Source organism: Candidatus Roizmanbacteria bacterium CG_4_9_14_0_2_um_filter_38_17, assembly GCA_002788855.1.
Classification (GTDB): Bacteria; Patescibacteriota; Microgenomatia.
Map to the genome: position 1 here is coordinate 57,672 of PFSB01000013.1, position 43,246 is coordinate 100,917.

General features: G+C 36.8%; 49 protein-coding genes and 9 tRNA genes (1 of these 58 running past the window's edge). 37 read left to right on the top strand and 21 right to left on the bottom strand.

Translation table 11 applies throughout. The features are described 5' to 3' along the window. The 8 genes from CO050_02910 to CO050_02945 form a co-directional block, all read left to right on the top strand. Positions 1-744: the 3' portion of a phosphomannomutase gene (locus CO050_02910; protein ID PJC31509.1), read on the top strand. 675 nt of this gene lie to the left of the window's left edge; only the last 744 of its 1,419 coding nucleotides appear in the window; the start codon falls outside the window, past its left edge; it ends in the stop codon at positions 742-744. Further along, positions 744-1,775, top strand: coding sequence for a hypothetical protein (locus tag CO050_02915; protein ID PJC31510.1), 1,032 nt, complete (start codon positions 744-746; stop codon positions 1,773-1,775). Before CO050_02910 ends, CO050_02915 begins: the two co-directional genes overlap by 1 nt. A gap of 171 nt (positions 1,776-1,946) precedes the next feature. Then, positions 1,947-2,249 carry a hypothetical protein gene (locus CO050_02920; GenBank protein PJC31511.1) on the top strand — a complete coding sequence of 101 codons (303 nt, stop codon included), beginning with the start codon at positions 1,947-1,949 and terminating at the stop codon, positions 2,247-2,249. 149 nt (positions 2,250-2,398) lie between these two features. Beyond that, positions 2,399-4,726 (top strand): phosphoenolpyruvate synthase, encoded by a 2,328-nt coding sequence (locus CO050_02925; protein PJC31512.1) that lies wholly within the window; start codon positions 2,399-2,401, stop codon positions 4,724-4,726. Between the two features lie 36 nt (positions 4,727-4,762). Then, on the top strand, positions 4,763-6,526 hold the full coding sequence (locus CO050_02930; GenBank protein PJC31513.1) for an acetate--CoA ligase: 1,764 nt from the start codon (positions 4,763-4,765) through the stop codon (positions 6,524-6,526). 45 nt (positions 6,527-6,571) lie between these two features. Further along, on the top strand, positions 6,572-7,567 hold the full coding sequence (gene gap, locus CO050_02935) for a type I glyceraldehyde-3-phosphate dehydrogenase (protein PJC31514.1): 996 nt from the start codon (positions 6,572-6,574) through the stop codon (positions 7,565-7,567). After that, complete coding sequence (gene pgk / locus CO050_02940) at positions 7,564-8,730, top strand: phosphoglycerate kinase (GenBank protein ID PJC31515.1); 1,167 nt, start codon at positions 7,564-7,566, stop codon at positions 8,728-8,730. The genes gap and pgk overlap by 4 nt, the downstream gene beginning before the upstream one ends. A gap of 3 nt (positions 8,731-8,733) precedes the next feature. Then, entirely contained in the window at positions 8,734-9,582 is an 849-nt protein-coding gene (locus CO050_02945; GenBank protein PJC31516.1) for a hypothetical protein, read from the top strand. Here CO050_02945 and lexA read toward each other — a convergent pair. Continuing rightward, entirely contained in the window at positions 9,566-10,198 is a 633-nt protein-coding gene (gene lexA, locus CO050_02950) for a repressor LexA (protein ID PJC31517.1), read from the bottom strand. The two genes, CO050_02945 and lexA, sit on opposite strands and share 17 nt — an antisense overlap. 29 nt (positions 10,199-10,227) lie before the next feature. Continuing rightward, a complete protein-coding gene (locus CO050_02955) occupies positions 10,228-12,273 on the bottom strand; it encodes an excinuclease ABC subunit B (protein ID PJC31518.1) in 2,046 nt (681 codons plus the stop codon). A 238-nt stretch (positions 12,274-12,511) separates the two neighbouring features. Between CO050_02955 and CO050_02960 the strand changes: the two genes are divergently transcribed. The 7 genes from CO050_02960 to CO050_02990 are packed head-to-tail and all read left to right on the top strand — an operon-like array spanning position 12,512 to position 21,386. Beyond that, positions 12,512-15,400, top strand: a complete 2,889-nt coding sequence (locus CO050_02960; protein ID PJC31519.1) for an excinuclease ABC subunit UvrA — start codon at positions 12,512-12,514, stop codon at positions 15,398-15,400. A gap of 30 nt (positions 15,401-15,430) precedes the next feature. Further along, on the top strand, positions 15,431-16,276 hold the full coding sequence (locus CO050_02965; GenBank protein PJC31520.1) for a hypothetical protein: 846 nt from the start codon (positions 15,431-15,433) through the stop codon (positions 16,274-16,276). Positions 16,277-16,327: 51 nt separating this feature from the next. Further along, positions 16,328-18,145: a hypothetical protein gene (locus tag CO050_02970; protein PJC31521.1), complete on the top strand. Its 1,818-nt coding sequence runs from the start codon at positions 16,328-16,330 to the stop codon at positions 18,143-18,145. After that, positions 18,130-19,431, top strand: coding sequence for a hypothetical protein (locus tag CO050_02975; protein ID PJC31522.1), 1,302 nt, complete (start codon positions 18,130-18,132; stop codon positions 19,429-19,431). The genes CO050_02970 and CO050_02975 overlap by 16 nt, the downstream gene beginning before the upstream one ends. After that, positions 19,410-19,829, top strand: coding sequence for a hypothetical protein (locus CO050_02980; protein PJC31523.1), 420 nt, complete (start codon positions 19,410-19,412; stop codon positions 19,827-19,829). The genes CO050_02975 and CO050_02980 overlap by 22 nt, the downstream gene beginning before the upstream one ends. A 5-nt stretch (positions 19,830-19,834) precedes the next feature. Next, positions 19,835-20,041, top strand: coding sequence for a preprotein translocase subunit SecG (gene secG, locus CO050_02985; protein PJC31524.1), 207 nt, complete (start codon positions 19,835-19,837; stop codon positions 20,039-20,041). Position 20,042: 1 nt separating this feature from the next. Then, positions 20,043-21,386 (top strand): hypothetical protein, encoded by a 1,344-nt coding sequence (locus CO050_02990; protein PJC31525.1) that lies wholly within the window; start codon positions 20,043-20,045, stop codon positions 21,384-21,386. 181 nt (positions 21,387-21,567) lie between these two features. Here the strand turns inward: CO050_02990 and CO050_02995 are convergent, their stop codons facing one another. The 6 genes from CO050_02995 to CO050_03020 form a co-directional block, all read right to left on the bottom strand. Next, positions 21,568-21,756: a hypothetical protein gene (locus CO050_02995; protein ID PJC31526.1), complete on the bottom strand. Its 189-nt coding sequence runs from the start codon at positions 21,754-21,756 to the stop codon at positions 21,568-21,570. A gap of 58 nt (positions 21,757-21,814) precedes the next feature. Beyond that, positions 21,815-21,900 (bottom strand) — tRNA-Leu (locus CO050_03000). 13 nt (positions 21,901-21,913) lie between these two features. Beyond that, positions 21,914-21,986: transfer RNA gene (locus CO050_03005), tRNA-Phe, on the bottom strand. Between the two features lies 1 nt (position 21,987). Next, positions 21,988-22,063 (bottom strand) — tRNA-Val (locus tag CO050_03010). Between the two features lie 24 nt (positions 22,064-22,087). Continuing rightward, complete coding sequence (locus CO050_03015; protein PJC31527.1) at positions 22,088-22,468, bottom strand: hypothetical protein; 381 nt, start codon at positions 22,466-22,468, stop codon at positions 22,088-22,090. Further along, positions 22,468-22,992 carry a hypothetical protein gene (locus CO050_03020; GenBank protein PJC31528.1) on the bottom strand — a complete coding sequence of 175 codons (525 nt, stop codon included), beginning with the start codon at positions 22,990-22,992 and terminating at the stop codon, positions 22,468-22,470. The genes CO050_03015 and CO050_03020 overlap by 1 nt, the downstream gene beginning before the upstream one ends. 80 nt (positions 22,993-23,072) lie before the next feature. Between CO050_03020 and CO050_03025 the strand changes: the two genes are divergently transcribed. From CO050_03025 to CO050_03040, 4 genes are all read left to right on the top strand, one after another. Next, positions 23,073-23,432: an RNA-binding protein gene (locus CO050_03025; protein ID PJC31529.1), complete on the top strand. Its 360-nt coding sequence runs from the start codon at positions 23,073-23,075 to the stop codon at positions 23,430-23,432. Between the two features lie 65 nt (positions 23,433-23,497). Continuing rightward, the gene (locus CO050_03030) at positions 23,498-23,701 is read left to right on the top strand and encodes a hypothetical protein (GenBank protein ID PJC31530.1); all 204 of its coding nucleotides are present in this window, start codon (positions 23,498-23,500) and stop codon (positions 23,699-23,701) included. Next, positions 23,685-23,888 carry a hypothetical protein gene (locus tag CO050_03035; protein ID PJC31531.1) on the top strand — a complete coding sequence of 68 codons (204 nt, stop codon included), beginning with the start codon at positions 23,685-23,687 and terminating at the stop codon, positions 23,886-23,888. The genes CO050_03030 and CO050_03035 overlap by 17 nt, the downstream gene beginning before the upstream one ends. Positions 23,889-23,976: 88 nt before the next feature. Beyond that, on the top strand, positions 23,977-24,666 hold the full coding sequence (locus CO050_03040) for a hypothetical protein (GenBank protein ID PJC31532.1): 690 nt from the start codon (positions 23,977-23,979) through the stop codon (positions 24,664-24,666). A 233-nt stretch (positions 24,667-24,899) separates the two neighbouring features. On the opposite strand, the gene CO050_03045 is transcribed toward CO050_03040, so the two are convergent. After that, complete coding sequence (locus CO050_03045; protein ID PJC31533.1) at positions 24,900-26,174, bottom strand: hypothetical protein; 1,275 nt, start codon at positions 26,172-26,174, stop codon at positions 24,900-24,902. 901 nt (positions 26,175-27,075) lie between these two features. Between CO050_03045 and CO050_03050 the strand changes: the two genes are divergently transcribed. After that, on the top strand, positions 27,076-27,267 hold the full coding sequence (locus CO050_03050; protein ID PJC31534.1) for a hypothetical protein: 192 nt from the start codon (positions 27,076-27,078) through the stop codon (positions 27,265-27,267). A gap of 6 nt (positions 27,268-27,273) precedes the next feature. Further along, positions 27,274-27,483 (top strand): hypothetical protein, encoded by a 210-nt coding sequence (locus CO050_03055; GenBank protein PJC31535.1) that lies wholly within the window; start codon positions 27,274-27,276, stop codon positions 27,481-27,483. Positions 27,484-27,664: 181 nt separating this feature from the next. Here CO050_03055 and CO050_03060 read toward each other — a convergent pair whose 3' ends face one another. The 3 genes from CO050_03060 to CO050_03070 all read right to left on the bottom strand — a co-directional run bounded on the left by CO050_03060 (position 27,665) and on the right by CO050_03070 (position 28,979). Continuing rightward, on the bottom strand, positions 27,665-27,952 hold the full coding sequence (locus tag CO050_03060; protein ID PJC31536.1) for a hypothetical protein: 288 nt from the start codon (positions 27,950-27,952) through the stop codon (positions 27,665-27,667). Positions 27,953-28,039: 87 nt separating this feature from the next. Continuing rightward, on the bottom strand, positions 28,040-28,555 hold the full coding sequence (locus tag CO050_03065; GenBank protein PJC31537.1) for a hypothetical protein: 516 nt from the start codon (positions 28,553-28,555) through the stop codon (positions 28,040-28,042). A 353-nt stretch (positions 28,556-28,908) separates the two neighbouring features. Further along, a tRNA-Gln gene (locus CO050_03070) sits at positions 28,909-28,979 on the bottom strand. Between the two features lie 24 nt (positions 28,980-29,003). Between CO050_03070 and CO050_03075 the strand changes: the two genes are divergently transcribed. The 3 genes from CO050_03075 (at position 29,004) to CO050_03085 (ending at position 29,699) form a co-directional block, all read left to right on the top strand. Beyond that, positions 29,004-29,276: a hypothetical protein gene (locus tag CO050_03075; GenBank protein PJC31538.1), complete on the top strand. Its 273-nt coding sequence runs from the start codon at positions 29,004-29,006 to the stop codon at positions 29,274-29,276. Positions 29,277-29,332: 56 nt separating this feature from the next. Next, positions 29,333-29,408, top strand: a tRNA-Gly gene (locus CO050_03080). 60 nt (positions 29,409-29,468) lie between these two features. After that, positions 29,469-29,699 carry a hypothetical protein gene (locus tag CO050_03085; protein PJC31539.1) on the top strand — a complete coding sequence of 77 codons (231 nt, stop codon included), beginning with the start codon at positions 29,469-29,471 and terminating at the stop codon, positions 29,697-29,699. On the opposite strand, the gene CO050_03090 is transcribed toward CO050_03085, so the two are convergent. Then, positions 29,665-30,120 carry a hypothetical protein gene (locus tag CO050_03090; protein PJC31540.1) on the bottom strand — a complete coding sequence of 152 codons (456 nt, stop codon included), beginning with the start codon at positions 30,118-30,120 and terminating at the stop codon, positions 29,665-29,667. The two genes, CO050_03085 and CO050_03090, sit on opposite strands and share 35 nt — an antisense overlap. A 514-nt stretch (positions 30,121-30,634) precedes the next feature. On the opposite strand from CO050_03090, the gene CO050_03095 reads away from it, so the two are divergent. Next, entirely contained in the window at positions 30,635-31,681 is a 1,047-nt protein-coding gene (locus tag CO050_03095; GenBank protein ID PJC31541.1) for a hypothetical protein, read from the top strand. Between the two features lie 618 nt (positions 31,682-32,299). Here the strand turns inward: CO050_03095 and CO050_03100 are convergent. After that, entirely contained in the window at positions 32,300-33,190 is an 891-nt protein-coding gene (locus CO050_03100) for a hypothetical protein (GenBank protein ID PJC31542.1), read from the bottom strand. A 272-nt stretch (positions 33,191-33,462) separates the two neighbouring features. Between CO050_03100 and CO050_03105 the strand changes: the two genes are divergently transcribed. Further along, entirely contained in the window at positions 33,463-33,909 is a 447-nt protein-coding gene (locus tag CO050_03105) for a hypothetical protein (protein PJC31543.1), read from the top strand. A 107-nt stretch (positions 33,910-34,016) separates the two neighbouring features. On the opposite strand, the gene CO050_03110 is transcribed toward CO050_03105, so the two are convergent. Both CO050_03110 and CO050_03115 read right to left on the bottom strand, forming a co-directional pair. Continuing rightward, entirely contained in the window at positions 34,017-34,433 is a 417-nt protein-coding gene (locus CO050_03110; GenBank protein ID PJC31544.1) for a hypothetical protein, read from the bottom strand. A gap of 5 nt (positions 34,434-34,438) precedes the next feature. Beyond that, positions 34,439-34,705 (bottom strand): hypothetical protein, encoded by a 267-nt coding sequence (locus CO050_03115; protein ID PJC31545.1) that lies wholly within the window; start codon positions 34,703-34,705, stop codon positions 34,439-34,441. Between the two features lie 116 nt (positions 34,706-34,821). Between CO050_03115 and CO050_03120 the strand changes: the two genes are divergently transcribed. The 5 genes from CO050_03120 to CO050_03140 all read left to right on the top strand — a co-directional run bounded on the left by CO050_03120 (position 34,822) and on the right by CO050_03140 (position 37,285). After that, positions 34,822-35,166, top strand: a complete 345-nt coding sequence (locus CO050_03120; GenBank protein ID PJC31546.1) for a hypothetical protein — start codon at positions 34,822-34,824, stop codon at positions 35,164-35,166. 3 nt (positions 35,167-35,169) lie between these two features. Further along, positions 35,170-35,255 (top strand) — tRNA-Leu (locus tag CO050_03125). 4 nt (positions 35,256-35,259) lie between these two features. Further along, complete coding sequence (locus CO050_03130; protein ID PJC31547.1) at positions 35,260-35,745, top strand: crossover junction endodeoxyribonuclease RuvC; 486 nt, start codon at positions 35,260-35,262, stop codon at positions 35,743-35,745. Positions 35,746-35,762: 17 nt separating this feature from the next. Next, on the top strand, positions 35,763-36,338 hold the full coding sequence (ruvA, locus tag CO050_03135) for a Holliday junction branch migration protein RuvA (GenBank protein ID PJC31548.1): 576 nt from the start codon (positions 35,763-35,765) through the stop codon (positions 36,336-36,338). After that, positions 36,335-37,285 (top strand): Holliday junction branch migration DNA helicase RuvB, encoded by a 951-nt coding sequence (locus CO050_03140; protein ID PJC31549.1) that lies wholly within the window; start codon positions 36,335-36,337, stop codon positions 37,283-37,285. The genes ruvA and CO050_03140 overlap by 4 nt, the downstream gene beginning before the upstream one ends. A gap of 187 nt (positions 37,286-37,472) precedes the next feature. On the opposite strand, the gene CO050_03145 is transcribed toward CO050_03140, so the two are convergent. Further along, positions 37,473-37,548, bottom strand: a tRNA-Pro gene (locus tag CO050_03145). 48 nt (positions 37,549-37,596) lie between these two features. On the opposite strand from CO050_03145, the gene CO050_03150 reads away from it, so the two are divergent. Continuing rightward, positions 37,597-38,154 (top strand): isopentenyl-diphosphate Delta-isomerase, encoded by a 558-nt coding sequence (locus CO050_03150; GenBank protein PJC31550.1) that lies wholly within the window; start codon positions 37,597-37,599, stop codon positions 38,152-38,154. Here the strand turns inward: CO050_03150 and CO050_03155 are convergent. Continuing rightward, complete coding sequence (locus CO050_03155) at positions 38,061-38,720, bottom strand: hypothetical protein (GenBank protein ID PJC31551.1); 660 nt, start codon at positions 38,718-38,720, stop codon at positions 38,061-38,063. The two genes, CO050_03150 and CO050_03155, sit on opposite strands and share 94 nt — an antisense overlap. Before the next feature lie 171 nt (positions 38,721-38,891). Beyond that, positions 38,892-38,968: transfer RNA gene (locus CO050_03160), tRNA-Gly, on the bottom strand. 236 nt (positions 38,969-39,204) lie between these two features. Between CO050_03160 and CO050_03165 the strand changes: the two genes are divergently transcribed. After that, positions 39,205-39,480, top strand: coding sequence for a hypothetical protein (locus CO050_03165; GenBank protein PJC31552.1), 276 nt, complete (start codon positions 39,205-39,207; stop codon positions 39,478-39,480). Positions 39,481-39,765: 285 nt separating this feature from the next. Further along, positions 39,766-40,017: a hypothetical protein gene (locus CO050_03170; protein ID PJC31553.1), complete on the top strand. Its 252-nt coding sequence runs from the start codon at positions 39,766-39,768 to the stop codon at positions 40,015-40,017. Between the two features lie 18 nt (positions 40,018-40,035). Here the strand turns inward: CO050_03170 and CO050_03175 are convergent, their stop codons facing one another. Both CO050_03175 and CO050_03180 read right to left on the bottom strand, forming a co-directional pair. Beyond that, complete coding sequence (locus CO050_03175; protein ID PJC31554.1) at positions 40,036-40,533, bottom strand: hypothetical protein; 498 nt, start codon at positions 40,531-40,533, stop codon at positions 40,036-40,038. Beyond that, positions 40,533-41,207: a hypothetical protein gene (locus CO050_03180; GenBank protein ID PJC31555.1), complete on the bottom strand. Its 675-nt coding sequence runs from the start codon at positions 41,205-41,207 to the stop codon at positions 40,533-40,535. The genes CO050_03175 and CO050_03180 overlap by 1 nt, the downstream gene beginning before the upstream one ends. Positions 41,208-41,258: 51 nt before the next feature. Here CO050_03180 and CO050_03185 point away from each other — a divergent pair. From CO050_03185 to CO050_03195, 3 genes are all read left to right on the top strand, one after another. Further along, a tRNA-Arg gene (locus tag CO050_03185) sits at positions 41,259-41,331 on the top strand. 319 nt (positions 41,332-41,650) lie between these two features. Continuing rightward, a complete protein-coding gene (locus tag CO050_03190) occupies positions 41,651-42,709 on the top strand; it encodes a hypothetical protein (protein ID PJC31556.1) in 1,059 nt (352 codons plus the stop codon). A 288-nt stretch (positions 42,710-42,997) separates the two neighbouring features. Then, the gene (locus CO050_03195) at positions 42,998-43,234 is read left to right on the top strand and encodes a hypothetical protein (protein ID PJC31557.1); all 237 of its coding nucleotides are present in this window, start codon (positions 42,998-43,000) and stop codon (positions 43,232-43,234) included. The last annotated feature ends 12 nt before the right edge of the window (positions 43,235-43,246 follow it).

The window sequence follows — 43,246 nt, forward strand, 5'->3', positions numbered from 1 at the left end:
GCTAAGGATGTTGTTAAAGAAGGAGCAGATTTGGGTTTTTCATATGATACAGATGGTGACCGAGTAGGGATAGTGGATAATAAGGGTAACCTGTTGTGGAATGATACATTGGTATCTATCTTCGCTCGTGATGTTTTGGAGTTTATGCCAGGGTCATCAATAGTGTTTAATACGCTTTGCTCAAAACAAGTTTCAGAAGTGATCGTATCTGATGGTGGAAAGCCGGTGATCTGGATGACAGGACATTCGTTTATTAAGGCAAAGGTAAGAGAAATTGGGGCGCCATTTGGTGGTGAGCTATCTGGTCACTTTTTCTTTATGGATAACTTCTATGGACACGATGATGGAGCGATTGCATCTTTAAGAATATTGGCGTATTTGACTAGGAGAGAGAAATCGTTAGCGGAGGTTGTAGCTGAATTACCCCAGTATATCTCAAGTCCTGAGATTAAGTTGGGTTTGGCTGATAACATTAAATTTAAGCTAATAGAGAACGAAATCCAACAAGATATTAGGAAGCTCTATCCGGATGCAGAATATGTTACTATTGATGGAGTGCGAATGGATACTGAAGATCGGATGCTTATTATTCGCGCATCCCAGAATGGACCATACATAACTATAAAGTTTGAGGCTAAACACCAGGAAGATTATGACCAAATGAAGACACAAATTGAAACAATGTTAAAGAAATATGACCAAATAAAGTTTGATGAGGGTGTAAACATTCACGCATTTATGTAATGAATCTAGAAGAAAGAATAATAAAATACGATAAAGGGAATTCATTTGGATCACTAAAGGAGTTGCCAGACCAGTTTACTCAAACTTGGGAAGATATTCAAAGCTTAGATTATGGAGATAAATATAGAGATATAGATAATATTGTAATTGCAGGAATGGGAGGATCTGCCTATTGTTTTTATGTTGTCCAGTCTCTTTTTGGAAATCAGCTAAAGGTTCCTCTTATTTTATCCAACGACTATGGACTACCTAACTTCGTAAATGAGCGCTCACTGGTAATTGCTTCATCTTACTCTGGATCTACCGAGGAGACAGTAAGTGGTGCACAGGAAGCTTTAAAAAGAAAAGCAAAACTTACTTTTATTTCAAGTGGTGGCCAGCTTAAAAATATATCTTCGACTAATAATTTAACAGGATATTTCTTTGATCCTAAACATAATCCAGCTGGGCAACCTCGAATGGGTCAGGGATATATGCTCCTAGGCACAATTGGTATTTTATATAAAATGGGACTAATACAAGTAAATGATAAGGATATTAAAGACAGCATTCAGGGACTAAGAGAAAGTATGGCAGACTTATCTAAGCAAGCGACGGCTTTAGTAGATATGTTTAGACAGCAATATCTTCTTTACATTGGAGCAGAGCACTTAAGTGGCAATATACACATTATGAGAAACCAAACGAATGAAACAGCAAAACAATTTGCAATGTATGCTCTGATTCCAGAACTTAACCATCACCTTATGGAAGGACTGTTGTATCCAGAGAAAAATAAGCCATATTTTGTATTTTTTAACTCACAACATTATTCAGAGAGAATTAAAAAGCGTTTTTTGCTTACTGATGAAGTTGTAAAAAAGAATAACGCCAGTACTGTGAGTATATCAGTAGGAGGTGAATCGAAGATAGCTGAATTTATGAGAATGCTTGCATTTGGTGGATATCTGACTTTCTACCAAGCTATGGATTATGGTCTAGATCCGGCTAAAATTCCCTGGGTAGACTACTTCAAAGAAAAACTTGCTTGAGGTCTTTGCCTCTTGATCTTACTTAACCCTGTTATAGTGGATACATGACACATTCTCCAGCTGATTGATCTTAGTTTAGGAGGAGTTCACCATAGTTGGGAGGAAGATGATCAGAAGTATCCTCATGGAAATATCTTAGACATAGATCCTGAACATAATAGGATTGAATTTTTGCGTAGACTACCCAAAGTTCTTAATAATGGTGAAGAGGGGAAAGTAGTACAGCTTCTTAGTACAAATTATTATTGTATGAGTAAGTATGTAGTAAATAACCACTTCGAAAATAAATATACCAATACAGATGATAGTTTCCATCATTTGTTTGTTAAATTGGGCAAAGTTGATGTGCAGACGGTAGGAGGTAAAGTTACTGTTAGTGCTGGTCATTCTTATTTTATACCAGCTGCAGCTGGTAGCTATTCACTTGATTGCGGAGGAAAGTTGTCGGAAGTAATCGTTTCCTATATTAATTAACGTAACCATAAAATAGATTAAGTATGACTTTGGAGCTTGATTGAAAGGTTTTTGTAAGGTTAAGCCTTACTTGAAGCCTTACTTGAGTTTTATCAACACACCCTAGTTCCCTCTTGATCTTACTTACTTAACCCTGTTATAGTGGATACATGGCACATTCTCCATATGTTGTTTGGTTTGATGAAGTAGATAAAGGAGACATTAATTCTGTAGGTGGAAAAGGAGCTAACTTAGGCGAAATGACCAAAGCGGGTATTCCTGTTCCCACAGGTTTTATAGTTACCGCACAGGCATATTTTAAGTTTATCAAAGATGCAGGGATTAAAGAGGAGATAACTCACGAGTTAAAAAAGATTAACATCAATAACTCAAAAATCTTACAAAGTGGAGCAAAAAAAATAAGAGATATTATTAAAAAGGCAGACATACCAGAGGAAATAGTAAAGGATATATTTACTCATTACCACAAACTTCCTAAGCATCTAGGAAAGCGCAAGCTAACATTTAAAAGACTGGCAAAACAGTTGAAAGAGCCATTAGTAGCAGTAAGATCATCAGCCACGGCTGAAGACTTACCAGGAGCCTCATTTGCTGGTCAGCAAGAAACTTTTCTTAATGTGCAAGGAGACGCTAACCTAATATACACAGTAAGAAAAGCTTGGGCTTCTTTATTCACGGCTCGTGCCATTTTTTATAGAGAGGAAAAAAAGTTTGACCATATGAAAGTAGGTATTGCTTTACCTGTGCAAAAAATGATCGAGTCTAAGACTTCTGGAATTATGTTTACTCTTGACCCTATTACTAATAATAAAGAGCACGTTGTGATTGAGGCAATATATGGCTTGGGCGAGTTAATCGTGCAGGGAGCAGTTACTCCAGATCACTATATTATAAATAAAACTAACTTAGACATTATTGCTAAACACCTTGGAATACAAGAAGAAAAAATGGTTTTGAAAGGAAATAATAATGTTATTCAAAAATTAAAGAGTAGTGAAGGTGGTAAGCAAAAGATAACTGATGCCCAAATTAAAGCCATTGCCAAATATGGTAAAGAGCTGGAAAAGCATTATTATTTTCCTCAGGATGTTGAATGGGCTATTGAAGATGATCTAGTATTTATCTTACAAACCAGACCTGTAACTACATCTGGAGGTAAAAAACAAAAGGATAATTCAACATCTCTAGATGGTCTTAAAGAGTTATTAAGTGGTAGCCCAGCTTCTCCAGGTATTGGCTCGGGTAGAGTTGTAATTATTAAAGAGGCCAGTGAAATTAATAAAGTTAAGTCAGGAGATGTCCTTGTTTCAGAAATGACAGACCCAGACTTTGTTCCTGCAATGAGAAGAGCAAGTGGCGTAATTACAGATAAAGGTGGACGTACATCACATGCTGCAATTGTATCTAGGGAATTAGGAATTCCTGCAGTTGTTGGTACAAAGAATGCAACAAAAGAATTACATAATAACTTAACAGTGACTGTTGACGGGAGCACTGGCAAGGTGTATGAGGGCTCACCAGTAAGAGGAAAGATAGACTTATCTACTAAAGAAGTACGCCCAACTATGAAAATAAAGACAGCTACTCATGTCTACTGTAATCTGGCTACACCAGATAGAGTTGATGAAGTTGCTAACATGAACGTAGATGGAATCGGGCTACTAAGAGCTGAGTTTATGATTGCGAGCATAGGATATCATCCAAAATACTTGATCGAGCAAAAAAAGACAAAGTTATTTATAGATAAAATGACCGAGCAAATAAGCGAGTTTTGTAAACACTTTGGTCCAGATAGACCTGTTGTATATAGAGCTACTGACTTTAAAAGCAATGAATATCATAATCTTAAAGGTGGTAGTTCTTATGAAGCAAAAGAGGAAAACCCAATGTTAGGATTTAGGGGGGCATACAGGTATATATCTGATCCAAAAGTATTTCAACTTGAATTGAAGGTTATTAGAAACCTCAGGGATAAACTAGGGTATAGGAACTTGTGGTTAATGATTCCATTTGTTAGAACAGTTGAAGAATTGAAACTTGTTAAAAGGTTGATACAGGAAGCGGGTCTACATAGATCTGGATCCTTTAAGCTATGGATGATGGTAGAACTACCTTCAAATGTAATACTTATTGAAGATTTTATAGAGGCAGGAATTGATGGTGTATCGATTGGTTCCAATGATTTAACTCAACTAACCCTTGGTGTCGATCGTGATTCAGAAAAAGTAAGCAAGGAGTTTAATGAGCTAAACGGTGCAGTACTTTGGTCAATAGAGAGAGTTATTAAAGCTGCAGCAAAACACAAAATTACAGCTTCAATTTGCGGACAAGCAGCTAGTGACTATCCAGATTTAATTGAAAAGTTAGTTGAGTGGGGAACGACGTCTGTTTCAGTTAATCCAGATGCAGTTGACCAAACTAGAGAGCTGATTTATCAATGCGAAAATAGATTAATTTTAAAAAAAAGTAGAAGTTGATTTTTAAGTCTAAACAATGTTACTATTTAATAAATTATGCAGAGTAAAATAATTCCAGTTGTAGACAAAAAGTTAAGTTTCACTCCTAATCTTGTTAACTATGACGCTTCACATTCAAAATTTTCTTATAAAGATTATGAAAATGAACTAGATTGGTTTGATAAAGATCATATAAATGCTGGCTACAACGCAATTGATCGCAATGCATTTGGACCGAGAAAAAACAAAGTAGCCTTATACTGGGAGGGAGCGAACGGTAGTGAAATGCAGTTTACCTTCCTACAGATGTCTTTAGCTTCAAATAGATTTGCCAATATGCTTAAAAGTTTGGGAGTTGACAAGGGAGATCGAGTTTTCTTATTTTTACCAAGGATTCCTGAATTATTCATTTCTTTTATTGGAACGCTAAAAAGAGGAGCCATTGCGGGAACGCTTTTTGCAGCATTTGGACCACAGGCACTACAGGATAGATTGAGTAATAGTGGAGCAAAAGTAGTGATAACTACGCCAGAACTTAAATCAAGAATCGATGGAATCCGAGACAAGCTACCAGAACTTGAGCATGTGATTGTAGTAGATGGGAAAACCCGCAGATCTTTTTGGGAAGAGAAATACATATCAACTAGGAAGTCTGACTCATACTATGATCTATTTACGACAGCTAGTGAAAAATTTGCACCGATGCATACTTCATTGGATGATCCTGCTTTTATGCTTTATACGTCTGGGACCACTGGTAAACCTAAAGGGGTTGTTCATAGACATTATGCAATAGTTCATGAGTATTTAACAGCTAAATGGGTACTTGATCTAAAAGAAGATGATGTCTACTGGTGCACTGCGGATCCTGGTTGGGTTACTGGTATTGCATACGAAAACTTAGGCAACTGGGCTAATGGAGCATCCACACTAATTTATGAGGGTAGATTTAGTCCTGAAAAGTGGTACTCACTAATTGAAGAGTATAAAGTTAATGTTTGGTATACAGCACCAACAGCTATAAGAATGTTAGCTGCGTCAGGAAAAGAGCTAGTAGATAAATATGATCTCTCAAGCCTTCGTCATCTATGTTCTGTTGGCGAGCCACTTAATCCCAAGGCGGTAAACTGGGGAAAAAAGGTGTTCGGGTATCCATTCCATGATAATTTTTGGCAGACTGAAACTGGAGGTATTGTAATCGCTAATTATCCATCTCTGCCAATTAAGCCAGGATCAATGGGTAAGCCAGTTCCAGGGGTATCCGCAAGTGTAGTGGATGATGAAGGAAAACCTGTACCAGTTGGAAAAGAGGGAGCATTAGTGTTGAAACCTGGTTGGGCTTCAATGATGCAAAAAATCTGGAAAAGACCAAAGAAATATGATAGTTACTTTAAAAATGGCTGGTATATTACCGGTGACCGAGCATTTATGGATGAGGATGGTTATTTCTGGTTTGTTGGGCGCGATGACGATGTTATAAAAACAGCGGGAGAGAGAGTCGGACCTTATGAGGTTGAGTCAGCGCTAGTCGAGCATGAAGCTGTTATTGAAGCTGGGGTTATAGGTATACCTGATGAAATGAGAGGGTCAATTATTAAAGCATTTGTTAAACTGAAACCTGGATATAAGGCAAGTGAAAAGTTAAAGGAGGACGTTGCTCAATATGTTAAAAAGCACCTGGCTGGACATGCTTATCCAAGAGAAATAGAATTTGTAGATAAATTGCCAAAGACTAGATCAGGAAAGATTATGAGAAGAGTGCTAAAAGCAAGAGAACTAGGCCAGGAAGTAGGCGATACCTCTACGCTACAAGAATACTAAATATACCCTTGACACTATCTGTATGATGATATATGATTTGATCATATGCTGAGGCTTGGCATTAATGGAGTTGGAAGGATTGGTCGAGCAGTAACACGGCTTGCACTTTTACGGGATGACCTACGGGTAGTTGCCATAAATAGTAAATCATCAGCAGATTCACATGCGTATTTACTTACATATGATTCTGTTCATGGAAGATTATCTAAGCGGGTAACAAGTAGTAAAAATAACATTATTATTGGAAATAAAATTATTAAGTGTTTTAGAGAAAATCAACCAAAGAATATCCCTTGGGGGCAAGAAAAAGTAGATATAGTCATAGAATCTAGCGGTGTTTTTAATGACAAGAATTCGGCGAGTGATCACTTAGGAAATAGTGTTAAAAAGGTTATTATTTCAGCACCATGCAACGATGCAGATAGGACTATAGTTATGGGTGTTAATGAGGAAGATTATGATCCTGATCAAGATCAGGTCATATCAAATGCGTCGTGTACAACTAACGCTCTTGCACCTATATGTAAAGTACTTGAAGAGAGTTTTGGTATTAATAAGGGAATGGCGACCACTATACACGCTGCAACTTCCACTCAATCAGTATTAGACAAATCAAGTAAAAAAGACTTTAGAAAAGGAAGATCAACTATGAATAATATAATTCCCTCAAGTACCGGTGCAGCTAAAGCCTTGGGTCAGGTTTTGCCTAACCTTTCAGGTAAAATTGATGCCATGGCAATGAGAGTGCCAGTTCTTAATGGTTCAGTTGTAGATCTGAAGGTTGAGTTAAAAAAAAATGTAACAAAGGATGAAGTACTATCTGCATTTACTAGCTCCAAAATGATTAATAATGGAATATTAGAGATTAGCTCCTCGCCACTTGTTTCACAGGATATTGTGGGGAACACAGCTTCATGTATAGTTGATAGTGAGTTTGTAAGCGTTATTGGAGGTAATTTAGTTACAGTTCTAGCTTGGTATGATAATGAAATGGGCTACTCAGCAAGGCTTTTAGACCTAGCAGCATACATAACTGCATGATATTAAATTCAATTTATGATGTTGATTTTCGCAATAAAAAAGTTTTTCTGCGAGTCGATTATAACGTCTCCCTAAATTCGGATAATAGTATTAGTAATGACACTAGAATCACTCAGACTTTACCGACCATAAAATATCTGATAGATAAGGGTGCTGGTTTAGTTTTAGCTTCTCACTTGGGAAGACCTGGTGGAAAGGTTGATAAAAGATACAGTATGAGTGCTGTTGCTATTCGTTTAGGTGAGCATTTGGGTAAAAAGATAAGAGTTATTCCAGATTACTGGAAAAGTAAAATAGTAGTTAAGCCAGGCGAAGTGGTTATGCTTGAAAACCTTCGTTTTCACAATGGAGAAGAGAGCAATGATCAAAAACTGGCTAAATATATTTCTAGTTTTGTGGATATCTATGTTAATGATGCCTTCGGCTCATCGCATAGAGCGCATATGTCTATAGTTGGAATCGCCAGTCATCTTCCGGCATATGCTGGTTTATTACTTCAGAAAGAAATTACATTAATAGACAAACTTCTGAATAAAAGGAAAGGTTCTTTAACAGTTGTTATTGGTGGAGCTAAAACGCCTGAGAAAATAGGAGTTATAAATAACTTATTAACTAAAGCAGATACAATATTGTTGGGTGGAGCAGTAGCTAATACCTTTTTATCTACGTGGGGAATAAAAACTGGAGTTTCTCTAGTTGACCATGAGATGACAGAAATGGCAAGGCAAATTATGTGGAAAGCCACACAATCAAATGTTAAGTTAATATTACCTGAGGATGTTGTAGTCTCTAATACAAAGCAAACTAGGGAGCCTGTAGAAATATCATATAAAGAAGTGCCAGGTCATTTAGCTATTTATGATATTGGATCTAAAGCAAGAAAAAAATATGCAGATGAAATACTATCTTCTGATTCTGTTATCTGGAATGGGCCAATGGGATTATTTGAAAAACCACAGTTTATAGCAGGAACTAAGTCTGTGATGGATGCAATGGTTAAGTGCAAAGGGACAACTGTTATTGGAGGAGGGGATACTTTGACTGCTCTGCAGGACAAAAAACAACTCAACCATATTACTCATATCTCCACAGGTGGAGGCGCGCTGCTTGAATATCTTGAAAAGGAATCGCTACCAGGGATAGATATTGTTAAAAATTCATAAGTAGTGGATAGACAAAGAATAACGATAACATTAAAGTCTGATTTACTTACAAAAGTGGATGAGAGTATAGACGGAACAACCATACGTAACCGGTCCCATGCTATCGAGTATTTATTAACAAAAGCAGTTGCCCCTCCAATTTCTCAGGCTGTTATTTTAGCAGGTGGGCTGGGCGTTAAAATGAGACCAGTTACCTATGAAATCCCTAAAGCTTTAATACCAGTTAAAGGCAAACCATTGCTTGAATATATGATTGAATCTTTGAGAGAAGCAGAAATAAGAGAGATTATATTAGCAATTGGACATTTAGGTAGCAAAATTAAAGATCACTTTGGAAATGGCTCGAAATTTGGAGTCAAGATTACTTATAGTGAAGAGAATAGTAATCTAGGAACAGCTGGAGCCTTAGCTAATTGTTATAGCCTGCTTGAGCAGAAACCTTTTGTTATATTGCATGGTGACATTCTTGTAGACCTAAACTTTAGAGAGCTTATTTCTTTTCATCAAAATAATAAACGAAATGTTGCCACCTTGGTTATCACCACCAAATCTGATCCTACGTCATACGGTAATGTCCAATTAGTAGGAACTAAAATTGTTGAATTTATTGAAAAACCCACTAAAAAACAGACATCTTCCCATTTAATTTCAGGTGGAGTTTATGTATGCGAACCTGAAATCTTTGACTTTATACCAGAAAAACACCCAGCAATGTTGGAGGACGTATTCCCACAGCTAGCGAAGCAAGGTAGGTTGTGTGGCTTTTTGTTTGCGGGAAAATGGTACGATGTTACTACTCCAAAAAACTACGAAAAAGCCATTTCTAACTGGAAAATTAGTAGCTCCGAATAACTAAAAGAGCTCTCCCATGTATTTGAACATTCTCCGTTAAAGTATTATTAATGGGGTTTATTGCAGATTCAAGTTTGTATGATTTTTCCTGTTGGTAAACTGTTCTTATGGTAGCAGTTCCATTGTTAATAACTACTAGATAAACTTTTCCATCTTCAACCACTTCGGTATATTGAAAGATTATAATGTCACCCGAGAGTAAGCCTTCTGAAATTAGCTGGGGTCCCCAAACTTCCAATGCATAACAGGTTTCTAGGTTAACTCCAGTTATTAATGAGCTAGATAGCTCAATAGACCCACGAGATGCGCCTCCTTCAACTAGTGGGGTGGTCCCTGTAATCTTACCAAGTACTTGGATAGTTATTGTTGAGGTACTTAGCTCATCTTCTTGGTTTAAAACAACCAAGCCACGTGTTACATTTCTCTGTTTTTGGATATAGCCTTTTTTTTCTAATGCCTTAATATGGTTATGGATAGTTGCAGTAGAAGAAAGCTTAACAGCTTTACCTATCTCTTCGTATGTTGGTGCATAGTCGTTCTGGGAAATATAGCTCTTAATAAAATCTAAAACCTGTTTTTGGCGTGGAGTAAGAGTTTTTTTTGTTGCGCTCGGCATACCGCTATGGTAGCAAATAAACTACGAAATTACAAATTTTTCATACCGGAGATTTTATCTCTAAGAAAACTTGCCTCTTCAAAGTTTAGTTCTCGGGCGGCAGTTTTCATCATTTTTGTGAGCTCTTTAATATATTTGATTTGCTCATTTGGTAGTAGTTGATTGTAGTCTTCGCGGATCATTACCTCTGCCTTCTGCTTTGAGTTTTTATCTTTTTTCGTTCTTTCGATAAGCTTATCTCTAATTGGTTTACTGATACCAGTTGGAGTGATACCATTGTTTATGTTGTACTGCTTTTGTACTTTACGCCTGCGACTAACTTCATCAATAGCTTTTTTCATGGAATTTGTAACTTTGTCTGCGTACATAATAACGTGACCATTTTCGTGGCGTGCTGCTCTACCCATTGTCTGAATAAGGCTAGTTTCGGAGCGAAGAAATCCCTCTTTGTCCGCATCTAGTATCGCTACCAGCGAAACTTCGGGTAGGTCTAATCCTTCTCTTAGCAAATTAATTCCAACTAATACATCATAAGTTCCAAGTCTCAAGTCATCCAAGATGTCTTGTCTGTCTAGGGTATCTACATCAGAATGTAAATATTGAACCTTTAAATTGAGTTTTTCAGCCTCTTGGGCTAGATCTTTATCTAGTCTTTGAAGTTCTTGATAATCACCAATAAATTTACTTAGGTCTTCGGCTATTTTTTTTGTAAAGGTGGTTACAAGAACTCTTTCTCCTTTTTGTTTTCGTATAAGAATCTCTGAGATTAGATCTCTGATCTGGTTCTTACTAGATCTTATTTCAATTTCAGGATCTAATAACCCAGTAGGTCGGACTAGTTGCTGAACGACCTGTTGCGAGAGGCTTTTTTCCCAGTCACTTGGGGTAGCTGATGTATAGATAGTCTGGTGTGTGCGCCGCAGGTATTCATCAAAACGAAGTGGTCTATTATCTATGGCAGCTGGTAAACGAAAACCATAATCTATAAGGGTTTTTTTTCTGGACATATCCCCCTTATACATACCTCTAATCTGGGGAATGGTCATATGGCTTTCGTCTATAACCAAGAGCCAGTTATTTTTGTAGCGATAATTAAAGTAATCCATCAGAGAGTAGGGTGGCTCGCCTGGAGCTCTGCCGTCAAAATATCGTGAGTAGTTTTCGATACCATTAACATACCCAAGCTCATTGAGCATTTCTAAGTCAAAGTTAACTCGCTGATTAAGGCGTTGCGCTTCGATTAGTTTATTTTCGTTCTTAAATTTGTTTACTTGTTCATGAAGATCTCTTCTGATAACTTTGAATGTTTCTTTTTGTTGATCTGGGTCTGCAATGTAGTGTTTAGCAGGAAATAACTCAAACTCGTTTAACTCAGTTTCCTGCATGCCAGTGAGGGGATCTAGTTCGACAATCTTGTAGATTATATTTCCCTTGAGCTGAATCCTATAGGCAATGTCTGTGTAGGCAGGGTAAATATCTATGGAATCACCACGAACTCGAAAGGTACCTCTTACAAATTCATAACTTCCTCTACTGTACTGAAGTTGAGTTAATTTAGAGAATAGGTCTATGCGATCAAGTTGATCTTTTACTTTAAGTTTAATGGCAAAATAGCCATATTTTTCGGGTGAGCCAATGTTATATATTGAGGAAACAGATGCAACAACTAATGTATCTGATCTGGTAAGAAGATTGGCAGTAGCTTTAAGCCTTAGCTTGTCTATCTCCTCATTTATAGCAGTCTCTTTTTCTATATATGTGTCTGAGTGAGGAATATATGCTTCAGGCTGGTAATAATCATAATAGGATACAAAATAGGAGATGGCATTCTCTGGAAAAAAATCCCTAAATTCTTGATATAGCTGACCAGCTAAAGTCTTGTTGTGAGAAATGACTAAAGTAGGTAGATTAAGCTTGTGAATTACATTGGCTACTGTAAAAGTCTTTCCACTACCTGTTACTCCCAGAAGAACCTGGTGCTTATGCTTGACTTTAATACCTTCTATTAGTTTATCTATTGCCTCTGGCTGATCACCAGTAGGCTTAAAGGATGATACTAGCTTAAATTTGTTCATCAACGCCCTATTTTAACAGGAAGTTGGTATGTTGCTACTGGAGCTTGTCCTGGCTCTATTAAAAACTGAGTTTTTAATAGATTGTTAAATTGGAACCCACTCCAGGAGTGGGTTAGGTTGACACCTCGGGAATATCGGGCGCTCAACCTAAAGCTAAGCCATTCATTGCATGAAAGGCTTAGCTTTGTTTCGCTTGGATTATGGCAGGAAGTTGATCTCCTGTTATAATTGTTAGCTTGTGGCAGATATAGTTATCAAAGGGGCGAGACAGCATAATTTAAAGGGAATAGATCTTACTATTCCTAAAAATAAGCTGATTGTATTTACTGGAGTTTCCGGAAGTGGAAAAAGCTCCTTAGCCTTTGATACCATCTACGCTGAGGGTCAGAGACGGTATGTGGAGTCTCTTTCTTCATATGCAAGGCAGTTCCTGGGAGTAATGGATAAACCGGATGTAGACACGATTGAAGGCTTATCTCCCTCAATATCTATTAGCCAAAAAAATGTATCACATAATCCAAGGTCTACAGTGGGAACAATTACGGAGATTTATGATTATTTAAGACTGTTATTTGCTAGAGTAGGTCACCCTCATTGCCCCAACTGTGGAAAAGAAATTCAGATGCAAGACATTGACCAGATCACTAATTCAGCTCATGAGTTGATTAAGTTGGCAACTAAAAAGGCGGGGAAAAGAGGTAGCAGGTGGATGATTTTAGCCCCTGTTGTAAGAGGTAGAAGGGGTGAATTTACCCAGTTATTTGATAACGTAAAAGCTAAAGGATTTACCTCGATTCGCATAGATGGAAGAGTATATGCGGTTGAAGATGATCTGGTTCTGATTAAAACTAATAGACATAATATCGAAGTTGTAGTAGATAGGTTTATTGTTGGTAAAAAAGATTTGGATTTAAATAGGTTTAAAGAAGGACTAGAGCAGGCTTTAGAATTATCAAATGGATTAGTCATTATTGCAGAGATAACTGACGCTTCATTTGAGTTACCGGAGAGACCTAAGGAGTTTGAAGATCACTTATTTTCAGAGCACTTTGCTTGCGCTGACTGCAATTTAAATATCGCAGAGATAGAGCCTAGACTTTTTAGCTTTAACACACCTCATGGAGCATGCAAAAAATGTAATGGTATTGGGAGAATCTTAAAGGTAAGGTCAGAAGTTGTTCTGAATGATAACTTAACAATTTCTGAAGGAGCAATTACTCCAATTGCTAGTCATTTTATTAATGATACTTGGCTGTCAAGACTCATTAAATCTGTATGTGAACAAAATGGCATTCCTTTTAGAGAACAAGTAAGTAGCTTGAGTGTTGCACAGAAAAAGCTATTGATCGAAGGAACTGGTAAAAAACTGTATCGGGTAATGGGTGAGAATAGATACGGTCAGACAACGTCAATCGAAGAGCAGTTCCTGGGCATAACAAATATCTTGGAAAAAAAACATGCAGAGACAGGCTCAAGCTACATGCGTGATCAGATCGAGAGATTCATGCATAGAGAAGTTTGCCCTGACTGTAATGGATCAAGACTTAAAATGGAAGCTCTATCAGTAACAATAGAGGGAATAAATATTGCGCAGTTAACAAATTTTACTATTAAAGATGCCTTTGACTGGATTAAAAGAGCTAAATTCTCTAATAAGGAACAGATAATTTCTAAACCAATTATTAGCGAATTGACAAGTAGATTGGGTTTTCTAAATTCAGTTGGCCTGAATTATCTCACACTGGCAAGAGAAGCGGGCACATTAGCTGGTGGGGAAACTCAAAGAATAGTTTTAGCAAGTCAGATTGGCTCTGGCTTGACCGGAGTGCTCTATGTATTAGATGAGCCATCAATTGGATTACATCAAAGAGATAATGCCAGACTTATAAAGACATTAAAACATCTTCGTGATTTAGATAATACTGTGGTTGTAGTTGAGCATGATCAAGAAACCATGGAAAGTTCTGACTGGATAGTAGACTTTGGACCTGGTGGTGGTAAACATGGTGGAGAGGTCGTTGCGGAAGGGACATATGAGCAGATCAAGAGAAATGATAATTCTCTAACTGGTAAATATTTATCTGGAAAACTTAGAGTTGAACACAAGTCAAAAGCTATAGATAAATCTAAACAAAAATACTTAACTATTACTAATTGTAGCCAGTTTAATCTGCAAAACATAGACGTAGAGTTGCCTTTAGGAAAACTTATCTGTATTACAGGTGTATCAGGAAGCGGTAAATCTACACTTGTTGTCGAAACACTGTATAGAGCACTTAAAAGCAAACTTAACCCCTACTATAAAGATACGCCTGGTAAGTATAAAGATATTTCTGGATATGAACAGACGAAAGCAGTTCAGCTTATAGACCAATCACCAATTGGTAGAACACCAAGATCTAACCCAGTGACATATACAAAGGCTTTTGACTATATTAGAGATGTATTTACAAATACCAAAACAGCTAAAATTCGCGGTTATTCTAAAGGAAGATTTTCTTTTAATGTAAAGGGTGGGCGCTGTGAAGCATGTGAGGGGCAAGGTGAAAATAAAATTGAGATGCAGTTTATGCCAGATGTCTATGTAAAATGCGAAGTTTGCAAAGGAAAAAGGTATAACTCACAGACACTCGATGTTTTGTATAAAGGTAAAAATATAGCCCAGGTACTTGAGATGACAGTTGAGGAGGGTGTTAAATTTTTTAAGGGATACTCGCAAATTAGTAGAAAATTAATAACCCTTGAAGAAGTAGGCCTTGGGTATATTGAACTTGGGCAGCCAGCGCCATTATTGTCTGGCGGAGAGGCACAAAGAGTAAAACTAGCTGCTGAACTATCGAAACATGGAGCTGGATCAACTATATATATACTTGATGAACCTACAACGGGTTTACACTTCCATGACCTAAAAAAGTTACTTTATGTGCTTCATAAGTTAGTAGAAAAAGGAAATACGGTTATCGTAATTGAGCACAATTTAGATATCATTAAAAATGCTGACTGGGTTATTGATCTAGGCCCTGAGGGAGGAGCAGCGGGCGGAAAAATCGTAGCAAAGGGAACACCTTTTGATGTAGCTAAGGTTAAAAGCTCTTATACTGGTCAATATCTAGCAAAACTCAAGTAAGATATAAAGTTTACATGTTAAAATATTTGTATGGAAGTTAAGCAAAATTCTTTAGCAATTTTTGAGAACTTTAAAATTCGTCGCCACTTCAATGAAAAAAGTGAAACATGGTATTTTTCTGTAATTGATATTATTGCAGTTTTAATAGGACAAAAAGACTTTAAGAGAGCAAAAAGTTATTGGACTACTTTAAAAAATCGCCTTAAAAATGAGGGAAATGAAGTGGTCACAAAATGTGACCGGTTGAAAATGTTAGCTAAAGACGGAAAGCTGCGCGAAACAGACGTGGCAAATGTAGAGACCATTCTTCGCTTAATACAGTCTGTTCCTAGCACCAAGGCTGAACCCATTAAACTGTGGCTTGCGAAAGTGGGTTACCAAAGAATGCAAGAAATGACTGATCCAGAGAGAGCCTTGAACAGATCCCGTGAATATTGGCAAAAACAGGGTAGAAGTCAAAAGTGGATTCAGCAAAGAATGATGGGACAGGAAACGCGAAACAAATTAACTGATTATTGGAGTGAACACGGAGTAAATCGGGGTAATGAGTTTGCAATATTAACAAATATTATTCATATAGAATGGAGTGAATTATCAGTGAAGCAGCACAAAAAATTAAAGAGGCTAAAGACACATAACTTACGCGATCATATGAGTGAAGAGGAATTAATTTTTACCGCACTAGCAGAGCTTTCTACAAGAAGAATTGCTGAAACTGATGAAACCGATGGGCTTGAGGAAAATAAAATCCCAGCTAAAAAGGGAGGTAGAATTGCAAAAAATGCGCGACTTGCCCTGGAACAGAAGACTGGTAGGAGTGTGACCACGGGGGAAAATTTTTTGCCTCCAAGTAAGTCAAAGAAAAGACTCAAATAATTTTTTTGTACTCAATTCTAGATAGGACCTGTAGACTGATATAATCTTCTAATGAAATTGTTCGTAAAACTGGTTTTGGTGATCATTATTTTGGTAGTTTCAATGGATAAAGCTTATGCAGAAAATAAATTTAGTAGTACTATAAAAACAGACTACTATCTTCAAGAGGATGGTACTGTAAAAGTTGATCAGAGAGTAATACTAAAAAATTTAACCCCAGATAGTTTTCCTACACAGTATGGAATGATCGTCTATACGGATGATTTAGAATCGGTGGTTGCCAGAGACGGACAAGGCGACATCTTGAAGGATTACCAAAAAGTTGCTGAACAAACTCAGATTAGCCTAAAATTTAATGAAGAGGTTGTTGGTATGGGTTCTGAGCTTAATTTTAGAGTTTCTTATAGTACTAACTCTCTAGTTACAGGCCAAGGAAGAATTAAAGAAGTAAACATTCCTGCCTCTCCTAATTCAGATTCAATAGAAGCGTACACGGCAGTATTACACATACCCGGTAGTTATAGCAAAATAAGAAATTACAAACCCCAGCCTAAACAGCTTGATGAAGAGACAGCTATATGGACCCAAAAAGAGCTGAATAAAACTGGAGCAGTAGTATTTATTGGTGAATCTCAGTATTATGAGGTAAAGCTTGAATATGACATAAAAAATGAAGGTCTAACTAGCATCATTCAAGAAATAACAATTCCTCCAGATACGGCATATCAGAGAGTTATCCTTGAGGATATCATGCCTATTCCAATGAATATTGAAGAAGATAGTGAGGGTAACTGGATAGCAAAATACGACCTTAATCCAAAGCAGGATGTACATATTATACTTAGACTTGCAGTTGAAACTTTTTTTCAACCCAGATCAGAATTTAGATATAAAATGCTGGAAAAAAAATCATATTTAACTGCCCATAAATATTGGGAAGTAAATGATAAAGAATTAAATAAAAAAGGAAATGAGCTAGCTACACCGGAAAACATCTATTTTTTTGTAAAAGATCATCTGACATATAACTATCATAAAATAGATAAAGAGGAAGATCGCTCTGGAGCTGTGGTAGCTTACGCCGATAGTAACAATGCTGTTTCCACAGAATTTACAGATTTATTTATTACATTAGCTAGAGCCGCAGGTATCCCGGCAAGAGAGGTTAATGGCTATGCATACGCAACTAACCCAGATACCCAGCCACAGTCCCTTATTCTTGACCAATTACATACGTGGCCAGAATACTACAATAGTGATCAGCAAATATGGGTGCCTATTGATCCAACTTGGGCAGACACCACAATTGGAGTTGACTATTTTACATCCTTAGATTTTAATCACATAGCTTTTGTTCAAAGAGGTCTATCTTCTACACAGCCACTGCCGGCAGGAATGTTTAGAAATGGAGATGAAACTAAATATATAAAAGTAGAGTTAATTGATGAATTACCAGATACTGAAATTAAAAAAATTAAATTAGAACTAGATATGCCCGAGCAAGCAGCGCTAGGAAGACTTGTTGAGGGTGACTTAATAATTACAAATCCTAATAATTTTGCTTTGTTGAATGTCCTAGTTATCCTTGAGTCACATCCAATAAAAATTAGTAAGCAGTTGCAGGAAATCACAATATTACCTCCTCTATCTAAGACTATAGTTCCATTTGAACTTACACCTTCTTATAGTCTAGATGCCGTAGATAATACAGTGAAAGCAAGCTACATGGGTCAGCATATTGAGCAAACAATCACAATAACCAACTTAAATGAACTAATAAAGCCATATTTAGTAGTAATAGGGATAGGATCTATGCTCTTATTATTAGTTATATATATTATTCGCAAGAAAACATGGAAGAAAAACTAAAAGAACTTCCCCAGAGCCCTGGTGTATATCTATTTCGTAATAAAAAAAAGCAGGTAATTTATGTTGGTAAAAGTGTTCACTTGAGAAGTAGAGTAAGGTCATACTTTCAGAAGAATACACTAGATATAAAAATACTAAGAATGGTTAAGCATATTAGTAGTGTTGATCATGTTGTAACTAATACAGAACTTGAAGCATTAATATTGGAGGCCTATCTTATAAAATCATACAAACCATTCTTCAATAGTATGTTAAAAGATGACAAGCGTTACTTATATATAAAAATTACAACAAATGAAGAGTACCCACGAATTCTCACTTCAAGAAAAGAGGATGACCCAGCATGCGTGTATTTTGGTCCATATCCTTCTTCAAGAGCAGTTGTAGATGTCTTAAAGATTATCAGAAAAGTATTTCCTTATTGTACACAGGGAGGCTCAGGGAAGAGGCGCTGCTTCTATGCACACTTATTATTATGTAACCCCTGTCCGGCAGACATTCAAAAACTTACAAGGGAAGAAAAAGATAAACAAAAAAGAAAATATCGAAGGAATATTAAAAATATTATAGATATTTTAAGTGGAAAAGGTAAAAAAGTAAAAAAAAGATTAGAAATATTAATGAAGTACTATGCTGTAAAAGAAGAATATGAGCAAGCTGGTGAAGCAAAGAGACAGTTGTTCCAGCTTAACTATATTAGTAAATACCAAAGTCAAGGAATTAGGAAGTACCTAGACTCAGTGGATCAAGATGATAATAAGCTATCTGCAGGGGAAGATCTAATTCAAATTCTTAAACCATTTTACCCTTTAACTGAGATATCTAGAATCGAGGGATATGACATCTCAAATACACAAGGTAAAAATCCAACAGGTTCGATGGTAGTATTTGAAAATAGTGAACCAAGTAAAAAAAACTACAGAAGATTTAAAATAACTGGAGGGAATACTCCAGATGATCCTAAAATGATGAGTGAAATGCTTGAGAGAAGATTGAGACATGTTGAATGGACTTATCCTGATGTATTGATGGTTGACGGAGGTAAGCCACAGGTTGGCGCAGCCTTTACACTGCTCAATAAGCTAAACATTAAGATACCAGTTGTAGGATTAGCAAAAAGATTTGAAAAGTTGGTTATTATGGATAAGGGAAAATTGAAAGAACTTGAAATACCTCTAACATCTTCGGCTCTACAACTATTACAACGTTTGAGAGATGAGGCACATAGATTTGCAAATACTTACCATAAGAAACTGCGAGCAAAATCCTATATAATAGAAAAGTGAAGAGATTGCTGCGAAATATTTTGGTGCATACAGTAATTCTGTACTATCTTGTGCAGGCTATTCCAGGAGTAGATCTAGATAATACTTTGCAGGCGGTTGTAGGAGGGGGAGCGATTTTAGCATTACTATTTACTTTTATTCGCCCAGTGTTAAAGATACTCTTTTTACCTATTAATCTTATAACTCTTGGCTTATTTTCAGGCCTTGTAAATGTATTAATCTTATATCTCTTCGATAGATACTATAGTGCTTTTAGTGTTAGTTCGTGGGATTTTGCTGGATATAGCTTTGATGGATTTGTTATCCCAGCAATTGATCTTAATGTTTTTTGGACTTATGTGCTAATTTCTCTTATAATCACATTTGTCAGTTCTTTTCTGAACTGGTTATGTAGTTAGATATTATGGCGATTGTACAATTGATTATTGCATTAATTCTGGCAGGATTGATCCTGTTGCAAGGTGGAGGAGCTGGACTTGGATCAAGCTGGGGAGGAAGTGGCGATTCTTCGTTCAGGTCGCGGCGTGGCATGGAGAAGTTTCTGCTATATCTCACAGCTGGCTTAGCATTTGCCTTTTTTATATCTTCGCTAATAAGCTTATTGCTGTAGTATGTGGAGAAGATTGAGATATATCTCTTGGTTTATGTCTGCTTTTTTTGCTAAACACAAAAATGCTCTTTTTTTAGGCGGTTTGGCATCTTTTCTAGTATTCCTCTTTGCTTGGAGATATAGTCAGGCAGCTTTGCAGATAATATTTAGGCAAAAACAGGTTATTGGAATTGTAGGACAATATACTCCCGCAACACTACCTAGATCAGTTCAAGAAAAAATTTCAGTGGGTTTAACTCAGGTATCTGTTGCTGGTGATGTCATACCAGCTGCAGCGGAATCTTGGGAAATTAGAGATGGTGGCAAAACGTATATCTTTAAGATGAAAAAAAACATTCTTTGGCACAATGGCGAGGAGTTTAAAGCAACAGATGTTAATTATGGATTTAGAGATGCAGATATTTCTTCCATTAATGCAGAGATATTAAGAATAACGCTCAATGAACCCTTTTCTCCTTTACCTTCTTTATTGTCAAAACCTCTATTTAGAGATGGCCTACAGGGACTTGGCCCGCATAGAGTAAGTAGAATTAAGTTTGAGGGGCAGTACATCTCTGAAATTAGATTAGAACCTCTAGATATTGATCTCGATCATCCAGAGATAATTAAATTCTATCCCACACTTTCCCAAGCAGTTACAGCATTTAAGCTGGGTCAAATTGATACATTTGAGACCCTAGAGGGTTCAAATGAATTATTAGACTGGGAAGACTACATTACTGTATCTAAAGAGCCTAATTATGGCCAATTTGTTGCCATTCTTTTTAATACAGATCACGCACCCTTCAATGAAAAGCAGTTTAGGCAGGCATTAGCCTATTCTATATCTGATAAGCTAACAGGTGGTCAGATTAAGAGCCCTATTCCGGACAAGTATTGGGCATATAACACTGCGCTTAAGAAGATAAGCTTTAATGAAGATAAAGCGTTAGAGCTGTTTGGTGAGAGAGCATCAGCTTCAGAGTCAGCTGTTACCTCATTTACTATTTATACTTTTACAGATCTACTGGATACAGCCCATCAATTAAGCGAGGACTGGAAGCTTTTGGGTCTGGAGTCTAATATTAAGTTAGTAAATACAGTTCCAGAGGATTTTGATGTTTTCTTAACTATCATAGAGATACCTGTTGACCCAGATCAATATTCACTCTGGCATTCTATTTCAAATGACACAAATTTAACAAGATATGAAAACCCCAAAATAGATAAGCTTTTAGAAGATGGTAGGAAAACAGTAAATTTACCTGAAAGGAAAGAGATATATGATGAGCTACAGAAATACCTGATGGATGAACTCCCAGCCATCTTCCTCTTCCACCCCACCAAATATACTTTTGAGAGATAAATACAACACCCACTCCAGGATAAATACAACACCCACTCCAGGAGTGGGTTGAGTTGACACCTAAGGATTTTTATTGTGCACCATCTGGGACGATGTTCGAACCTATTTGACCTCAACGATTGATCCGAAAGAGAAGTCTGCACTCATTGTTGCTATTTCTAGATTTAAAACAGATGGATGACTATTTGTTGTTATTATATGCAACAACAATGAAGAAAGCGCCGGAAAAAAGCATTACAATTCCACTAAACCATGCGTTGCTATCAGATCCACTTAACCACATATACATGCCAAATACGCCTGCTATTAACAAAAAGATGCCGAAAACCATTAATAATTTGCCAGTGTCCTTTTTTGAAAGTTGTTTCATATTATCGCGTCAGTTTAACAAAATTTTTGATTTTTGTCAAGTGGGATTTCAAAAATTTTGGTGCCGCGGAGAGGAGTTGAACCTCCACACCCTTTCGGGCACTACCACCTCAAGGTAGCGCGTCTACCATTTCGCCACCGCGGCATATTATGTTATGTGGCAGGACTCAGAGTCGAACTGAGATCTCATGTTTTTCAGACACGCGCCTTGACCACCTTGGCTACCCTGCCGTTGTGACCGCTAAAGGGCTCGAACCTTTGACCTTCTCGATGTAAGCGAGACGCTCTGCCAACTGAGCTAAGCGGTCTTGTGTGAAATTATACCATCAAGATTAATCTTTTAACTTAGATTTGTCTGTTGTAGCTTGGAGAATAATAGCAAGAAAAAGCGTTCCCCATCCAGTAATAAAAAATAGGAAAGGTAATATTTTATATAGCGCACGTTTTAGCCAAACCATAGCACCGCCCTGGGTAAGCGCCATTGAGTTAATAGTTTGCTCTTCAAGAGCACTAACAATATGCTTGTCGTATTCAAAAGCTATAAAAAGAATGATAAATGAAATGAGAAAGAGAACCGTATTGCGATTGGGTTTACCAAGTAGTAGAACTAGAGATATGATTATTCCTAAACCAAATGCAAAAGCATATTGGTTGTGCAGAAATGTGGCGAGCAAAGTACTTGCCGCTTGTTGTTTTAAAGTTACAGCTTCCATTATATACTAGGTTGGAAATTAGTTAGTTCAACCTGATCACCTGTTATTATATTATGCTTTTTTACATAACCCGCATTTACCTCTAAAACTCCGGTGACTGGCTTAGTGGGGGAGTAAATTGGTAATTGATTAATATCTACATTTTGCTCTGGTGGAGGTATGTTAGCTATGGTCTCAATTACCTTTCCATTGCTTATCCAAATAATATCTATAGGAAATAACATGTCTTTCATCCAAAACTTATAAATTGCTGGATTAGAATATACAAATAACATTCCGTGATTTTGGGGTAATGTGGAGCGACCAGATAAGCCCTGCTTCTGATCCTCTAGAGTTTGCATAATCTCAACCTCTAGCTGCTCGTCACCAATTTTAATGGTCTGCGTTGCTTGCTTTGTTGGTACAGGTGTTGCGTTGGGACCCATGGGTGAGTTATTAAAAATGATAGAGGTAAAGAAAGTTATAGCAAGAAATACTAAACCTGCAAGAAGTATAACAATACGGGTGATTAGCTTATTGCTCATTTCTGTTATCTTACCAGAATTTAGTAGCTAATTGTAAAATAGCTGGTACAATATATATAGAAAATGGAGGTGAATAATTAATGGCAATGAAACTTTTTGTAGGGGGCTTATCTTGGGATACCAATGATGACACCTTAAAACAATTTTTTGTAAAAGTAGGTCCTGTAGCTTCCGCATCGGTAATCACAGATAGATATACTGGCAAATCCAGAGGTTTTGGTTTTGTAGAAATGGAAAATGACGCTGATGCTAAAAAAGCTATAGAGGAACTTAATGGTAAAGAGCTAGATGGTCGAGCTATCAATGTAAATGAAGCTAAACCAAGGGAGCCAAGGAATGATTCTTTTAACCGCGGCGGTGGAGGCGGAGGAGGAAGAGATGATCGAAGAGGTGGAGGTGGGGGAGGACGAGATTCTAGAGATAGAAGATCTTCTTATTAACCACTCTTTTTAATTCAAGATATATTATCTTAAAGTAGAGAAAATTTTCATGTTAAATAATCGTGATGTTTTTTTGGTGGGAAAAAGTAAAAGTTTTAAAACCGGGTTTTAAAATAACTATGAAAGATTTATACAAAGGCAATGGGCGTTTGCGCCATGAGAGCCATTTTATTGAGCAGGGTCCGTTTCAAGCGATATCATTCGACTCTTACCAGTCAAAAGAAGTGAATCCTAAGCTTAAGCAAGGACTAAATGTCAGGGCGCTCTAGGGGACACCAGGAAGATGCAAGACGAGAGGCAGTTATTGAGTTTGTTAGGTGTTTACAAGGCAAAAAAGTAGCTCCAACGTCTGATTTATCTGATCATTATAAGTCTACAATGCTCTTGTATGGTGTGTATAAGTCTGCGGTGAATAGATATCTAAACAAGAATCCCTTGATTAATGTAGCTTTTTAAGTTCCAAGAGCAACAAAGATTTTAGTTTCATTATTTGTGTGTCGTTGTTCTTATTTTATCATCTAACTAGTATAATGTTCTCAAGCTAATGAATTTTAAGCTAGTTAATTCATACGAGAATGCGGGAGAGGCAGAGGGGTTGGTTGTTGTTATTGATGTTCTTCGAGCTTTTACTACTTCTTGTTTTATAATTAATAATAATGCAAGGCAACTTATTGCTGTTGATGACTCAGAGACTGCTTTAAAACTCAAGAAAAAATATCCGGAATATATACTAATAGGGGAGAGGAAGGGAATTAAGCCCGAGGGATTTGACCATGGTAATTCTCCACATGAGATAAAAGACATTGATTTTACTGGTAAAACAGTAGTACTTACTACAACAACAGGAACTAAGGGTGTAAATCGGTCTGTTAATGCGGATGAGGTTATAACGGGTAGTTTTGTAAATGCAAAAGCAATATCTAGTTACATACTTAAGACCAAGCCAAGAACTGTTTCTTTTGTCTGTACCGATGATAGTTATTTTGACAATGAAGATTTCTTATGTGCCTCTTACATTAAAAGCTTAATAGAGAAAAAATCGCTTAACTTTACAGAGATTAAAAGTTATATACAAAAACATCCTTGTTCCTATGGATATATAACTAAACCCTTAACCAAATATGCTAGGCAAGATTTTGCCTTTTCTTTAACTGTTGATACCTTTGATTTCATTCTTATGGCAAAGAATCCTAAATCTGAAAATATTATTCTTGAAAAAGTTAGTATAAATTAGTGTCCTTTATTCTGCTGAATAAAGGATCTCAAGCAACTTTTTGACTCTTTATCCTTTGCTCTGCTGATCAAAGGACCTCGTCAACGCTTTGACTCGGGCTGGCGGTTTACGAAAAATGTCGAACTTCATTTGATTAGCTCGTCTCGCCGGAGTTTATCCCGAGCGCAGTCGAAGGGCTATTTTTTGTGCGCGCGATTTTTGCTCGGCGAAGCCGGGCATTATCAAAGATCCCACTAATAGACTTTAACAGTATTTCTGGAGATATCCCCAAAATTTGTAAATTGCTGATTATCTTTTGTTTCAGTATTCAAACCAAATATGTCTCCGCTGTCATGGTTTACATAAATAATTGTTTTATCGTCCGACAACCACCCTTTTATCGTTCCACCATTAGCTCTTTCATCTTCATTCATTAACAACTGCTTTTGTTTACTTGTTGTGTCAAGAATATTAATGTCTAGATTACCTCCATCAAATACAAGTTTTCTACAATCTGATGACGGTATAATAAATCTCATAAACTCAGTCGTTTCATAAATTTGTTCCAATTTCTGAAGATCCCCATCCGTGATATAAATCTTCCTAGTAACTCCTTGTTTAAACGGTTCATAGCTTTCGATAACGGAGCAATTACTATTTAAACTAAAAGAAATGTAATTTGAATAATTAAGTACTGTCCAAAGAGTCGAAGAAGAGTCTTGCAGGTTAACTATTTTTATTATATCACCTGCATTATTTACTATTAATTTATCTGAACTTTTTGTAAAATATATCCATCCGCTCGCTTCACTTATGGCTGCCTTATAAATTATTAATGGTCCGTTTGTTTCTCCTGTTACTAAGTTAAGAACATATAAACCAAACTTTATATTAGGATTGCCTACCCTTTTCTCTTCTGGTCCAAAAATTCCAACTTCTTGAGAAGAAACTTCATATGCTAATAATTTTCCATCACTGGATATCGCAGCAGGTGATACTGATACCCCGAAAAATTTATCGTCCCCACCATTTCCAATCTGAGTAATTTGCTTCAGTTCACTCGTTTCAAAAGTGAATTTATACAGATTGAAGTTTTTACAAAAAATTGCAAATGCTCCATTGGGATCAACTTGAAAATTTTGATTGCAACCGTAATCGGCAGATTCTACATCAATAATTTTGTTAGTTGCTTTGGTATATGGATCGAGTTTCCATAATGAGAACTTATCATAAGTTGTCTCTAATGATCTTGTAAAATATACTAAATTGGGGGCAGATGTCAGTGATTCTGTGTTAGTGATCTGATTGGTAATTGATTTTTTATTAGTTTTCTCCTGTAACGACTGTTTATCTAAGAATTTTATGTAAATAAAAAATCCCAAAACTACCAACAAAATAAAACTACATATTGAAACCAAAATCATCCAATATTTTACCTTTGGTTTTTTTGGACTTATTACTGGTTGACTAATTGGATTTTGTTCGATTTGTTGGGTATTTTGATTCCCAATATTTATTTGATTCTCCATATGTAACTCCAAATGAAAGTATATCATATTTTGATGAGTCAAGTATGTTGCAAATAGGTAACCATTCACGAGTTTACAAAGGATTCAAAGCCGAGCTTTACATAAAATGGATAGCTTGGCTTTAGAATCGGATATAATCGCTTACTTAAGGCAAGACCTTCCATTTCATGAAGGGTCTCGCCTTGTTTCGCTCAGTTTGTTAAATCGTGAATGGTTACGCAAATAGGTATTGTTTTTGTCCTAAAAAATTTGTATATTGTAAGTGGACTCAACAGTTACGAAATTGCTTTTTTTAATGGCGTAATCGGACAACAGAAAGCAATTTCTTGTTGAGTCCACCGGTTACGCCATTTGAGTCAATAAAAAGTTCTTTCCTCCATAGGCGGACAAGTAAAAATTTTGCGTTTTTTCTTTTACGAGCCGACAGTCTTGGAGGCGCGGCGGGTGACCCGCTTCGCCGAATTGAGGAGGGTCATCTTGGAGTGTAAAAAGTTTTAAAACCGGGTTTTAAAATAAGTCAATTCTGATGAATTAGTTTATTTTTGTGTATATCCTTTTGACAATTTTTTTAATAATTCTAAGTCCCCAGTTATGAGTGCTTCTTTTTTGGCTCTTGACCAGCCTTTTATTTGCATTTCTCTGTTCATAGCTTTTTTACGTGTACTAAATGTTTCGTAAAAGACAGGTCTAAATACCTGATTATCTTTAACGTATTTTGCTGTTGGACTATAGCCCTGAGCTTGTCGAAGGGCTGGTGATCGTGGACGACGTTAGAACTAATATCCAGAGCCAAAGAGAGTATATCTATGTTCCAGATCTAAGAGAATACGCTAAGCTCTAGTTCTTTCTTCTCAGGCTAGTTTATTACATATTTACTATGTATTATAGTATAATATCGTCTATGCGTGAAAACAAAGGCGATCAATCTGTTTCAGACAAAGATGCATTATGGTTTGCAGATCAGCTTAATAAGGATCTTACGGGACAAGCTGTTGAACAACAGGACACATCAGATATGCAGTGGCGATTATTTCAATATCTGCAACAGGTGGCAAATAATAATGGCAAAGAGCCTTATTTAGGCAATGGGTAAATAACCATGGGAAAAGAGATAGAACCGATAGTAGATATTGCATCACTTGTTAAGGGGCAAGTGGATTTAACCGATCCCGCACAAGCCCATACAGTGTCGCAGGCAATACAGAAGTTAGGATATTGTCGGGAAACTATGGCAGTGTTAAACCAAAAGCTGACTGGTGAACCCTTTGCAGATATAAGAAACAATATGCAAAGACAGGTTGAAGATTAAGTTGCAACAATTTACCCCAGCCACTACTCATTATAGTTTAACTAAGTATTACACTAATTTTCTAGTTTGTTTGTGTGTTATTTAACGGAAAAAAGGTACTCACCATTTTGTCTTGAACTGAGAAACTAGAACTTGGTAAAACTATTATACTTATAACTAACTAGGTGTTTTTTATGAACTTTTAAGAAAATGTATTAGACAAATTACCTGCAATTTTAATTATGGTCAACACAATAGATACAGTTAAGCTTGATATAATTGTGTCTATTCCAATGTCATAAAATACTTCTTGATTAAAATCTGAAACCATAAACGTATCTCTTGAACCAAATCTATCTTTGTTTTTATATCTGTAATGTAATGAGTGTAGGGCTACATAGACTAGTAGAACCAATCTACCAAATCCATATCCTAATACATAAATGTGGATTATGCCTGATTCTGGGATTTCTCCTAGTTTGTTGAGCATGCCTGACTAGTACCTGTGCGACCTTATAGTATTTAAAACATTCCATTTTAGGCTTTTAATTAGTTCTGATTATTCCTTTTTTTCTCTCTAATGAATGCTTACGTATGCTTTTACAATTGCATCTTCAATTCTCTGTGCGAGAAATTGTGCATCCTCGTAGCTGTTAACTGATGTATTTCTATGTAGATCATAATGCAAAATATTATTCCTACACTCTTGATACACTGTATATATTAAAGGGGGAATTGATTTATCTCTTTTATTATCCTTTAATAAGCTACTTACTGAGTCGTGTTTTGGGTTGAAATATTTATTAACTGCAATATATGGATCTGTTACAAGAAGGGACTCTTTGACAAGTCCAAGATGTATGAGTAGTTTTTTTAAGAAACCTTCAAAACACTTAGCAAGTGGTAGAATGACAAACGAGTAATCAGTAAGATGAATACTATACATTGATTCTTCTCGAAGCAGTTTTTCTGTATCATGTCTAAGTTTTAACAGTCTATTACCCATAAAATAATCAAGCTTACCGCCATACCATGTATGATCTGTTGCGTTCTTTTTAAATCTGCCTTCAGTAAAGTATGCATAAATCGTCACTATTATTAGTATAAGTAAAATGATTACCGTAAAAAAATCCCAAATTTTCGATCTGAGGGCGTTTCTCCTACAAAAGTAAGTCCGATTCCGTACAAGGCCATTAGTAAATAACATCCTATTCCTACAACTACGATAGATGAACTTTTTACTTTTTCCATATTAATAGTAATGCCATAAATTGCAATCTATCTAGAACCTAACTTCTTATTACGGCCACCTATTCAGATCACAATACACCACGGTGAGGTGCTACTCTCATTCTAGTCCAATTATTCAGGGGGATTAGGATTTCCTACGTCATTTCATTCCTAGGATAAACTTCTCATCCTATCCCACAGCTTCGCTTCGCTCAGCTGCCGGGCTAGGATTCGAACCTAGATAAGCAGATCCAAAGTCTACTGTCCTACCATTGAACGACCCGGCAATAGATGTATTTTATCATTAGAGCATGCTTTGTGCTAAAATTATTCTGATTGATAGAATGGAAAATAAGCAATTTTTTCGACATCTATTGTCTATCGGAGCTTTAGGTGGAACCGGAGGTGCGACAGTTAGCATGTTCTTGGATGGTAATATTGATCCAACAAGAGTCGCTATAGCGCTTGTTGGTGTTGGAGCTGGTGCACTGGGATATAAATTATCCCTTGATAATGTTGATCCATTAGTCAGGGATGATATTGAAATCCATGCTCCAGACGATCATAGTTCTTTTCGTATTTAGCGAGACTTCCTGGTAATTTTTTTAAAGCTCACTAATTGGTGTATAATTGTACTTGCGCGGTGGTAGCTCAGTTGGTAGAGCATCTCGTTGCCAACGAGAAGGTCGAGGGTTCGAATCCCTTCCACCGCTCCATAAGTGACAGAAATCACCATAAAATGTACAGTAATTGACATAAGGTGATACAATAAAATCATGAAAAATACGAAAGCACTACTCAAGGCAATTGCATTTTTGATTGATAACTTCTTGATCTATCTGGTTTCCGGCCTGATATCAACCTTTATAAATCCCTATGCTTCTAGTTCAGAAAATCAGTTTAATTCTGTGCTGATTTACATCATCACACTACTTGTTTACATAACTTTTGTTGAATTTAAATTTAATACGACTATTGGTAAAAAGATTCTGAAGATAAATAATTAATCTTTCCCCTAAAATCGCAAAAAAGTTCCTTAACTATTTTGTCAGAAAATGTAAAAGCGTCGAAAACTGTCTCTCGATCAACAAACTTCTTAGCAAAACCCCAAAGCACCGGATTGTCCTCGGCTGGGATATCCAACTCCTGAACTTCTTGGGTATTTATGTCAATCTTTTTGACTTTGTTTGCAGCAACCTTTTTTGTGATTCTTTTTATATTGTAATGAAGATAAGGATTTCTGATGGTATTCTTAAAACTCTTTAGCGCCTCTCTTTGTGTATCTTCAATAATTCCCAGTTTTTTTGCTTCTACTATTGTTGGCCCAAGTTCCATATTTTCTAATCTATCCCATTCGGCCTTATCATAAACACCACCTTTATTTTTTCTAACAATAGCGTGCTTAAGTGAAAACTCTACAGAGGTCATTTGGTATTTCGAGTATAGCACTTATAAAAAACCTCATAACTTGGAACATTAAGATATTCTTTCAACTCATTAAGTTGTACAATCAACTCAGGAGTAATGTAGTACTGTAGACCGATATTGATAAAAGATGAAAATGGTAAATCTGGTTGAAGTAAATATTGTTTGATATATTCATCCAGGCTAAGTAGGTCTACGATCCTGAGCCAAGCCGAAGGATTCGAGCCAATTACGGTCACCAGCTCCAGACGGGATACCCGTGTTCTGAAATGATCGAATTGATTGATAAATCGGGCTAATTTCAAAAAACAGCTCGTCGATGCCTCATTTCTTTCTAATTAGCCCAAACATGACCTAGCCTCAAAATTGGTTCGATTCCCGTCTCCTCGGCACTTTTCCTTCTGAATTTCTCCATTTACATCCCGTTGACACATGTAAACTGAAACAGTTTACTACTTGCATGTACTAGTCAAAACATGCTTGACAATCGACTGATAATCGCCTATTATTTGACTAGATGTTTACTCCAAAATATACGATCACAGATCAGCTTCTTGCAAATATAACTCGTATCAACGGGCTTATTAAAGGTTTAAATGACCGTCGTTTCCCCAAGATCGTCTTAGTAGAATTTGAGAAAACTGCTCGGGAAGTCTCTACCTATGCTTCCACAAGCATTGAAGGGAATCCGCTTCCTTTAACTGAGGTGAAGAAAGTACTCAAATCAAAACCAGATAATATTCGAGATAGCGAAAAAGAAGTTATCAACTATAACCAAGCGCTAGAATCACTTAATCAGCTTTTGGGATCCAATCAGTTAGAATTGTCTGTCAGTCTGATTCTTGATATTCACAAACACGTAATTGAAGGATTACTTCCCGTTTCTGAAACAGGGAAACTCAGAAAACATCCTGTCGTAGTGAATGACCCAAGAACTGGAAAAATAGTTTATTTACCCCCTGAAGTAGAAAGGGTAAAAGAACTTATCAAAGACTTAATTCTCTATATCAACGTTAATGGTAATACCATTGATCCTTTAATCTTGGCCGGTATCTTTCATAAGCAAATGATTATCATCCATCCATTTATGGATGGCAATGGAAGAACCACTAGGTTAGCAACAAAAGTACTTTTGGCTAAAATGGGGTTGGACACCTTCAATTTATTTAGCTTCGAGAACTATTACAACCAAAATGTAACTAAATATTTCCAAATCGTAGGAGAATATGGAGATTATAATGATTTAGTAGATTCGATTGATTTCACGAACTGGCTAGAATATTTTACCAGCGGACTAATAGACGAACTTCTAAGAGTTAATAAACTCCTACCAAATATCGGTAACACTCCAGATACTAAACTTGAAATTCATCACATAAAAATACTTGGATACATCAAGTTGCATGGTTTTATAACAGATAAAAGTTATGCTCAACTTACAAACAGAGCCAGAGCAACGCGCACATTGGATTTTCAAAAACTCCTTGATTTAGGTTTGATAGAGCGTAAAGGCAAAGGTAGATCTACATACTATTCACTGAAAGATTCTACTTCCTCTGTCTGAGGTTGATATGACAACATCAAGTTGTTAAAATGCGATAAGAGTGGTTCAAATAGAAGTGCGTCTCCCGTTCCAAATGTACAGAAGTAAGTTGATATTCTTCTTGATAAAAAAGATAAGAACAATGTTTTCAAGCAGCTAAAAGAAAATGGATTTACTTTAGTTGAACAAAACAAAGTGGGTTTTCACTATACAGAAGCGAAAAAAGAAGGTCTCCTTAAAGTCCACAAAGTACAGATTTGAGGGAATTGAATTTGTAGGAATTCCAATCTCCTCTGCTATTGCTGGAATTAAAATGTCTTTTCGTTTCTGTACAATATTTATGGGGGTTTACGAGTGACTCTTGAAAAGAGATATGAAATTTGGGACTGAAAATCAGCAACTGTTGAAGTTCTTAATATTTAAATGGGCTTTTAAAGTATCTAATTGAAGCGTTAACTCTGGAGTGATATACTTAGATAAGTTCGAGCAAAGTACGATCACCAGCTCCATATCAGACTAGTTTTGCAACTTCTTCAAATTTAGCCTGAAGTTCAATAAATAGCCTGGTTCAAACCAAGTTTTTTCGTTTTTTGGAGTTAGCCTGGAAAAATTTGGACGGGTAACGAGAGTCGGACCTAGCTAATCTTTAAATAAGTTTTTAGGTAATTTCTTAGGACTTGGTTTTAAAATATTTCTTATAAATTTTTTATCATCCGGTGTAAGATCTGCATCTGATTTTGTCTCTTCATCTGACTTAACCATCATTGAGTTAAGGTAGGCATCTGTACTTTTAATGGCTTTACAAACAGATCTATAAGAAATGGCGAGTTCTTTACCTGAATTATTTTTTATTTTTTTTCCCAAATCATCCATTATCTGTGTCGCAGACTCATCCTTGCCATTGATTGACATTGCATACTGATGGATTCTAAGTTTCATTTCAAAGTCTGAGAGCACAATGCCTGAAGCTGAACGCAAAAACTTCATATTAGTATACGCAGTAGCTAAATCGTTAAAAACATCATCTTTTTTAAGATTTGTGATTACACTCGAAGAGACAAATGAGTCATAAACGGTAAATTTAAGAAAACCTGTATAAGAGTGAGTGCTAGAATATTTCAAATACATTATCTCTATGTTTTTTATATCGTCCATATAAAACTCATAATTCTCTATTAGAGTTTCTAATTGCACACGGTTATAACGTAATTCCTGCCAAATCATTCCTAAGAAGAATTTCAACTTCCTTCTTTCTTCTTGTGCTTTCACCTGCTCGCTAAGCCAAAATCCTAGATAAACACTTGAGAATGTGAATAGCCCCTGTTTCAGGTTGTTGTCTGAAACGACAAACCCAGTAACAAGTGTAATTATTAAAATTACAAATGACTTGCTCAGGATAAAGTATTTCCATTTATTGGGAATTTTGTCTCTAGTTAACTCGTAGGTTAAATATGATGCTAGGCCAAAAGCAACATAAATAACTAAGTTTGTTGGAATGTTTTTTGAGAATATGAGAATATCTGCATTCATATTTCCCCGAAGAGCGATCTCTGTGGCTAAGATGGATCACTTGTGTGCCATCAGTTCTCTAAAAGTAAGATACCTTCACCACAGGGATCATTCGGTAGCCATAGTATATCAATTCGGTTCGCCTTTTTCCTGTCTAAAAGGTAAAATAAAACTAGTATGATTCCATACTACATTCAACACAACACAACACACTATCTACTAACTGGACAAAATGGGAGGCCATAGGGACTATTGTTGCGGCTTTCTTATCTGTAGTTGCAGTTATCATATCTGTGATTACGTTACGTTTACTCCGAAAACAGCTGGAAAAAGAGCAAGAGCCATTCGTTGTGGTTCGAGACGATGTTTCTCCTAAGAATAAGAATCAGGAATCCTACTATATAAAACTAAAAAATGTAGGAAGAGGACCTGCTCTTAATATAACTGGATGTACAACTGCGAACATAGATAAACGCAACGATGCTTTCTTTACAGAAGGTCAGCCTCACAGCAAGCATTTTAGTGCAAATAATGCTGATAGTGAAAAAAATGAGAAAAATTGGTTGATTGATAAATCTGTTGTAGATTCGTTAGAGGAACTTAAAAATAATGATGAGATTTACAAAATTTTTTATCTTTTTTACGAAAGCCAGCTGGGCACTGTCTATTACACAGAAATTAAAATGAAAAAGAATCTAAATAAGTTTGTAGTAATGGACAACAAGCGAGTGAAATGCTGACCTCAGTTAGGTGGGGCGCCTCGGCGACAGGGTCGAGGGTTTCCTCCATATTTATCCACCTATGGCGGAGGCGGACAGGCTGAATCCCTTCCACCGCTCAAGAGGTTTTAGTTTAGTCTTAGGTATTGCAAGAAGAGAGCGGGTGTCATAATTGAAATATCAAGTTCGTTCTTAATCTTGTCTTTTTTAAAGTGTTTTAAGTTATAAGTAATCAGGTATTTTGAATTCCCTTTGTTTGCCCCTGCAACAATGTGGGCGTCACCTATGTCAACAACAAAATTCATATATTTTTGTTTAATGTCTTCCTGTGAGTTGTTTATTGTTAATACCTCAAACTTTTTATTTATAAGATCTTTTAGTTTGCTGGGTTCTATATTTAGGCGTTTTATTACAACTTTTAGTTCTTTATGTGAAATCGAAGAGATTAATAACTTAACTTGCGTCTGATGTATCAAGAAATGACTTGCTCCAGAAGATGAAAGAAGTGATGAAATGATAACATCTGAATCTAAAAATATGCGCATAGAGCTTATAAATTTTCTCTGGTCTTTGTTATCTCTTCCTCAACTTTCGTTAATAGCTTCCGATCTTCTTGATCAGCTTGATAAAGATCATAATCAAGTCCTGTAAAGAAAAATGAAAGAGAGGGCGCTGATATACGATATAACTTACCTATTTTTTTCGCCATAATTTCACCGCGATTTATAAGACCATAAACCGTATTTGTAGAAAGCTGTAACATCTGCGCAACTTGCTCAGGTGTGTAGGCTTTAGCTGTATTTAAGTTACTTAACATGACTAAATCATACTAAACATGACCAATTAAGTCAATATATGTCTTTTACTATCCTTTAACGTAGGAAACATAGCAATGGATTATAGTGTTGTGTTCTGCTAAAATTAGACAATATCATGGAACAACACACTGTGCTTAAGAAAACACTGGAGCAGATTGAGATGATAGGGCCCAATCTAAATTGGATGATGAGGGATTTGAGAAATATGAGAGTGAACTTTATAAATAATGGAGTAGACATTGATGAGATACTGGTAAATAAGGATGGATTAATTAAAGAGTTATGGAAGGTTGGAAAAGCGCATGAGTTATTTAACAAGGGTTTGTTAAATATTGATGGCTCATTAACAGGTAAAGCATTTGACTACCTAGACAGACAAAAAAATGGTGAGGTTCCATCTGGGATAGCCCTAGGTGACATGGCAATTGAGTTTTCAGTGCATAAGATAAAGCAGGGCTGACTTGCCGGGGTGGCGGAATGGTAGACGCGCAAGACTTAAAATCTTGTGACCTTAGGGTTGTGTGGGTTCGAGTCCCACCCTCGGCACTATAAAATGCTAGTATTAGGAATTGATCCTGGGATAGGAAAAGTTGGTTATGCAATAGTAGAAAAAATTAATGCTGCCGACCAGAAACTTATTACCTATGGATGCTTGACGACACCTACTAAAACACCTGTTTCAGATAGACTTGTAATTCTTCATAAGAAGCTAGAAGAAATTATCTCTAAATACAAGCCTGGTCTTTTGATAATTGAGAAATTATTTTTTAATACAAATGTAACTACAGCTATTACAGTTGGGCAAGCCATGGGAGTAATTATGTTAACCGGCGCACAGGCTGGGCTTTCTATCGTGGAAGTGACTCCACTACAGGTAAAAAGCACCTTAACTGGTTATGGGAGAGCTGAGAAAGGACAGGTCCAACGTATGGTCATGGCTCAGCTAGGACTTAAAAATAAGCCTACTCCCGATGACGCTGCAGATGCTATTGCCGTTGCTCTTTGCTACTGCTTGACCAACTACGCGCTGAGGGGATAGAATGAGGTCGTAGAAAAATGATTGGATATCTAGAAGGAAAAATTATTAAGGTCGTAGATGATTTCGTAATAGTACTAGTTGGAGGTGTGGGTTACAGAGTTCATTTGGTACCAAGTCTCGCAGGACAAGTCCAAGAGGGGAGCAATATTAAGTTATATACCCATACATATGTAAAGGAAGATGCGCTTTCCTTGTTCGGATTTAGTAAGTTTGAGGAACTAGAGGCATTTGAAGTGCTCATATCTATATCTGGTATTGGTCCTAAGTTAGGATTTAGTATTATTACTACAACTTCAATTGATGATTTAAAACAGGCAGTACTAAATACTGACGTTTCCGTATTAACAAGAATACCGGGGATTGGCAAGCGTTCGGCGGATAAAATAATGCTTGAGTTGAGTAGTAAGTTTAAAGTTAGTAGTAATTTGAAAAATATATTGTTTAGCCCTGAGGATGACTTGGCAATTAAGGCTCTTGAGCAACTTGGGTATACAGGAGATGAAGCTAGGAAAGCTATTAAAAAAGCTGGAGGTAAAGGAAGCTTAGAGGAGAAGATTATGACCGCACTTAAGGGGTTAAATGATAACAAATGACAGGAACTTTAAGACCACAGACACTTAATAAATACATAGGTCAAAGCAAGGTTGTAAGTGCCTTGTCTATATTTATTTCAGCTGCCAAAAAAAGAGGGACTGCACCTGAACATGTATTGTTCTATGGACCACCAGGAATAGGTAAAACTACCTTGGCTTATATATTAGCAAATGAGCTTGGAGGTGGTATCCGGATAACTTCTGGTCCGGCAGTTGAGCGAGCAGGGGACTTGGCAGCTATTTTAACAAGTCTGAAAGATAAGGATGTATTGTTTATTGACGAAATTCATCGTTTACCAAAAACTGTTGAAGAGGCTTTGTATCCAGTTATGGAAGAATCCGTGCTAGATATTATTATCGGCAAGGGTCCAGCAGCCAGAACTGTAAGATTGAACATACCCAACATAACAATTATTGGAGCTACGACTCGAGTTGGCTTATTATCTTCACCTCTTAGAGATCGATTTGGCTTAATCCAGAGATTGGATTTTTATTCAGACAAAAGCTTATCTGAAATAATTACAAAATCAGCTTTAGCCTTAAAACTTCCTCTAAACTCGACAGCAGCAGATGCAATATCCAGACGGGCAAGAAAGACGCCACGTATTGCAAATAGAATCCTAAAACGAGTGAGAGATTTTTATGAGGTGGGTGGATATAAAGAGATTAACGAGGATGTTGTAAATAAAACACTGCATGCTTTGGATATCGATGAACTGGGACTTGAACCAATTGATAAAAAATATTTATTGGCGGTTATTACGAAGTATGGAGGAGGTCCTGTGGGTATTGAGACGCTGGCCATGGCTCTATCTGAAGACACATTGAGTTTGGAGGACTATGTTGAACCATTTTTAATAAGAACTGGTCTTATAAAGAAAACTGCACGAGGGAGAATGGCAACTAAGATGGCTTATGAACACTTAGGTCTTAAGAAAAACAGTTAAAATTTTAGGATTATTTCATTAAACTTTTCTGATATCTTGGCTCTATAAAGATAACCCCCACCAATTAATATTATTCCAGCTAGCCCGCCAGCTATAAGCAAAATATCCATCGATACTAAGCCTGTAAAAAGAGAAAGTGCTGAAGCTAAAACTCCTCCAGTTATCAGTGGGCCAGTGCAACAAGTCATGGTCGGGGTAGCAGGGTTCGAACCTGCGACCTCACGCTCCCAAAGCGCGCGCGCTACCAACTGCGCCATACCCCGTATAATGTGATTTTATCACGCAGAAGCATATAAAGTATAATCACATGTATGAATAGTAAAGTGATACTTGTGGATGAAAACAATCAAGAGATCGGAATAACTGATAAGTTCTTGGTTCACACAGATAAAACACCACTGCATCGAGGATTGTCTGTGTTTTTGTTTAATGGTAAGAATGAACTATTGTTACAGCAGCGAGCAAAAAGTAAGTTAACATTTCCAGGAATTTGGTCAAACAGTTGTTGTGGTCATCCACGACCAGGAGAAGAAGGGATTGAGGCAGTAAGGCGCCATTTAGATAGTGAACTGGGAATTAAAGAAGCAGCTATTCATTTAGTATTGCCAGATTTTAGGTATACAGCGGAAATGAATGGAATAAGAGAAAATGAACTATGCCCTGTGTTTGTAGCATTTAGTAATGATGAGATAAGGGTTAATCCGCAAGAAGTAGAGAATATTAGGTGGGTAGATTGGGATGATTTTATTAGAGAAATTAAAGATAAACCCGGAACCTATTCTAAATGGGCAGAGGAAGAGGCCTTGCTGCTTGAAAAGAGTCTGGAATTTAACCAATACAGAAGCCTTAAGACAACAAATATCGCGTAAACGGCAGCAAGGAAAATCCAGTAATACCTTAGGGGATATGTATTAAGTAATGTACCAACTTTTGCCGCGTGAATAAATATTAATGCTAAGGACGGATAACTTAAATAATGTAGATATTTCCAAAGTTTATATGGAATTTTATTTCGCATCAGCGCGCTTGAAATCCAGACAAATAAATATAAATACAAGGCACTTCTTCCGAATGCAACATAAATCCCAAAGTTATTTGATAAATCAGGAAAAAAAAGAAAGGATATTTTTTCTCCATATACCAGAAGTTCCAAGATCGGATGAGTCATTATAAAGAAAAAACCGTAAGTTCCCATGAAGATATGCAACTTAATCGATGAAATGCGATATTGTGCAAGTTTTTTGACAACAATACGACTGCTTAATAACACCTGCCAAAGCATCAATACAGCTCCAATCAGACCAGAAATATTTGCAAATCTAGCTCCAAATCCACTAAGAGTGTCTGTTTTTGTTAATAATAATAAAAAAGGCAAAATTGTGAGTAATATGGATATATATATCAAGTAATTAGTGAATCCTGCCCCTTTTTTCATGCAACAGCTATTTTATCACTAGTGCACTAAAGCATGTGGAAAAGATAGATTTTGAGAACATATAAGGACCGTCTTTATATGTAAAAACGAATGAACCGTCACAATCCAATGCGACAGATTGCGCGCTCCCGCCCTATTTTTTCCTGTCTCAAAAGCCCCTCTGTCCATCCTGGGAGCGGGAGAAGGGGATCGAACCCTCGACCTTCAGTTTGGAAAACTGACGCTCTGACCAACTGAGCTACTCCCGCACTTAACATATATTTTATCATCAATATGCTACTACATCATCTTTTATAACTTTTTAGTGTTCTGGATTCCTTTTTTTAAGGGAATAACAAGACAGATGTAAATCTGAACTCAAAGGGTCAGACCCTGTGGGATATAAAGATCGGATCTTTCGTCTTTTTAAACCCCCGGGGTTTAGAAAGGGGTGTATTTGCAGTCCTTTGACAAAGTAGAGACTTTCTAATATTCTACAGGTATTATGACTGAGAAACCAGATTGTCCGTATTTTTATGGGCGTAAGTGCCCAGATACTTGTACTGAGCATGATCTTAATGGAGACATTGTTGAGATAGAGAGGCTTATCCAGCTATTTAGTGATAAAATGGCAGATGATTTAGATCATTACCTTGAACAGCTGGGTTTAGATAATCTTTCTCAATCTGATAGAAGAATGGTTAGGGGAAAAATATTAAATCTGGGGAGTCCAGATGTTGACGACGAGCCTGAAATTTCCAGTGACTGCTTTTATATATAAAGATCCGATCTTTATATTTTAATTACAAACCTAAAACACCCTTAGAACGTGGCTATCTCTGAATTAGGTCTTACTTACGGCATTATCTGAAGCTAAGCTTTTCATATTAAAGGCTTGGCCTTATACTCGCTTGCTTTGTTAAATCGTGAATGGTTACGACAGGACCAGACTATTTAGTGTTCTGGATTGACAAGATGGTCAAAAATTGAACTCAAAGGGTCAGACCCTGTGGGGTTTTAATGTAAATCCATTGACATAATTCAATTTATATATAATGTGTGCAATATGTGTTGTGAAAATTTAGCTGGCGCTCTGCAAGATTATGGACTGGAGCTCCAAGCCAATAATAACATAGAAGGAGCTTTAGATGCTTGGGAACTAAAAATGCAGCTTCAGGCAACATGTTTAGTAGCCAATGGAAGTAGTAATCATGGTCATGCGGATTCAGTGTTAGGCGGCAGGCAGATCGCTTCACCTCGAGAAAGGTGGGAAGATAAGGTACAAACTTCTCAGAACATGCTAGGTATCAGTATATAAAGATCCGATCTTTATATGTCAATTACATACTGCCCAGAGACCCTTGTTTAATTCCCGGGCTTGGTTGTGCGCATTCAGTAATCTACCGTTGTACTTTAAGTTGGGAGGTTGGGGAGTATTTCTAGCATAGCCCTCGGACACAATGCGCTCATTAATAAGCTGGTCATCAATCCAGACATAGCCAAGCACATTGCCATCTGGATCTAGCTCTGTGTGGTCTTTTTCAATTACAACCTGCTTTCCCTCAACTAAAACCTGATTAATCTTTGCAGCTGTACGATACATACATCGTTCTTTATCTGGAGCATCTATACCAATGTAGCGAATTGTACGCCCATCGGCAAGCTTAATAGTATCCCCACTAATAACAGACTCTACTGTAACAACTTCTTTAGTTTTATCTACCGCAGCTCGCACAGTTCCTATAGAGGACTTAATAACATCTAACTGGGCGATAGAATAGCCAGCGATGACTGTTATGATCAAAGTTAAACTGACTTCATGCAATATTTTCATTAAAATTTAGATTTACCAAATATAAGGTCCACTCCAGTGTCGCTTACCCCAATCCCAACATGGGTCCAGTCTGGGTTACGCTGATTCTTGTCATGCGGCTCATCTCCAGCAAATACCCACTCAATCAAATGCACCCCTGCCAGCTTATATCCATAACTAGCATTTTCACCGACACCTGCAAAACCCAAGCTTCGCATATTATCCTCATTATTAGTATACTCTATAAATCCAGCGTGTTGGTCAAGATCCTTAATTTGTGCAAAATAATCTGCGCGGGATTGGGAAAATTCGGCTAACTTGTCATTCCAGCTTAGAGAACCTGATCCATTTGTGTTTCTGTATTGGTTTAGTGCTTCCAGTATCTCTTGAGCAGTTGCCATAGCCTCATCTTGACCAACAAGAATCGTCCAGGTAACGTCATTAATTTGTTTTGCCACACCCCACTCTTTAGGTACAAGCTGTTGAATTGGAGCAGTCTGGGGCTTTTGCTGTATTTGGACTGGCTCTGGAGTTATTTCAATGATTACAACTCTCCGGATTGGGTTAGATAATTTAATCAGCTGATTGTATCCTTTGCTTGTAAATGCAAACCAGGAGATAAATATTAAATATACCAAGAGCCATACGAGCTGAGATGGGTAATAGTGTGGAATTTTGTGTTTATGAATCTGCATTAAATTGGACACAGGTAAAATTATAGCAGGGTTGGTATAATAAGACCTTAAGCCCTAGTAGCTCAGGGGATAGAGCATCCGACTTCTAATCGGAAGGTCGCAGGTTCGAATCCTGCCTGGGGCACTTTGTTTGGAAGGGCGTAGGTGGCTTTGCGTCCTGCTTGGGACACTTCATGAACCGTGTTGGTTGATTAATTCTAGGAGTTCAGATTTTAAAGATTCTATGGCTTTTACTATTTTCTTCTCAATATTAACTTTACTTTTTTCATTTAAAAATTTTAAGATTGTTTTATCATGGGGAGGGTTTTTGTAAGGCGCTCAAGAAAAGACTTGTGGTGTTCTTTGGGTAAGTGAGTCAGAATTATGTCTAAAACATGATGATACACAGTCTCATCAATAACCTCCAATGTTTGAAGAAATTCAGTGGTGATACAATGGTGTAGATGAAACATATATTGGTTATTTTATTACTTTTTGCGTTATTATTTGTTGTTTCTGGCGTTGAAGCAAAGTATGATCCAGTTATTACTTCTAATAACAAAGTAGGAATTCATATTTTAAATGAGAGTGATATATCTGAGGCAGCGGCGCTTGTTAACTCAAATGGGGGAGCTTGGGGGTATGTTACTCTGGTTATTAGGGAAGACGAGAGAGATGTTGGTCGCTGGGAGAGCTTTTTTAATCAACTTAAGGCTAAAAGATTAATACCAATTGTAAGACTGGCAACAAAAATGGAGAATGGAAACTGGGCAAAACCAGGTGAAGATTCTCCCCAAGCTTGGAAAAGTTTCTTAGATAAACTTCCGTGGCCCGTGCCTAATCGCTATGTTGTTGTGTTTAATGAGCCAAACCATAAAGGCGAGTGGGGAGGGGAGCTTGATCCGGGTGAGTATGCTTTGGTACTTGAAAGTTTTATTGAAGAATTTAATGATGATTATTTCGTGCTTCCAGCTGGGTTAGATCTGGCTGCTCCAAATTCCGCAAGCACCATGAACTCGATTACATACATGGAAATGATGAATAATGAGGTTCCAGGAATCTTTGAGAGGATAGATGGTTGGACTAGTCACTCATATCCTAATCCTGGTTTTTCAGGATCACCTTATGCTACTGGGAAAACTAGTATCAAAGGCTATGAGTGGGAGCTTGCATATTTGCAAACTAAGTTTGGGGTAGAGAATCTACCTGTTTTTATTACGGAAACAGGCTGGGCAAGATCAGATTGGTTAACTCCTGAAATAGTAGCAGAATACTATGACACTGCATTTGGCCAGATTTGGACTGATCCTCAAATTATTGCAGTAACTCCTTTTTTACTGCGTTATGATGACGCACAGTTTTCTAAATTTGCATTTGCAGTTGCCAAGGTAGAAGCTTCCTATTATCCGCAGTATGATACAGTTATGCGGATCCCTAAAAAAAATGGGCATCCTCTGGGATTATACAAGTCTCCTCTGGGTATTCTAACAGATGAAATCTATATCCGCAGAAACAGTAATTAATCACAGAATGTAACAATTACAGTTACTAATAAGGTTACAAATGATATGGTTATTTGCTGTATTGGGTCATAAAATGATCCCCATCAGTCTGGGTAAAAACTCTTTGGAGCCCTTAGCAACCTATGGCTATATTCAGTCAAATTCCATTGCTGAGCTATAGGGACTTCAAGCTCACAATCTCCAACAGTATAGTACCAATAAGGAAACAGACTAAATATTTAAGGACGGTCCTTAAATGTTAGTGTTTACTGGGTCACCAGATTTGGTAAATTATGTTATTATTCTTCTATGTCTCTAACTAAAAAAGACTTACAAGAAATTGGGAGATTGATTACTAATATCACTTCCGTACTCAATGAGGCCTTGGAGAGTAGACTTAATAATGATATATATAAATTTAAGGATGAGATATTGGGTGAGATTCAAAACCTTAGGGATGATATTCAAGTGACTAAAGGATATGGAGATAGAATTGAAGATCATGAGGAAAAAATTTCTGCTTTAGAACAACCAGCAGTAAATTAGTTACATAGGTCT

Bases quoted from the DNA above. Each gene is read 5' to 3' on its own strand.
- CO050_03175 (PJC31554.1), bottom strand. From the start codon at position 40,533: ATGAAAATATTGCATGAAGTCAGTTTAACTTTGATCATAACAGTCATC.
- CO050_03075 (PJC31538.1), top strand. From the start codon at position 29,004: ATGCTTTGTGCTAAAATTATTCTGATTGATAGAATGGAAAATAAGCAA.
- CO050_02930 (PJC31513.1), top strand. From the start codon at position 4,763: ATGCAGAGTAAAATAATTCCAGTTGTAGACAAAAAGTTAAGTTTCACT.
- CO050_03180 (PJC31555.1), bottom strand. From the start codon at position 41,207: ATGCAGATTCATAAACACAAAATTCCACACTATTACCCATCTCAGCTC.
- CO050_03020 (PJC31528.1), bottom strand. From the start codon at position 22,992: ATGAGCAATAAGCTAATCACCCGTATTGTTATACTTCTTGCAGGTTTA.
- CO050_03015 (PJC31527.1), bottom strand. From the start codon at position 22,468: ATGGAAGCTGTAACTTTAAAACAACAAGCGGCAAGTACTTTGCTCGCC.
- CO050_03170 (PJC31553.1), top strand. From the start codon at position 39,766: ATGTGTTGTGAAAATTTAGCTGGCGCTCTGCAAGATTATGGACTGGAG.
- CO050_02955 (PJC31518.1), bottom strand. From the start codon at position 12,273: ATGAACAAATTTAAGCTAGTATCATCCTTTAAGCCTACTGGTGATCAG.
- CO050_03025 (PJC31529.1), top strand. From the start codon at position 23,073: ATGGCAATGAAACTTTTTGTAGGGGGCTTATCTTGGGATACCAATGAT.
- CO050_03035 (PJC31531.1), top strand. From the start codon at position 23,685: ATGTCAGGGCGCTCTAGGGGACACCAGGAAGATGCAAGACGAGAGGCA.
- CO050_03110 (PJC31544.1), bottom strand. From the start codon at position 34,433: ATGCGCATATTTTTAGATTCAGATGTTATCATTTCATCACTTCTTTCA.
- secG (PJC31524.1), top strand. From the start codon at position 19,835: ATGGCGATTGTACAATTGATTATTGCATTAATTCTGGCAGGATTGATC.
- ruvA (PJC31548.1), top strand. From the start codon at position 35,763: ATGATTGGATATCTAGAAGGAAAAATTATTAAGGTCGTAGATGATTTC.
- CO050_03085 (PJC31539.1), top strand. From the start codon at position 29,469: ATGAAAAATACGAAAGCACTACTCAAGGCAATTGCATTTTTGATTGAT.
- CO050_03120 (PJC31546.1), top strand. From the start codon at position 34,822: ATGGAACAACACACTGTGCTTAAGAAAACACTGGAGCAGATTGAGATG.
- CO050_03090 (PJC31540.1), bottom strand. From the start codon at position 30,120: ATGACCTCTGTAGAGTTTTCACTTAAGCACGCTATTGTTAGAAAAAAT.
- CO050_02990 (PJC31525.1), top strand. From the start codon at position 20,043: ATGTGGAGAAGATTGAGATATATCTCTTGGTTTATGTCTGCTTTTTTT.
- CO050_03030 (PJC31530.1), top strand. From the start codon at position 23,498: ATGTTTTTTTGGTGGGAAAAAGTAAAAGTTTTAAAACCGGGTTTTAAA.
- CO050_03155 (PJC31551.1), bottom strand. From the start codon at position 38,720: ATGAAAAAAGGGGCAGGATTCACTAATTACTTGATATATATATCCATA.
- CO050_03190 (PJC31556.1), top strand. From the start codon at position 41,651: ATGAAACATATATTGGTTATTTTATTACTTTTTGCGTTATTATTTGTT.
- CO050_02970 (PJC31521.1), top strand. From the start codon at position 16,328: ATGAAATTGTTCGTAAAACTGGTTTTGGTGATCATTATTTTGGTAGTT.
- CO050_03055 (PJC31535.1), top strand. From the start codon at position 27,274: ATGGGAAAAGAGATAGAACCGATAGTAGATATTGCATCACTTGTTAAG.
- CO050_02995 (PJC31526.1), bottom strand. From the start codon at position 21,756: ATGAAACAACTTTCAAAAAAGGACACTGGCAAATTATTAATGGTTTTC.
- CO050_02975 (PJC31522.1), top strand. From the start codon at position 18,130: ATGGAAGAAAAACTAAAAGAACTTCCCCAGAGCCCTGGTGTATATCTA.
- CO050_03045 (PJC31533.1), bottom strand. From the start codon at position 26,174: ATGGAGAATCAAATAAATATTGGGAATCAAAATACCCAACAAATCGAA.
- CO050_03050 (PJC31534.1), top strand. From the start codon at position 27,076: ATGCGTGAAAACAAAGGCGATCAATCTGTTTCAGACAAAGATGCATTA.
- CO050_03140 (PJC31549.1), top strand. From the start codon at position 36,335: ATGACAGGAACTTTAAGACCACAGACACTTAATAAATACATAGGTCAA.
- CO050_03040 (PJC31532.1), top strand. From the start codon at position 23,977: ATGAATTTTAAGCTAGTTAATTCATACGAGAATGCGGGAGAGGCAGAG.
- CO050_02925 (PJC31512.1), top strand. From the start codon at position 2,399: ATGGCACATTCTCCATATGTTGTTTGGTTTGATGAAGTAGATAAAGGA.
- gap (PJC31514.1), top strand. From the start codon at position 6,572: ATGCTGAGGCTTGGCATTAATGGAGTTGGAAGGATTGGTCGAGCAGTA.
- CO050_02965 (PJC31520.1), top strand. From the start codon at position 15,431: ATGGAAGTTAAGCAAAATTCTTTAGCAATTTTTGAGAACTTTAAAATT.
- CO050_02915 (PJC31510.1), top strand. From the start codon at position 744: ATGAATCTAGAAGAAAGAATAATAAAATACGATAAAGGGAATTCATTT.
- pgk (PJC31515.1), top strand. From the start codon at position 7,564: ATGATATTAAATTCAATTTATGATGTTGATTTTCGCAATAAAAAAGTT.
- CO050_03115 (PJC31545.1), bottom strand. From the start codon at position 34,705: ATGTTAAGTAACTTAAATACAGCTAAAGCCTACACACCTGAGCAAGTT.
- lexA (PJC31517.1), bottom strand. From the start codon at position 10,198: ATGCCGAGCGCAACAAAAAAAACTCTTACTCCACGCCAAAAACAGGTT.
- CO050_03150 (PJC31550.1), top strand. From the start codon at position 37,597: ATGAATAGTAAAGTGATACTTGTGGATGAAAACAATCAAGAGATCGGA.
- CO050_03195 (PJC31557.1), top strand. From the start codon at position 42,998: ATGTCTCTAACTAAAAAAGACTTACAAGAAATTGGGAGATTGATTACT.
- CO050_03165 (PJC31552.1), top strand. From the start codon at position 39,205: ATGACTGAGAAACCAGATTGTCCGTATTTTTATGGGCGTAAGTGCCCA.
- CO050_03130 (PJC31547.1), top strand. From the start codon at position 35,260: ATGCTAGTATTAGGAATTGATCCTGGGATAGGAAAAGTTGGTTATGCA.
- CO050_03060 (PJC31536.1), bottom strand. From the start codon at position 27,952: ATGCTCAACAAACTAGGAGAAATCCCAGAATCAGGCATAATCCACATT.
- CO050_03095 (PJC31541.1), top strand. From the start codon at position 30,635: ATGTTTACTCCAAAATATACGATCACAGATCAGCTTCTTGCAAATATA.
- CO050_03100 (PJC31542.1), bottom strand. From the start codon at position 33,190: ATGAATGCAGATATTCTCATATTCTCAAAAAACATTCCAACAAACTTA.